The sequence below is a fragment of the Streptomyces sp. NPDC007863 genome, from assembly GCF_040633895.1.
Lineage (GTDB): Bacteria > Actinomycetota > Actinomycetes > Streptomycetales > Streptomycetaceae > Streptomyces.
The window spans coordinates 1-55,625 of sequence record NZ_JBEYEI010000007.1; the positions used below are offsets into that span (position 1 = coordinate 1).

The window sequence follows — 55,625 nt, forward strand, 5'->3', positions numbered from 1 at the left end:
TCTGTGCCGGGCATCCTCGGCGTTTTCGTCCGCCGGGCCCCGTGCGGCGGCCCCCGCCGCGGCGGGGGCCTCCTCACGTCTCCGGATCAGGCCTTGGTCCCGTCCAGCTCGGTGGCGATCGGCTCGCCCTCCGGCTTCCGCTTCAGCGAGGACATCACCAGCGTGACCACGGCGCCGACCACCGCCCAGGCGGACAGCACCAGCATCGAGGCGGTCATGTCGTTGCCCTTGAAGTACGCGATCGAGCGCGCCGCCCAGGTGCCGGCGCCCGGCGGCAGGGCCGGGCCGATCGCCTTCCAGAACGGCGGCAGCATCGGCGCGGGGAAGGCGCCGCCCGCGCTCGGATTGCCCAGGACGACCACGAGGAGGATCGCCAGGCCGATGCCGACGATCCCGAAGACCGACTGGAGGGCGAGGGTGGCCGCGCCGACCGCGAAGACGACCAGGGTGCCGAGCCCCCACAGGGCGGCGACGGAGCCGGGCAGGGCGTCCAGGATCGGGCCGACGATGACCGCGCCGCCGAGGCCGCCGAGGACCGAGTAGACCGCGAGGACGCCGAGCCGGATGACCGCCCGCTCGCGGTTGGCCGGCCGGGAGCCGGCGCTGATGGCGAGGATCGCGGCGCAGATGTAGCCGCCGACGCACCAGCCGACGACCAGGTAGAAGGCGGAGAGCCCGTCGAAGTCCTGCGGCGAGGCGGGGGCCACGTCGACCGTCCGGACCTCCCGCCGCTGGGCCTCCTCCACCTGCGTGAAGATCTTCTCCAGGGCGGAGGAGAGCACGGTGCCGCCGCCGGAGGCGACGAGCAGGGTGTCGGTGCGGCTCGCCGGGTTCACGATCAGGGCCCCGTCGATCTCCCGGTTCATGATCTTGTCCCGGGCCTCGTCGGCACTGGCGACCGTCCGCGGGTCGAGCGGGTCGCCGGGCAGCTTCTCCAGCTCGCCGACGAGGGTGGCGGAGACCTGTGGGGGCGCGACCACGCCGAAGGGCACGTCGGTCGGCTTCGGGTCGTGCAGGGCCCCGACGTACGAGGTGATGAAGAGGAGCTGGAGGGCGAAGACCCCGACGACGAGCAGGGCGGCTCGGGGGGTGACGGCGCTTTTCAGTTCGTCGACGAGACTCATGCCCCCCAGGCTGCGGCCGAGGGGGTGTTTCCGCAGGCAGGAGGGGTCCGAACGGCTGACGGGGGTGGACCGCGCCGCGTATATCGTACGCACGTTCGAAATAGGCTAGGGTGGTGTGCGGGGATGGGAACGTCTGTACGAATATCGGCGCGGGAGCGCCGCCGGAGCAGGAAACGCGGGAGGTGCGCCATGACGGGCTTCACCCATCTGCACACCGCCTCGGGATACTCCCTCCGGTACGGCGCCTCCCACCCCGCCGCCCTCGCCGCCCGCGCCGCCGAGCGGGGCCTGGACGCCCTCGCCCTCACCGACCGCGACGGCCTCGGCGGCACGATCCGCTTCGCCAAGGCGTGCGAGGCGCAGGGCATCCGCCCCCTCTTCGGCGTCGACCTCGCGCACGAGTCCCTGGGCGGGTCGGTCGGGTCGGTCGGGCCGGACGGGGCGAGCGGGTCGGGAGGCTTCGGCGGCCGCGGTGGTTCCGGTGGCTCTGGTGGCTCTGGTGGCTCTGGTGGTTCGGCCGGTACCGGGTGGCGGGGTGGCTCGGGCGGGCCGGGCGGTTTCGGTGGTCCGGGTGGCTCGGGTGGCTCGGGTGGCTCGGGTGGCTCGGGTGGCTCGGGTGGCTCGGGTGGCGGGGTGACCTCCGCCCGCCGGGTGCCCGTGCGCGGCGGCGCCTTCGTCGACGAGTCCGCGCCCCGGGCCGTCTTCCTCGCCCGCTCCCGGACCGGCTGGGCCTCCCTCTGCGCCCTCGTCACCGCCGCCCACGCCCGCGCCCGGGGCGGGCGGCCCGTCCTGCCCGCCTCCGCCGACCCCGGCGAGGGCCTCTTCGTGCTGCTCGGCCCCGACTCCGACGTCGGCCGCGCCCTCGCCGCCGGCCGCCCCGACCGGGCCGCCCGGCTGCTCGCCCCCTGGCGCGAGCGGTACGGCGACGCGCTCCGTCTCGCCGCCGTCGACCACGGCCGCCCCGGCCCCGGCCCCGGCTCGCTGCGGCTCGCCGCCCGGACCCTCGGCTTCGCCGTCGAACAGGGCGTCACGCCCGTCCTCACCAACGCCGTCCGCTACGCCGACCCCGGCCAGGGACCGGTCGCCGACGTCCTCGACGCCGCCCGCCGGCTCGTCCCCGTCGACCCCCGCAAGGGCCTCGACAGCGGCGAGGCCTGGCTCAAGGACACCGCCGCGATGGCGGCCGCCGCCGACCGGATCGCCCAGGCCGCCGGTTTCCGCGCCGACGCCGCCCGCCGGCTGCTCGACCGGACCGCCGAGACCGCCGCCGCGTGCCTGGTCGACCCCGAGGACGACCTCGGCATGGGCTCCGCCCACTTCCCCGAGCCGCACCTGGTCGGCGCCGCGCACCGCACCGCCCAGCGCGTCCTCGCCTCCCGGGCCGCCGCCGGCATGCTCCTCAAGGGGTACGGGAAGCGGGCCGCCTACTGGGACCGGATGCACCGCGAGCTCGACATCATCGCCCACCACGGCTTCGCCAGCTACTTCCTGACGGTCGCCCAGGTCGTCGACGACGTGAAGGGGAGGGGGATCCGGGTGGCCGCCCGGGGCTCCGGCGCCGGCTCCCTCGTCAACCACCTCCTCGGCATCGCCCACGCCGACCCCGTCGAGCACGGCCTGCTGATGGAACGCTTCCTCTCCAAGCGCCGCACCGCCCTGCCCGACATCGACATCGACGTCGAGTCCGCCCGCCGCCTGGAGGTCTACCGGGCGATCATCGACCGCTTCGGCGCCGAGCGGGTCGCCGCCGTCTCCATGCCCGAGACCTACCGGGTCCGGCACGCCGTCCGGGACGTCGGCGCCGCCCTCTCCCTCGACCCCGCCGAGACCGACCGGATCGCCAAGGCCTTCCCGCACATCCGCGCCCGGGACGCCCTCGCCGCCCTCGACGAACTCCCCGAACTGCGCGAACTCGCGGGCGAACGCGAGAAGTTCGGCCGCCTCTGGGAGCTGGTCGAAGCCCTCGACGCGCTCCCGCGCGGCATCGCCATGCACCCCTGCGGGGTCCTCCTCTCGGACGCCTCGCTGCTCACCCGCACCCCCGTGATCCCCACCAGCGGCGAGGTCCCCCATGGCCTTGAGGGCATGGGAGGTGCCCCCATCCCCATGTCCCAGTTCGACAAGGAGGACGTGGAGGACCTCGGGCTGCTCAAGCTCGACGTGCTCGGGGTGCGGATGCAGTCCGCGATGGCCCACGCCGTCGCCGAGGTCGGACGCGCCACCGGCACCCGCCCGGACATCGACGCGATCCCGGCCGGAGACCCCGACACGTACGCCCTGATCCGCTCCACCGAGACCCTCGGCTGCTTCCAGATCGAGTCCCCGGGCCAGCGCGACCTGGTCGGCCGGCTCCAGCCCGAGACCCTCCACGACCTCGTCGTGGACATCTCGCTCTTCCGCCCCGGACCGGTCGCCGCCGACATGGTCCGCCCCTTCATCGAGGCCCGGCACGGCCGCGCCCCCGTCCGCTACCCCCACCCCGACCTGGAGGAATCCCTGAAGGAGACGTACGGCGTCGTCGTCTTCCACGAGCAGATCATCGAGATCGTCCGGATCATGACCGGCTGCGACCGGGCCGAGGCCGACCAGGTGCGGCGCGGGCTCTCGCACCCCGAGGAACAGGGCCGGATCAAGGCGTGGTTCGCCCAGCTGGCGAAGCGCCGGGGGTACGCGGACGAGGTCGTCGCCCGCACCTGGGAGATCGTCGAGGCCTTCGGCTCGTACGGCTTCTGCAAGGCGCACGCGGTGGCCTTCGCCGTGCCCACCTACCAGTCGGCCTGGCTCAAGGCCCACCACCCGGCCGCCTTCTACGCCGGGCTGCTCACCCACGACCCCGGCATGTACCCCAAGCGGCTGCTGCTCGCCGACGCCCGGCGGCGCGGGGTGCCGGTGCTGCCGCTGGACGTGAACCGGTCCGCGGTCGCCCACCGTATCGAACTGGTGTCCGATGAACCTCCGGTGTGGGGGCTCCGGCTCGGCCTCACCGACGTCCACGGCATCAGCGAGGCCGAATCCGCCCGCATCGAGGCCGGGCAGCCCTACGCCTCCCTGCTCGACTTCTGGGAGCGGGCCCGCCCCGGCAAACCCGTCGCCGAACGCCTCGCCCAGGTCGGCGCCCTCGACGCCTTCGGCGCCAACCGCCGCGACCTCCTCCTGCACCTCACCGAACTCCGCCGCACCCAGCGCGGCGCCGCCTCCTACGGCGGACAACTCCCGCTCGCCCAGGGCCGGAAGACCGCGCCCGTCGGCCTGCCGGACCTCGACGAGTCGGAGCGCCTCAGCGCCGAACTCGGCATCCTCGGCATGGACGCCTCCCGCCACCTCATGGGCGACCACCACGCCTTCCTCCGCGAACTCGGCGCCGTCTCCGCCCAGCGCCTGCGCTCCACCCCGCACGGCCGGACCGTCCTCGTCGCGGGAGCCAAGGCCGCCACCCAGACCCCGCCGATCCGCTCCGGCAAACGCGTCATCTTCACCACCCTCGACGACGGCACCGGCCTCGTCGACCTCGCCTTCTTCGACGACGCCCACGAGCGGTGCGCCCACACCGTCTTCCACTCCTGGCTGCTCCTGGTCAGGGGCGTGGTGCAGCGCCGCGGCCCGCGCAGCGTCAGCGTCGTCGGCGCCGCCGCCTGGAACCTCGCCGAACTGGCCGAACTGCGGGCCACCGGCGGCCTGGACGCGGTGGGGGAGCGGCTCGCGGAGGAGGCGGTCACCCCCGGGAAGAGCACCGACGACGGCCGCCGCATCCGCATGGAGACCGGCTACGAGATGAACCCCTGGGCCGACCTCAGGCCCGCCGGCGAGGGCGCCGCCACCCCGGCGCGCAAGCTCTGGCACAGCAGCCCCGGGAGCGCCGGATGATCCTCTGCGTACGATTCGGACCGACGGCGCGGGAGTCGCTCCTGCCCCGGCTCGTCGACCTGCTCGGCGAGTTCACCCCCGTCGTGGAGGCGGCCCCGCCCCACGAGGCGCTCGCCGACGTGCGCGGCGCGCTGCGCTACTTCGACCGCGAGCCCGCCGAGCTCGCCGCCCTCATCCGGGTCCGGGCCCTCGCCCTCCACGGCGTCGACTGCGTCATCGGCGCCGGGCCCAACCCGATGCTCGCCCGCATGGCCGCCCGGGAGGCCCGGCCCGGCCGCACCCTGACCGTCGACGACCCGGCGGCCTTCCTGCGCGACCGGCCCGTCGCCGCCCTCGACGGCGTCGGCCGCGCCACCGCCCGCACCCTCTGCGGCTACGGACTCGACTCCGTCGGCCGGGTCGCCGACGCCCCGCTCGCCGTCCTCCAGCGGCTCGTCGGGGCCAAGGCAGGCCGCGAGCTGTGGGAGCGGGCCCGGGGCATCGACCGCACCCCCGTCACGCCCCACGCGGCCGCCCGCTCGCTGGCCGCCGAGCGCTCCTTCCCGTACGACGAACTCGACCGCACCGAACAGCGCCGGGCGCTCCTCTCGCTCACCGAGGAACTCGGCGCCCGGCTGCGGGCGGAGGCCCAGGTCTGCCGCTCCCTCGCGCTCACCGTGCGGTACGCCGACCGCAGCACCACGGCCCGGAGCCGCGCCCTGCCCGAACCGACCGCCCACACCGCCGGGCTCACCGCCCTCGCGTACGGCCTCCACGACTCCCTCGGCCTCCAGCGCGCCCGGGTCCGCGGGATCGCGCTGCGCGCCGAGGGGCTCGGGCCCGCCGAACGGGCCGCGCACCAGCTCACCTTCGACCCGGCGGACGAGAAGGCCCGGCGGATCGAGGCGGTGGTGGACCGGGCCCGGGCGAAGTTCGGGCCCCGGGCGATCGTGCCGGGCTCGCTGGCGGCCTGAACGGCCGCCGCGCGGAACGCCCGCGGTGCGGAACGGTGATGACGACACGGCAGTTTTTACCGACGCGTAACTTCCCAGTCGGTAACACCCGTGCGTAACTTGGCTGAAGAGCATCCCCACTTGTGGTCCGGACCGCAGGGCACAGCACCCCCACCAATCCCCTTGAGCCGCAAGGAGATCGCCCGATGCTGCCCCGGAACCCCCAGAGCCCCCGGACCCTTCGCAGGCGCCTCGCCAGAGCGCTGTCCGTCCTGCTCCTGGCCGTCGCCGCCGTCCTCGCCCCCACCGCCGCCGCGCAGGCCGCCGACGCGCCGAGCAGGGGTTGGAACGACTGGTCCTGCAAGCCCTCCGCCGCCCACCCGCGCCCGGTCGTCCTCGTCCACGGAACCCTCGGGAACTCCATCGACAACTGGCTCGCGCTCGCCCCCTACCTGGTGAACCGCGGCTACTGCGTCTACTCCCTCGACTACGGGCAGCTGCCGAACGTGCCCTTCTTCCACGGCCTCGGCCCCATCGAGCAGTCCGCGGGACAGCTCGACACCTTCGTCGACCGGGTCCTCGCCGCCACCGGCGCCCCCGAGGCCGACCTCGTCGGCCACTCGCAGGGCGGCATGATGCCCCGCTGGTACCTCAAGTTCCTCGGCGGCGCCGAGAAGGTGAACGCGCTCGTCGGCATCGCCCCCGACAACCACGGCACCACCCTGCTCGGCCTCACCAGGCTCCTGCCGCACTTCCCCGGCGCCGAGGACCTCATCAAGGCGACCACCCCGGGCCTCGCCGACCAGATCGCCGGCTCGGCCTTCCTCACGAAGCTCAACGAGGGCGGCGACACCGTGCCCGGCGTCCGCTACCACGTCATCGCGACCAAGTACGACCAGGTCGTCACGCCGTACCGCACGCAGTTCCTCTCGGGGCCGGACGTCACCAACGTCCTCATCCAGGACAAGTGCGCGCTCGACCTCTCCGAGCACGTGGCCATCGGCACGGTGGACCGGGTCACCTTCCACGAGGTCGCCAACGCCCTCGACCCGGCCCACGCCACCCCGACCACCTGCCTGTCGGTGATCGGCTAGCCCCGCCGCGGCCGCCGGCCCGCCGCGAACAGCACCGCCGCACCGACCGCCAGCACACCGGCGCCGCCCAGCGCGAGGTACGGCGTGCTGCCGTCCCCGCCGGTCTCGGCCAGCTCCACGGCCTCACCGGCGGGGGCGGGGGCGGGCGGCGCCTGCGTCGTCGCCTTCGGCTCCGGACCCGTGGACGCGTCGGCGTCCCCGTGCCCGCCGTGCTCGACCGTGGAGTGCTCCCGGCCCTCCTCGATCTGCTCGTCGGAGGGCGCGGAGGCGACGGGCGCGGGCGCGGACGGCGCGGAGGCGGCCGGCGCGGTGGTGGCCGGCGCGGTGGCGGGCGAGGCCGAGGCCGCCGGCGTCGTCGGAGCCGTACCCCCGCCACCGTTCTCCCGCTCCGCCCCGAACACCACGTCGGAGCAGGTGTAGAACGCCTCGGGGGAGTCGGACCGCTGCCAGATCGAGTAGACGAGGTGGCGGCCCGACTTCTCCGGAACCGTCCCCTCGAACACGTAGTCCCCGCCCTGCATCCCCGGGTCGGTCACCGTCAGGAACGGCTCCGCCTCCAGGTCCGACCAGGCCAGCGGCTTCGACGCGTCGTAGCCGTCCTTCGTCACGTACAGCGCGAACGTGCCCTTGTGCGGCGCCGTCCCCTTGTAGCGGAAGGTGTGCTTCCCGGCCGTCAGCTTCGACGCCGGCCAGTCCGTCCGGGCGAGGTCGAGGCCCCGGTACTTGTCGTTGCCCGCGCTGCACAGCTTCCCGTCCGGGATCAGCGCCCGGTGCTGCCCGGCCGCGTTCGCGATGTTCACGCCGTTCCAGTCGTAGAGCGCCTGCGGCCCGCCCGCGGCCACCGCCGCCTTGCACGCCGCCGACGACGGCGACTCCGGCCCCTCCGCGTAACAGGCCGCCACCCGGCTCACCGGATCCGTCATCGAGCCGTGCGCGAAGGCGGGGGCGGCGGCCAGCCCGGACAGCACCAGAGCGGCGGCGGTGGCGGCGAGCGTACGGCGTGAGGTCATGGGGGGACGACTCCTTCGGGAGGGTGAGGTGGGGGTGACCAGCAAACTAGCCCGCGGGACGAGCGAAAAAGGCCGCGAGAAGCGGGAGAGGGCGATCCTTAGGGCCGCTTTAAGGCACCGCTAAGAAGGCCCTCAGGAAGCGACTGCGCGCCGGGCACGAGGCGTTGGGACAGCTGACCACGACGGTCCGTTGAGGTTCGCAGCGATGCGCCAGGTGTCGTGTGCGGGGCTCCCTGTATGGCTCTCCGGGGGAGCCACACAGGGGCCGCCGGCCATACAGCGGCACTGTCGTGAGGGACTCCGGACTCCTGCTGGGGGCGGTACAGGTGAGCGCTTCTCAGGGACGGCGCTTCGAGGTCGAGAGCGGGAGGGTGCCGGGCGGCTACTTGTTGCGGAGGAAGTGACGAGACACCGAGGACACCCCGGTACAGCTGAATCGAGCGCTTGAGGCCACCTCCCAGGTGGATATTGTTGGGTATCCGTGGCTACCGGTGGCGGCCCTGGGACGGCCCACGGACGGCCCAGCAACGTCCGGTTCGAGTGGGACGCCGTCCTGGTCTGTCGAACCTCAGTACGCCTCAACTTCGCCCAGCTATCGGCTGGGGTTTCGCAAGGGATCACGTGAGAACACTCAGGTCAGGGCTGGCCGTACTGGGAAGTCTGGTCTTCCTGCTCGCCGCCAGCGTCACGGATGCGCCGACCGCACGTGCGGCAGACGTGGTGGAGACGAGCACAGCGCCACCACTCAGATTCGCCACCTACAACATATGCGGGAACGCCTGCGTGAAGGCCGATGATCAAGGCCTTCGAGTAGGTGAAGTCATCGAGGAGACGGAGTCGACGGCAACTGGCTGGAAGGCTGATGTCGTATTCGTTCAGGAAATCTGCGAGTACCAGTACAACGGCATTCTGGGCACGCTGGCGGCGCGGGGATACGTCGGCAACTATGCGGAAACAATCCCCTCTCAGGGTGAGCCGGGTCTCTGCCTGAATAAATCGGGCTACGGGATGGCCGTGTTCGTGAAGGGCATTCTGGCCCCGAACGAAGACGGCTATGACTCCGATAATACCGATCTGGACCTGAACACCTATCAAAATCCGGCCGACAAGACAGGCCGCCTGGAAACAGAGAACATCAAGAGTCCTTGCATCAAGGCATACGTCCAGTACCGGCCCATGTGGGCATGCTCGGTGCACCTCTACTGGGGTGGCGAGAGTGAGGTCGGGGCGACCTACCGTGCTGCCGAGGCGAGGCTGCTCGGCGCCCAGGTTGCCGAATGGGATTCCACCGGCACCGGGACTCCGACGGTCCTTGGAGGGGACTTCAACACTCAGCCGTGGAACCCCGGAACGGATCCCTTCTACGAGCCGTTCCCGGGTTTCGATCAGGGGTCTGATGGAATCATGAAGGAGGTGGATGAAACCGATACAGAATTCTTCCAGAAGGACAATCCCAATACGGAGGCCACGGAAGAGAAGTGCGTCGAGCTCAACTTGTCCCGCTGCCGCTCCGGTGAATCCACGCACTACGGTGCCGACGCGAGAAAGATCGACTATATCTTCATGACGTCCCGGTTCTTCACGGACGTCAAGGGTGACGCGCTGTCCCGCAACGCGGCAGTTTCCGATCACGCGAAACTGCGCGGCGCTGCCAGCTGGGCAGACTGCGCAGTTTCCACACCTGCGGAACTCGCCAAGGGTGCGGTTTTCCGCGTCGACGCCTCCGGCGCACTGTTCCGCTACGCCGGTAAGATCGGCGGAGGCCTCGCTAGCCCGTGCAAGGTGGGCTTCGGCTGGCGCGACATGCTTCACATCTCCCGCCAGGGAAGCACCTTGGTCGCCGTGGATGAGGCCGGTGACCTGTGGAGATATCCGGCTGATCCGGCAACCGGCTGGTATTCAGGAAGCACCCGCGTGAAGGTGGGAAGCGGGTTCCAGGGCGCCGACGACGTGCTCACTCCCGGCGACACCGACGGCGACGGCAACCCCGATCTTCTCGTAAGCCAGGGGGGTAACCTGTCGCGCTACCCCGGCACGGCCACTGGTGGTTACAGCCCCACCGGCATACAGGTCGGCCCCCCCGCCGTCGGCAAATCGTGGGGCGACTACAACACGCTCATCGCTGCTGGAGACTTCGCCCGCGACGGTGTGAACGACCCCGCCCGCACTGACCTCATCGGCAGGGACGGCGCCGGAGACCTCTGGCTCCACAAGGGCAACGCCACCGGCGGTTACGCTCCGCAGGCCAAGATCGGCAACGGCTGGCAGACCTACACGGCTCTGGTTGCCCCCGGCGATCTCGACGGCGACAGCTACCCCGACCTGGTCGGCCGTGACCTCATGGTCGGCAAGGACTACGGCAACCTCTGGTTCTACAAGGGCAACGGCGCTGGCGGCTACGCCCCGCGTCAAGTGATTGGCAACGGCTACCCAACCGCTGACAAGCACCTCTTCTGACAGGTGAGGCCGTTCCTCAAGAACAAGAGGGACGGCCTTTCAGTCGTGCGGACGGCGACCGGGCTGGAGTGGGGTGTCAGACAGGAGCGCAGGCCCGGGCGCGACGGGCCGCCCGCGGCGGGTGCCTTGACGAAGTAGGGAAACTTCTAGCGCATCCCGCCTTGCCGGTCTGTCGAACGAGCACTTCATCAAGGCTCACGACCGTAGCTCCTACTGAGTGCTCGGCGGTGAGAGCGTTCCGACGCCGGCGGAGCTGGAGCCGTGGAAGATCCACGGGTCCCGCCACGTCTACGAGAACCCGTGGGTGAGCCTGGACCTGGTCGACGTCGAGCCCCCCGGTGTCGAGCGCTTCGAGCACCACGTCGTGCGCCTCTTCCGCGTGGCGATCACGGCCGTGATCGACGACCAGGACCGCGTTCTCATGCTGTGGCGGTACCGCTTCGTGCCGCAGCAGTGGGGCTGTGAGCTGCCCGGCGGCATCGTGGACGCGGGCGAGGACGCGGCCACTACGGCGGCCCGCGAGACCGAGGAAGAGACGGGGCGGCGCCCCGGCCCCGTCGAGCACGTGGTGAGCTGCCAGCCGATGATCGGGATGGTCGACTCGCCGCATGAGGTCTTCGTGGCCCGTGGCGCCGAGAAGGTTGGCGAGCCGAGCGACGCCGAGGAGGCCGGCGAGGTGGCTTGGATCCCCCTCGACGACATCCCGCGCCTGATGACCGAGGGCAAGCTCATGGGCTCCGGCACGCTCGTGGCCCTGCTCCGCATCCTCGCCTCCCGCTCTAGAGGCGTCCGCTAAGAAGCGGCTCAGGCAACCCCGGATCCGGTGATCACGGAAGGCGGGAAACCCCTGTGGCCGCCAAGTCCGCCTGGATACGCTGGAGTCGGCAGGCGACCGGCGGGAGGGGCGGTTCATGGACGCGGAGTTGGCGGTGCTCGCGAGCACGGCGGGGACGACCCTGATCGGCTTGCTGACCACCGAGGCGTGGCAGCGCGTCAGCGACGGCATCACCTCGCTGTGGCGCCGGGCCGAACCGGAGCGCGCCGAGGCGATCTCCGCCGAACTGGAGGCGACCCGCACGGACCTGCTGGCCGCGCGGGAGGCCGGGGACACCGACACCGACGGCGAACTGGGCGTGGAGTGGCAGGGCCGCATCCGGCGGCTGCTCGTGGCCCACCCGGAGGAGGCCGCGATGCTCCGCTCGCTCCTCGACGAACTCGGGCCGTCCCTCCCCGACACCCCCGCGGTCACCCAGCACGCCACCGCCTCCGGGCACGCCCGCGTCTACCAGGCGGGCCGCGACCAGCACATCGGCCGCTCCGCCGGGTGACGGACAGGCCGCTGGAGGTGCTGCCTCACGCCCGTGAGGCCGTCGCCGGGTACGAGCGCTTCGTTCCGGGCCGTCCCTCGGTGTTCAACGCCCGCCCCTCGTGACCCTCACCCCGCCGCCCGGTACCGCCGCTCCGGCCGCCCCGTCCCCCCGTACCGCAGGGTCACCTCGGCGCGGCCGGTGGCCGCGAAGTGTTCCAGGTAGCGGCGGGCGCTGACGCGGGAGAGGGAGCCGGCCTCCGCGCACTCGGTGGCCGAGAGGCCCTCGGGGTGGGCCCGCAGGATGCCCTCCACCAGCTCCGCCGTGTGCGCGGCCAGGCCCTTGGGGAGCTCGCGGGAGCCGCGGGGGCGGGTGCCGAAGATCTGGTCCACGTCCTCCTGCCGCGCCTCGTCCAGGCCGTCGAGGCGGGTGCTGAGGGAGGCCACGTGGCGCAGCTGCTCGTGGAGGGCGGCCTGGTTGAAGGGCTTGATCAGGTAGTGCAGGGCGCCGGCCCGCAGCGCCGCGCGGACCATGCCCGCGTCCCTGGCGGCCGTGATGAAGAGCGCGTCCATCGCGAGTCCGGCGCCGCGCAGCTCGCGCAGGACGCCGATGCCGTCCATGTCGGGCAGGAAGATGTCCAGGAGGACCAGGTCGGGGCGGAGCCGGTGCGCGGCGCGCAGCGCCTCCGCGCCGGTGTGCGCGACACCGACGACGGAGAAGCCCGGCACGGCCGACACATAGCGGCTGTGCAGCTTGGCCACCATGAAGTCGTCGTCGACCACCAGCACCTTCGTCACGCCGGACACGGTAGGTCGCGACCACAAGGACCACAACGTCCGTTGGTTGCGGAAGAGCGACAGCTTCCTCACGCGCGGGCAACATGTGGGCACTTCCCCCCATCACACTCGTCCACCCAACCACCGAGAGGCGGCCGCGTTGCGTCTTCGCACCCCCTTCGCCCTGCTCGGGGCGGCGCTGCTGGTGCTCGCGGGGCCGCCGCTGCTCACCCCCGGCAGCGGCCCCGACACCGGCACCGACATCCCCGGCCTGAGGTTCATGGTCCCCAACACCCCCGGCGGCGGCTACGACATCACCGCCCGCACCGCGGCGAAGAACGCCGAGGAGGCCGGGCTCACCGGCGACATCGAGGTCTTCAACCTGCCCGGCGCGGGCGGCACCGTCGGCCTCACCCGGCTCGTCGGCGAGCGCGGCGACGGCCGCGTCGCCATGTCGATGGGGCTCGGCGTCGTCGGCGCCGTCCACACCAACAAGACCCCCAGGACCCTCGCCGACACCACCCCGATCGCCCGGCTCACCGAGGAGCAGGACATCGTCGTGGTCTCCAAGGACTCCCCGTACCGGACCATCCAGGACCTGCTCGCCGCCTGGAAGAAGGACCCCGGGAAGCTGCCCGTCGGCGGCGGGTCCTCGCCCGGCGGGCCCGACCACCTCGCGCCGATGCTGATGGCCCAGGCCGCCGGCATCCCGCCGAAGGAGGTCAACTACATCCCCTTCGACGGCGGCGGCGAGCTCCTCGCCTCCATCCTCGGCTCCAAGGTCGCCTTCGGCGTCTCCGGCGTCGGCGAGTACCTCGACCAGATCAAGGCCGGCGAGCTGCGCCTGCTCGCCGTCACCGGCGCCGAGCGGGTCCCCGGCCTGGACGCCCCCACCCTCCGCGAGGCGGGGCTCGACACCGAGTTCACCAACTGGCGCGGCATCGTCGCCCCGCCCGGCCTCACCGACGCCGAGCGCGAGCGGCTCGTCACCCTCGTCACCGAGCTGCACGACTCGCCGCAGTGGCGCGCGTCGCTGAAGACGCACGGCTGGACCGACGCCTTCCTGCCCGGCGAGGAGTTCGGCGCCTTCCTCACCGAACAGAACGCCCGCGTCGACACGGTGCTGAAGGAGCTGGGACTGTGACCACCCCCCGGAAGTCGTGGCTGCGCGACCGCTCCGAGCTCGGCGTCAGCGCCCTGCTGCTGCTCCTCGGCGTCCTCGTCCTCACCGACGCCCTCACCCTCGACGTCGACGTCTCCGCCCGCGGCCCCGTCGGCCCCGCCACCGTCCCCCTGCTCGTCGGCTGCGGCCTGCTCGCCGTCGCCGTCCTCCTCGCCGTCGACGTGCTCCACGGCGGCCGCGGCGAGGCCGAGGGCGGCGAGGACGTCGACCTCGACGCCCCCGCCGACTGGCGCACCGTGCTGCTCCTCGTCGGCGTCTTCCTCGGCTTCGCCGTCCTCATCGGCCCGCTCGGCTTCCCGGTCTCCGGCGCCCTCCTCTTCTGGGGCGCGGCCTACGCCCTCGGCAGCCGCCACCCCGCCCGCGACCCGCTGATCGCGGCCGTCCTCTCCCTCCTCACCTACGGCGTCTTCGACCGGCTGCTGGGCGTCCCGCTGCCCGGCGGCCCGCTGATGGGAGTGCTCTGACCCATGGATTCCCTGACCTCCCTGATGGACGGCTTCGCCACCGCCCTCACCCCGGTCAACCTGCTGTGGGCCGCCGTCGGCGTGCTCCTCGGCACCGCGATCGGCGTCCTGCCCGGCATCGGCCCCGCGATGGCCGTCGCCCTGCTGCTCCCGGTGACGTACGGCCTGGAACCGACCGGCGCGTTCATCATGTTCGCCGGCATCTACTACGGCGCCATGTTCGGCGGCTCCACCACCTCGATCCTGCTGAACACCCCCGGCGAGAGCGCCGCCGTCGTCGCCGCGATGGAGGGCCATCCGATGGCCAAGGCGGGGCGGGGCGCGCAGGCGCTCGCCGCCGCCGCGATCGGCCACTTCGCCGGCGGCATGATCGGCACGATGCTGCTCGTCGTCCTCGCCCCGACCGTCGCGGCCCTCGCCGTCGACATCGGCGCCCCCGACTACTTCGCCCTGATGGTCCTCGCCTTCATCGCGGTCACCTCGGTCCTCGGCTCCTCCCGGATCCGCGGCGTCGCCTCCCTGCTCATCGGCCTCACCCTCGGCCTGGTCGGCCTCGACCAGCTCACCGGCCAGCAGCGGCTCACCTTCGGCTCGCTCCAGCTCGCCGACGGCATCGACGTCGTCATCGTCGCGGTCGGCCTCTTCGCCATCGGCGAGGCCCTGTGGGTCGCCGCCCATCTGCGCCGCACCGCGGGCCGGCCCGTCCCCGTCGGCCGCCCGTGGCTGGGCCGCGAGGACCTGCGGCGCACCTGGAAGCCGTGGCTGCGCGGCCCGTTCCTCGGCTTCCCGTTCGGCGCGATCCCGGCCGGCGGCGCGGAGATCCCGACCTTCCTGTCGTACGTGACGGAGAAGCGGCTCTCGAAGCACAAGGACGAGTTCGGCAGGGGCGCCATCGAGGGCGTCGCCGGTCCCGAGTCGGCCGCCTCGGCCTCCGCCGCCGGCACCCTCGTCTCCATGCTGACGCTCGGCCTGCCGACGACCGCCGTCGCCGCGGTGATGCTCGCCGCCTTCCAGCAGTACGGCATCCAGCCGGGCCCGCTGCTCTTCGAGCGGGAGCCCGAACTGGTGTGGGGCCTGATCGCCTCGCTCTTCGTCGGCATGGTGCTGCTGCTCGCTCTCAACCTGCCGCTCGCGCCCGTCTGGGCGAAACTGCTGCGCATCCCGCGCCCGTACCTGTACGCCGGCATCCTGTTCTTCGCCGCCGTCGGGGCGTACGCGGTCGGCGGCGAGGCCCTCGACCTGGTCGTCCTGCTCGTCGTCGGCCTCCTCGGCCTCGGCATGCGCCGGTACGGCCTGCCGGTGCTGCCGGCGGTCATCGGCGTCATCCTCGGCCCGGCCGCCGAACAGCAGCTGCGCCGCGCCCTCCAGATCAGCGACGGCGCGGTCACCGGCCTGGTGAACACCCCGTTCGCGGTGACCGTCTACGCGGTCGTGCTGCTCCTGCTGGTGTGGCAGCCGCTGCGGAAGGCGCTGGCCCGCCGGCGCGGCGAGGCCCGGGCCGCGGAGTCGTACGACGATATAGAAGGCCCAACGCGCCGATGAAGGAGTGAGTTTCGGACAACGCGCGGCCGGATCCGGTATCCCTGGCGGGCGAAAGTCTCCCCCCACGTCGAAGGGACACCCCCCCCATGCGCGTCCGACTCGCCCTCGCCGCCGCCGCGCTCCTCGCCGCGGCCGCCGCCCCCCTCGCCCACGCGGGAGGGGCGGACGGCCCGGCCGCCGACCCCGCCGCCCGGCTCGCCGACTTCCTCACCGTCGACCCGGCCGGCCTCCTCGGCGCCGACGGCACCGTCACCCTCTCCGGCACCTACCGCTGCCTCGACGACAGCGCCGGACCGGTCTTCGTCAGCTCCACCCTCCGCCAGCAGGACCGTTCCGCCGGGATCGGCGGCACCCGGGCCGTCTGCGACGGGCTGCTGCGCACCTGGACCAACACCGCGGTGGTGAAGGACCCCGCCTACCAGCCAGGCGAGGCCCGCGTCGAGGGCACCCTCACGCAGCTCACCCCGACCGGCGACCTCGGCCTGCCCACGCCCGGCTTCCTCGCCAGGGAGGAGTCCAGGGTGACGCTCAACTAGCCGCGAGCAGCTCCACCAGGCCCCGGCGGCCCAGCCGTTCCAGCTCGTCGAGGGCGGCCACGGCCCGCTCTGCCGCCTCCGGATCGGAGACGGCGAGCCCGCTCGCCGCGAACTCGTCCTCGTCGAGCCGGAGCACCTCGCTGCCGTCCGCCGACACCCACAGGTCCAGATCCAGGTCCTCGACCGTCACCCCGGCCGCCCCGAACCCGGCCGGCCGGGTGATGTCGCAGTACCAGCCCTTGAGCGCGCCCTCCGCCGACCACACCTCCTTGACCGTGTACCAGCGGTCGGCCCAGTAGTGCTCGACGAAGACGTCACCCGGCTCGAAGCGCACGAAGCCGAAGTCCCGCACCCCCGGCGCCGCCCACGGGGCCCGCACCGACAGCCGGTTCGCCGACTCCGTCACCACCTCGGCCGGGTAGCGGATCTTCAGCCGCCCCGCCTTCCACAGCGCCACCTCAACCGAGCGCCCTGACATACCGCACCTCCGTCGCCCCGATCTCGTACCCGAACCACTCGTTGATCGCCAGCATCGGCCCGTTCCCGGCGTCGTTCCCGGTGAACGCCTCCACGCAGCCCGCCGCCCGCGCCCGGTGCAGCGACGCGTTCTTGGCGAGCTTGGCGAGCCCGCGCCCGCGGAAGGCCGGGGCCGTGCCCGTCATCCCCGAGGAGTACCGCCCGAGCCCGTCGGTCTGCGCGGCACTGAACGCGGCCGGCACCCCGTCCACCACCGCCACCGTCGTCAGCGCCCGGTCGTGCAGCGGGTGGTTCCAGGTCGTCTCCAGCCAGTGCGGGTAGTCGTCCAACTCGACCACCACATCGCTCGGTTCGTCCGCGGTCGTCGCCGCGTCCAGCTCGAACAGCGGCCGCGGGTCCGCCCCGAACTCCTCGGCCGACAGCAGCTCGACACCGGCCGGCGGCGTCCCGAGCGGCGGCAGGCCCGCCGTCAGGTCCAGCCGCAGGAAGTGCGCGGAACGGCTCGGCGCGTAGCCCCGCCGCTCCGCGTAGACCCGGTTCGCCGGCTCGTCGAGGACCCAGCTGTAGAGCGTCGTCGCCCCCCGCTCGGTCAGGTGCTCCTCGGCGGTGCGCACCAGCAGCGTGCCCGCGCCGAGCCCCTGACGGGCCGGGTCCACGTACACGTTGAGACGGCCGATGCCGGGCTCCGGGGAGTCGTGGGCGACCGAGACCTGCGCGGTCCCGATGACCTCGCCGTCCTCGGTCACCGCTACCAGCGGCCGGGCGTGGGCGTCGGGGTGGGCATGGGCCCAGTCGAAGGCCAGCTGCTCGGCGGTGGCCAGCAGGTAGGGGAGGGCGGCCCGCCGGACGCGGGCGAATCCCTCGGCGTCGTCGGGCCGTACGTCACGGACGATCACAGTCATGGGGCCGCACGCTACGGCCGGGGCCGCGCCGCCGCCTCCCATTTTCCGGCGGGGTGGGGGCAGAATCGGGTGGGTGACACTGACACTCGCCGTGGACCACCAGTCCACCACCGCCCCCTACGAACAGCTGCGCGCCCAGATCTCGGAACGCGCCCGGTCGGGCGGACTCCCGGTCGGCTACAAGCTGCCGACGGTCCGGGGACTAGCGGAGCAGCTGGGGCTCGCCGCGAACACGGTCGCCAAGGCGTACAAGGCGCTGGAGTCCGACGGGGTCATCGAGACCCGGGGCCGGCACGGCACCTTCGTCGCGGCGGCCGGTGACGCGGCCAGCCGCCGGGCCGCCTCCGCCGCCGCGCAGTACGCGGAGGAGGCCTACCGCCTGGGGCTCACCCGTGACGAGGCCGAGGCCGCGGTACGGGACGCGCTGCGGGCCGCGTACGACTCCGAGTGACGGGACGGGTGGTCCGCCCGGGGTCCGGCCCCGGGGGACCCCCCTCACAGATACAGACCCGGGGCGGGGGAGCGCTGCTCCGGCAGCTCGGTGGGGGAGGCCCCGCGCCGCAGCGCGAACAGCTCCGCCAGCGTGGCGCCCTCGGCCGGCACGCCCTCGTCGCGCCCCAGCCACGCCGCCGACTCGGCCCGGGTGAGCGGTCCGACCTCGATCCGGGCCAGGCAGCGGCCGGGGCGCACGATCGCCGGGTGCAGCCGCTCCAGGTCCTCGTTGGTGGTGAGACCGACCAGCACCTTCCGGCCCTGGCCGAGCAGCCCGTCGGTCAGGTTCAGCAGCCGGGACAGCGCCTGTCCCGTGGCCTCCTTGGCCCCGCCCCGGATCAGCTCGTCGCAGTCCTCCAGGAGCAGCAGCCGCCACCGCTCCTTCTCCGTGCCGTCGCCCTCCTCGCCGATCGCGATGTCCATCAGATAGCCGATGTCGTTGAAGAGCCGCTCGGGGTCGAGCACGCAGTCCACCTGGCACCAGTCCTGCCAGGACCGGGCGAGGGTGCGCAGCGCGGAGGTCTTGCCGGTGCCGGGCGGGCCGTGCAGCAGCAGGAGCCGTCCGGTGACGTCGTCCGGGGTGAGCTTCATCAGCCGGTCCATCGCCCCGGCCACCGGCGCCGTGTAGTTGGGCCGGGCGTCGTCCCAGGTGTCGGCGCTGATCCGGCGGGTCATCCGGCGCGGGCCGCGCTGCGGCGCCAGGTACCAGAAGCCCATGGTGACGTCCTCGGGCTCGGGCTCCGGCTCGTCCTTGGCGCCCTCGGTGGCCTCGGCGAGGATCCGCGCCGCGAGCTCGGGGTCGGTCGCCGTCACGGTGACGTCGGCGCGGTGCTTCCAGCGGGAGGAGAGGATCGTCCACCCCTCGCCCTCGGCCAGCACCGAGCTGCGGTCCTCGTCCTTGGCGCCCCACAGCACCCGGGCGCCGGGCGGCAGCAGGCTCGCGTCGGGCTTCGCCCGGTCCAGGGTGAGGCCGTGGGAGTGCGGCTGCTCCCCGGTGGTGAACCGGTCGAGGAAGAGCGCGTCCATGACGTCGCCCGGCGAGTCGCTGTCGTCGAGGTTGACCACGACCGGCAGCGGCGCCTTGTGCGGCCCGGACGGAACGGCGGGGGTGTCTGGCATGCCGCCATGATCCGCCAACCGCCCGGGCGGCGCACCGGGTTTTGCCGGGGCCGGGACCCGGTGCCCGCGCGTCAGATCCAGTGCCCGCGCAGCGCGCCGCGGGCCCTGCGGGCGAGCGCGTACCCCTTCGTCAGCGCCCGGTCGGAGGCGAAGTTCCGCCCCACGGCCCGCCCTTCGACGAGGCGGGTGAACTCCTCGACGGTGGTGGAGCGGCGCACGGTCACCCGTTCCAGGGCGTACGGCCCCTGGCGGCGGCGCGCGAGCGCGTTCCCGACCGCGAGGGCCTGGGCGAAGCCGGCCTCCCGGACGGCGGCCCGCACCCGGCGGCTGGAGTAGCCGTACGGGTAGGCGAAGGAGTCCGGCGCGGTGCCGAGCTCCTCGCCGACGAGCTCCCGGCAGCGCAGTGCCTCGAACCGCAGCCGTCGCGCGTCGAGCTGGTCCAGCTGCGGGTGGCTGTGGCTGTGCCCGCCGATCTCGGTGCCGGCGGCGGCCAGTTCGCGCACCTGCGCCCAGGAGAGCATGGTGTCCAGGGCGCCGCCGGTGGAGTGCCGGCCGGGCAGCCAGCCGCTGGTGACGAAGACGGTGCCCGGGAAGGAGTGCTTCGCCAGCACCGGCAGGGCGTACCGGTGCACGCCCTCGTACCCGTCGTCGAAGGTGACGAGCACCGGCCGGGGCGGCAGCCGTCCGCCGCTCCGCCAGGCGGCGGCGAGCGCGGCCGTGGTCACGGGCGTGAACCCCCGCCCGGCCACCACGTCCATCTGCGCGGCGAAGGCCTCGGGCGTCACCGAGAGCCCCAGCGTCGCCGGCGCCGGATCGGGCGCGACGGCGTGGTACATGAGGATGGGCACGGGCTCGGGCCCACCCTCGGGCCCGGCCTCGGTCAGGAGGTCACGCCCGACCCGGGGCCGGGCGCGAGCACCGGACCACGCCGCCCGGCGTACGGTCTCCGCCCCGCGTACGGTCTCCGCCCCGCGTACGGGCTCCGTCCCGTGTACGGGCCCGGCCTCGCCTGCGGGCGCCGCCCCGCGTCCGGCCTCGGGAGCGCCTCCGGGCTCCGCCCCCGTGGGGGAGTCGTTCCGGTCCGGGCCCGCGGGGTTCGGCGTCCCCTCCTGGCCCGCGCCGGCGGAGGTCGCGCTCACGCGGCCGCCTCCTTCGGTTCCGGGGTGCCGGTCCTGCGGGGTGCGTCCTCCGGGGTGATCGGGCCCCACGAGAAGGTGGGGGAGCCGCCGCGGCGGGCGCGGAGGGTGCCGAGGGCGTAGCCGCCGGCGGCGAGCGCCACGCCCGTGACGATGGCGCCGGCCCGGCCCGCGCCGCCGGCCCGGCCGAGGAGGGCGTCGCGCATCCCGCGCAGCACCCCGGCGGGCAGCACCCGGCTGGTGTAGCGCCGCTCGGACTCCAGGCCCTTGCCCGCGCCGACGCTCTGGGCGACGAGGGCCTTCGACAGGCCCTCCGCGTAGACCCGGGTGCGGAAGTAGGCGAAGCGCTCGCGGGCGGCCGGCACCTTGTGGTGGATGACCGCCCGGTCGTCGATGAGCAGGACCGCGCCCGGCACCGCGCCGGCCAGCCGGATGCAGAGCTCGGTCTCCTCGCAGCCGAGCGGGCGCCGGTCGCCGTCCCGGCCGATGCCGGTGGCGAAGCCGCCCGCCGCGTCGAAGGCGGCGCGCCGGAAGGAGGCGTTGCCGCCGAGGACGTTGCGGACCCGCACCCGGCCCGGGGGCAGCCCCCGGTACGTGCAGCCGACGACCCAGTCGAACTCCTCGGGGAACCAGACGGGCCGGCGGCCGGAGGCCCAGACGGGCAGCGTGCGCCCGCCGACGGCGACGACCTCCGGGTCCTCGTAGCCGGCCGCGAAGTGGTGGAGCCAGTCGCGCTCCGCCACCGCGTCGTCGTCGAGGAAGGCGACGAACTCGCCGCGGGCGGCGGCGATCCCGGTGTTGCGGCCGGAGGAGAGGCCGCGGGGGCCCGCGTTGGCGAGCACCCGCACCTCCTCGCGGTCGTCCGCGTACTCCTCGGTCAGCCGGTGGAGCAGCCGCTCGTTGTGGTCGACGACGAGCAGCGTCTCCAGCGGCGGCAGCGACTGTTTCCGGACGGAGTCGACGGCGGCGAGGATGTCCCCCCACCGCTCCTCCGTGTAGGCGCAGATCACCACCGAGAAGCGGGGCGGGGCCGTGCGGTCGCTCAAGAGACCTCTCCCCGGGGGACGTTGACCGAGAACGCGGCGGGGCGGCGGAGCGCCCGGGCGGCCCGGGGGACGCGCTTCTCCTTGAGGATCACCTTGAGGACGCGGAGGCCGTCGCGCACCGCGTTGAGGTTGCTGACGCCGTGGATCCGCAGGTACTCGTGGCTCGGGACCTCCTGGACCTTCAGGCCGGCCTTGACGACCCGGATGTTGATCAGGGTCTCGATCTCGAAGCCGGTGCAGTCGAGGGTGATCTTGTCGAGGCAGTGCTTCCAGAAGGCGTTGTAGCCGTAGCAGAGGTCGGTGTAGCGGGCGCCGAACTTGCGGTTGACGAGGGAGCAGAGCGCCCAGTTGCCGAGCCGGCGGATGCCGGTCATGTCGTCGGTGCCGCCGCCGTTGGCGAAGCGCGAGCCCTTGGCGAAGTCGGCGCCGCCGACGAGGGCGGAGACGTAGGAGACGATCTCCTGTCCGTCGGCCGAGCCGTCGGCGTCGACCATGACGATGATGTCGCCGGTGCAGGCGGCGAAGCCGCTGATCAGGGCGTCGCCCTTGCCCTTTCCGACCTGCTTGACGACCTTGACGCCGGGCCAGAGTTCCTTGGCGACCTCGACGGTGTCGTCCGTCGAATTTCCGTCGACGAGGACGACTTCGTGAATCCATTCCGGCAGTGTCTTGAACACGTACGGAAGATTTTCCGCCTCATTCATCGCGGGAATGACGACACTTACTGGCGGAGTGATCGCCAGATGGGACGTGATGGCCCGGTACTGGGCCGCTATTCGACTCGGCTCGGTGAATTCTCGGCCCGTGGCGGCCGGGCGCAGGAACGAGCTCATTGGGTCGGTCTCCCTCTCGTCCGGTGGGCGGCCCAACCCCTGGGCGGCCCGGTCGTGTGTCCGGTGCGAAAGGGGGGTTCTCGCCATCCCCGCACGGAAGCGATCTCCTTGCGATACCTGCGAGTTGGCATGACTGGCCGCGCGGTACCCGCGACTCGGCGCATACGGACACACCGAGCACGGCACCCCCCTACCGCGCCCCGCTCCGGGACCCCTCGACTGGTCGGCGTCTCCCCTAGAGCCGCTGTGCCGATGGACCGATGCGGGTGAGATGTACGACGGTATTGATGAATGGGACTGTATGGCAAGTCCCGCTGGTGCGGCCCGGTTTCTGACACTTTGGCGAGCGATTGACGCTCGTCGAAGCTCTCTTGGCGATCGGATTCGATCAATCCGTTTTCGGGGTGGGGGCGGTGGGGTTCCGCCGTGTTCCTGTGCGGGCGTGGGCGCCTGGGTCGTGATCCCGTTCGATCGCACGCGCGGAAGCGGATCCTACGGTTCCTCAGGTGGCCGGAAACCGACGGTCTCTGAGGGATGTTCACTCACTCTCCAGGGTCAGTTTTGACATGAACACTTCCGGAAAACCGGATCCGATGCTACTTCCTGGTAGCGCAGAGATCCTGCTACAGGGAGGTTCCATGAAACTGTCGCGATTCGCGGCCTTCGCGTCCTCGCTCCTGCTCGGTTCCGTCCTCGCCCTGACCGGGGCGGGAGCCGCGCACGCCGCCGAGTCCGCCGCCGTCGACTACGTGGCCCTCGGCGACTCGTACTCCTCCGGCGTCGGCGCCGGCAGCTACGACAGCGCCAGCGGCGACTGCAAGCGCTCCACCAAGGCATACCCGCGCCTCTGGGCCAACGCCAACGCCCCCTCGTCCTTCGCCTTCACCGCCTGCTCCGGCGCCGTCACCACCGACGTCACCACCAAGCAGCTCGGCCCGCTCACCTCCGCCACCGACCTCGTCTCGCTCACCGTCGGCGGCAACGACGCCGGCTTCGCCGACGTCATGACGACCTGTGTGCTCCAGTCGGAGTCCACCTGCGTCAACCGGGTGAACCAGGCGAAGGCCTACGTCGACTCGACCCTCCCCGCCCGCCTCGACTCCGTGTACAACGCCATTCGCGCCAAGGCCCCGGCCGCCCGGGTCGTCGTCCTCGGCTACCCGCGCTTCTACCAGTTGGGCGGCAGCTGCATCGCCGGCCTCAGCGAGACCGAGCGCGCGGCCATCAACGGCGCCTCCGACCACCTCAACGCGGCCGTCGCCAAGCGCGCCGCCGACCACGGCTTCGCCTTCTCCAGCGTCGTCCCGGCCTTCACCGGCCACGAGATCTGCTCCGGCTCGGCCTGGCTGCACAGCGTCAACTGGCTCAACATCGGCGAGTCCTACCACCCGACGGCCGCCGGCCAGTCGGGCGGCTACCTGCCGAGCTTCAGGAGCGCGGCGTAGCGGCGGGTCCCCCCACCTCCGCACCCGTACCCGCGGCGCCGGGAACGGCAGGAGCGGTGCTCGAAGCCCCGCCCCCGCCCGGACCGGCGCCCGGATCGTCGTCCCTGACGGCCTGCCAGACCAGCGCCCCCAGGATCACGAGCAGCCCCACGACGCCGGCGGCGACGACCACGCCCCGCCGGGGCCCCCGCCGCCGCACCGCGCCCGCGCGCTCCTCCGTACGCGCCCCGCGCACTCCACCCGGTCCCTCGTGCTCCCGATCCTCCGGCCGCCCCGGCCCGCGTTCCGGCCCGCGCCCCTCGGTCGTCACCTCGCCCCTCGGCCGCTCCCCGGCCCCGGCGACCCGCTCCAGTACCCGTACGGCCCCGGCCCGCACGCCCGCGTCCCGGTCGGCCAGGCCCGCCACCACCGGCGCCAGCGGTCCCGAACGGGGATCGGCGACCATCCCGCCCAGCAGCGCGGCCAGCGACCGCGCGTCCTCCTCGGGACCCGGCGGCGGCGCGTCCGGCGCGTCGCCCGGCGCCGAGGTCCCGGTCGCCACGCCCGTCACCACCACGCGTCCGTCGTTGGCGAGCAGCACCCGGTCCGGGCCGAGTTCGCGATAGGGGACACCGGCCGACCGTGCCGCCCGCAGCGCCGCGAGCACCCCGAGCGCGACCCGCGCCGCCTCCCGGTCCGGCAGCGGCCCGTCCGCCTCCAGGGTCTCCGCCAGCGTCAGCCCGCGGACCAGCTCCATCACGATCCACGGCCGGCCGCGCTCCACGACCACGTCGTACACCTCGGCCACGCCCGGGTCCGCGATCGACTCCGCGGCCCGCGCCTCGCGCTCCACCCGCGCGTACAGCGCCGGCTCCGCGCCCTCCGGAGTTCCCGGCGGGGCGTGCACCTCCTTGACGGCCACCTCGCGGCCGAGCGCCTCGTCCCGGGCGCGCCAGACGATTCCCGCCGCGCCCTCCGCGAGGGCGTCGAGCAGCCGGTAACGGCCCGCGATCAGCGTCATGGACCCACGGTAGCCGCGCCCCCGCCGGGTGGCGACCCACCCGGACGGACCTCGGTGGCGTAGATCACACCGGACGGCGGGGGCGGGGGTGGAGGGGAGGAGGGCAGGATGGTTCATGACGGTTCGGCAGGTGTTCGAACGCTGTCCAACTCGCCCTGGAATCAGATGGATTCGGAGAGTGAGCGTCAACCCCCGTACGAGTGTGGTGAATCCCGTCGGCGGGATACACGCGTGTCACTGTGGGGCGATAGGGTTAACCTGCCCGGGCCGGGTGCCCTCGTACGGGTGGGGAGTGACATGGAACAGATAACGATGCGCAGCAGGCCGCGCGTGCCTGCCATCACCTGCGGGAGCAGTGCGACCAGTTCGCGCCTCGACCGCCATCTCGCGGTGCTCGGCGGTCCCGCCGTGCCCCAGCGCGAGGTGGCCGAGGCGACGCTGCTCATGCGCGAACTGACGGCGCGTCGGCACGAGACGCCGGCCCAGAGCCCGCACGGCGGCCGCGCGCGCGTCTCGCTCTTCGCCCCGCTCCGCCGCCTCCGCCGCACCCTCTTCGGCGCCCGCCACTAGGCCTGCCCCAGGCCTGCCCGCCACCTGTACACACCCGCACGCCGAGAGCGCCGGACGCGTCCCCGCCCGTCCGGCGCTCCGTCGTGCCCCCGGGGACCCGGCCGCGGGGGCCGTCAGGCGATCACGCCGGACGCCCGCAGCTCCGCCAGCTCCGCGGCCGGCACGCCCAGCGCGGCCAGGACCGTGTCCGTGTGCTCGCCGAGGGCCGGGACCGGGCCCATGGGCGCCTCGGGGGCGTCGGGGAAGACGACCGGCGGCAGCAGGGACGGCAGCGGGCCGACGGGGGAGTCCACCGGGCGCCAGCGGTCCCGCGCGGCCAGCTGGGGGTGCCGTACCAGCTCCGCCACCGAGTTGAGCCGCGCGCAGGCGATGCCGGCCGCGTCCAGGCGCCGTACCGCCTCCTGGGCCGGCAGCGCGCCGAGCGCCGCCGCGACGGCCGCGTCGGTCGCCGCCCGGCCCGCGACCCGTGCCGCGTTCGTCGCGAACGCCGGGTCGTCGGCGAGCTCCGGCCGGCCGAGGACCCGCTCGGCGAGCCGCCGCCACTCCCGGTCGTTCTGCACCGAGAGCAGCACCTGGGAGCCGTCCGCCGTCGGATAGGCGTCGTAGGGGGCGATCACCGCATGCGCGAGCCCCGTGCGCGCCGGGGCCTCGCCTCCGTGCGCCCCGTGGTGCAGGGGGTGGCCCATCCACTCCGCGAGCGCGTCGAACAGCGAGACCTCCACGGGCCCGCCCCGGCCCGTCGTCCCGCGCCGCACGAGGGCGGCGAGGACACCCGTGTACGCGTACATCCCGGCCGCGATGTCGGCGGCCGGGATGCCGGACTTGACGGGCTGCTCCGGGGTGCCGGTGACCGAGACGAGCCCGGTCTCGCACTGCACGAGCATGTCGTACGCCCTCCGGTGCGCGTACGGGCCGTCGGGGCCGTACCCGGAGACGTCCACGGCGATCAGCCGGGGGTGCGCGGCGCAGAGCGTGGCCGCGTCGAGGCCGAGCCGGGCCGCCGCCCCGTGCGCGAGGTTCTGCACAAAGACGTCCGCGTCCGCCACCAGCCGCCCCACCAGCTCCCGGCCGCGCGGCTCCTTCAGGTCGACGGCGACCGACTCCTTGCCGCGGTTGCACCAGACGAAGTGCGAGGCCAGTCCCCGGGCCGCGGTGTCGTAGCCGCGGGCGAAGTCGCCGCCGTCGGGGCGCTCGACCTTGACGACCCGGGCGCCGAGGTCGGCCAGCTGCCGGGTGGCGAAGGGCGCGGCGACGGCCTGTTCGACGGAGACGACGGTGATCCCGTCCAGGGGGAGTGGCTGAGTGCTCATGCCCGCCTGCCTACCGCGCCCGGGCGGCCGCTGTCACCGGGATCTGGGTCACGCCGCCCGCTCGGGGGCGCTTCGGCCGCGCCCGGCCGGGGCCGGACTCAGCGGCGCCCGTACCGGCGGACCGCGAGCGGGGCGAGGACCGCGATCAGGCCGAGCGACCAGAGCAGCGAGCCCGCCACCGGGTGGGCCACCGGCCAGGCGGCGCCGTCCGGCACGGGGGCGTTGCCGCAGAGCGCGCGCACGGCGGTGGTGACGGCGGAGATCGGGTTCCACTCGGCGACCGTCCGCAGCCATCCCGGCATGCCGTCGGTGGGGATGTACGCGTTCGAGAGCAGCGGCAGCATGAAGGTGGCGCCGCCGAGCTGTCCGGCCGCCTCCTCGCTCTCGGAGGCGAGGCCGAGGAGGATGCCCGCCCAGGTGGCGGCGGAGCGGAAGAGCAGCAGCAGACCGAAGGCGCCGAGGGCGTCGAGGGCGGAGCCCTCGATCCGCCAGCCCATCGCGAGCCCCACCAGGACGAGCGGCACCATCCCGACGGCGCTGACCAGGAGGTCGGCGGCGGCCTGCCCGAGCGGCACGGCGGCCCGGCCCACCGGGAGGGTGCGGAGGCGGTCGGTGACGCCCCGGTGGGTGTCCTGGGCGGCCTGGAACATGCCGGTCATCAGACCGCCGGCGGCGGTCGCGACGAGCAGGCCCGGCACGAGGAAGGAGCGGTACTCGGCACCGGGCATGGCGAGCGCCCCGCCGAGGACGTAGCCGAAGAAGAGGAGGAAGACGATCGGCATCGTCATCGTCATGAGGGTGAGGGCGGGGGCGTGCCGGACGCGCCGCAGGTTGCGGCCGGCCAGGGCGGCCCCTTCGAGGGCCAGGGCGTTCACGCGGCGGTCTCCTTCCGTCCGGTGAGGCGCAGGAACACCTCGTCGAGGGTGGGCGGACGCAGCGAGGCGTCGACGATGTGGATCCCGGCGGCGTCGATCTCGCGGACCAGCCGGGGCAGGGTGAGGGTGGGGTCGGTGGTCACCGCGCCGACGGTGCGGCGTTCGGCGTCCAGGACCGGGGACGAGCCGGTCAGCCGGTCGAGGACCGCGGCGGCGGGCTCCAGCGGCCCGGCCCCGGCGAGGACCACCTCGGCGCGGTGGCCGACGAGCGCCTTGAGTTCGGCGGGGGTGCCGCGGTGGGCGGCCCGGCCGTCCTCGACGAGGACGATGTCGTCGGCGAGCCGGTCCGCCTCCTCCAGGTACTGGGTGGTGAGCACCACGGTCGTGCCCTGGCCGGAGAGCCCCCGGACGGCGTCCCAGACGGCCTCCCGGCTGCGCGGGTCGAGGCCGGTGGTCGGCTCGTCGAGGAAGAGGACCGACGGGCGGGCGAGGAGGCTCGCGGCGAGGTCGAGGCGCCGCCGCATGCCGCCGGAGTAGGTGCGGGCGAGCCGGTCCGCGGCGCCGGTGAGGCCGAACTCCTCCAGGAGCTCGTCGGCCCGGGCGCGCGGGAGCCGCAGCAGCCGGGCGAAGAGGCGCAGGTTCTCGGCGCCCGTGAGGTCGCCGTCGACGGAGGCGTACTGGCCGGTGACGGCGATCCGGCGGCGTACGGCGGCGGGGTCGCGGACGAGGTCGTGGCCGGCGATCCGGGCGCTGCCGGCGTCGGGCGCGAGGAGCGTGGTGAGGATCCGGACGGCGGTGGTCTTGCCGGCGCCGTTGGGGCCGAGGAGGCCGCAGACCGTGCCCTCGGCGACGGCGAGGTCGAGCCCGCGCAGCGCGTGGACCTCGCCGTACCGCTTCTCCAGACCCTCACTAAGTACAGCGTACGTAGTTGTCATGAGGGCACCGTACCTCACTACGTACGGTGTACGTAACTACGATGGAGGCGAGGTGATGAGATGGCGGGCCGAGCGGCCGAACCCGAAGTGATCTGGGCGCGCCCCGAGCGCGCCGGCCGAGGCCCCAAACCGGCCTTCAGCCGGCAGGACGTCGTCGACGCCGCCGTCCGCATCGCGGACGCCGACGGCATCGACGCGGTCTCCATGCGGCGGATCGCCGCCGAACTCGGCTGCGGCACCATGTCGCTCTACAACTACGTCCCCCGCAAGGAGGACCTGTACGAGCTGATGGTCGACGCGGCGAGCGCCGAGTACGCCTTCCCTGACCGGCCCAGCGGCGACTGGCGGGCCGACATGACCGACCTCGCCCACCAGACCCGCGCGATCATGTACCGGCACCCGTGGCTCTCCCGGGTCATGACCACCGCCTACGGCTTCAGCCCCAACGCCCTGCGCTACCTGGAGTGGTGCCTCGGCTGCCTGGTCCCGCTCGACGTGCCCGCCGGACTCAAGATGCAGCTCATCGCGATGGTCAACGGCACGGTCATGGCCACCGTCCGCAACGAACAGGCCATCGCCGAACGCGCCCGCGGCCTGCCGTGGACCGAGGAGGAGGAACAGGCGGTGCGCGGCGCCTACCTCATGGGCCAGGCGGCGAGCGGACGGTACCCGCACCTCGCCGCGCTGCTCGCCGAGTCCGCGGCCCCCGCCGACCCGGACGAGATCTTCGCCCTGACCATCGCCCGGCTCCTCGACTCCTTCGACACGGCGGACCCTGCCGGGGGGACCGTCACACCAGCATGAACTGGCCCCCCGGGCCCTCCTCCTGATGGTCGAGCACCGACGCCGGCCGGCGCGCCCGGTCCGGCACCGGCAGCACCCCGGCCGCCCGCAGCGCCGCCCGCCCCGGCCCGCCGCCGCGCGCCGCGAACGGCGCCCGCTCCGCCTCCCGCGCCCCGAGCAGCGCGAGCACGGTGATCAGGTCGAGGAGCTCGGAGGTCCACTCCTGCGGCCAGGCCGCCGGGCCGATCGCCTCCAGCGACCCCGCCTCGGCCGGCGCGGTCCGGCGGGCGAACCACTGCTCCAGGACCCGCACCCCGCCCACCCGGTACTCCCACGCCGCCTCGGGGACCGGCGCGATCCGGCCCTCGCCGACGCTCAGGACCTCGCCCCCGGAGTCGTACGCGAGCGATTCCGGGCGCGGCGGAAGAGCCGCCCGCACATACGGCCGGCGCCCGCCCGGCAGCCGGGGCCGCGCCCCGCTCAGCGCGCCCCGCACCTGGACGTCCAGCAGCTCCCGGCCGAGCGCCACGCCCGCCGCCCACGCCCCGGCGTCCGCCGGCAGCGGCACCCGGCATCCGGCGGGGGAGGGGACGGCGGCCGCGACGGCCCAGGCGAGCCAGTCGACCGGCTCCACCGCCCCGTACCGCTCCCGCAGGAAGCCCGGCAGTCCGGGCGCCAGGTTCGGCTCCGCGCCGCCCGGCCGCCGGAACAGCGGCCGGATCCGGCCCGGGCGGCCCGCCGGCGAACGCCCCTCGGGCAGCGCGCCGCTGACCAGGAGTGCCGGCCCGGCCGCCCCCGGCACGTACCCCTGCTCCACGGCGAAGAGCTGCGGCTCGCCCGCCACCCGCCACAGCTCGGGCCGGGCGGTGTCGAGCAGCCGGTGGTCGGGGAGCAGCCACTGCTCGTCGAAGGGCCCCGACAGCACCCGCACCGGCTCCGGACAGGGCCCGGACTCGCGCGCGAACCGGCCGGTCCCGGTCCGCTGCCCCGGCAGCGCCGCCACCGCCGTCCCCGTCGTCCGCGCCCGGCTCGGCCGGAACAGCGCCTCCCGCTCCTCGCCCTCCGCCGCCACCAGCCGGTCCCACCGGCCGCGCAGCGTCCGCGTGTCGGGCGCCACCACCCACGCCCGCCCGAACCGCAGCGGCGCCACCGACCACGGCATCAGCTCGTCGAGCAGGGGCGCGTCGTCGTCCGGCGGAAGGACCTGCTGTGGGAGAGCCTCTGTCACGCCCCGCATGCTAACGAGCGCGGAACGGAGGCGTCAGTGCGCCTCGCACCGTCACGGCCTCACTGCGCCTCGACCGTCACGGTGAAGGAGAAGCGGTCGCCGCGGTAGCGGATGCGGGCGACGTCGACGACCCGGCCGTCCTCGGCGTAGGTGACGCCGGTGTAGTGGAGGATCGGGGAGAGCAGCGGGACCTGGAGGAGCTCCGCCGTCTCCGGGTCGGCGAGGCGGGCCTCGACCGTGTCGGTGATGCGGCTGATCCGCACCCCGACGACGTCCCGCAGCACCTTCGTCATCGGCCACCGCTCCAGGTCCGCCGGGTCGATCGCGGCGGCGAACTCGGGCCGTACCGCGTTCTCCGCCCAGTTCGTCGGCTCGTCGCTCTCGCCGTCGGAGCGCAGCCTGCGGTACGTGACGACCTCGGCCACGTCCGGGAAGTACTCGGCGAGCTCGCCGGGCACCGGCACCGGGCCGTGGCCGAGGACCGTGGTCCGCTCGCCGGACTGCTGGGCCACGATCGCGTCGATCGAGCCGAGCAGCCGGCGCGGGGTGGAGCGCCGGGCGCCCGGCTCGATGAAGGTGCCGCGCCGCCGGTGCCGGCTGATCAGCCCCTCCTCCTCCAGCTCCTTCAGTGCCTGGCGCATGGTCAGCACGCTGACGCCGTAGTGCGCGGCGAGCTGCTCCTCGGTGGGCAGCCGCAGCGAGGCGTCGGGCGTGCGGCCCAGTATGGAGGCGCGCAGGGACTGCGAGACCTGGTACCACAGCGGCAGCTTGCGGTTCAGGACCAGCGAGTCGGGAGCGAAGGCGGTCACGGCGTTCTCCGTACGACGGCGCGGTGGGACGGCTGGGCGGACTCTACGCGGCCGGAAAGCGGACCCTACGGCCGGAAATGACGCTCCAGACCCTGCCACACGTCGTCGTAGCCGCGCTGCAGGTGGTCGGCGCCGGCGGCCTGCGCGGTCGCCGTCACCGGCCAGCGGGTCTCGAACATGAAGGCCAGGCCGTCGTCGATCTTCTGCGGCTTCAGCTCGGCGGCGCTCGCCCTGTCGAAGGTCTCCCGGTCGGGGCCGTGCGCGGACATCATGTTGTGCAGCGAGCCGCCGCCGGGCACGAAGCCCTCGGCCTTGGCGTCGTACGCGCCCTCGATGAGGCCCATGTACTCGCTCATCACGTTCCGGTGGAAGTACGGCGGCCGGAAGGTGTCCTCGCCGACCAGCCAGCGCGGGGCGAAGACCACGAAGTCGACGCCGGCCAGGCCGGGGGTGTCGGACGGCGAGGTGAGGACGGTGAAGATCGACGGGTCGGGGTGGTCGTAGGAGATCGTCCCGATGACGTTGAAGCGCCGCAGGTCGTAGACGTACGGGGTGTGGTTGCCGTGCCAGGCGACGACGTCCAGCGGCGAGTGGCCGTACGTCGCCGTCCAGAGGTTGCCGCAGAACTTGTTGACCACCTCGACCGGGCCCTCGACGTCCTCGTAGGCGGCGACGGGGGCGCGGAAGTCCCGGGCGTTGGCCAGGCCGTTGGCGCCGATCGGGCCGAGGTCGGGGAGCTGGAAGGGGGCGCCGTAGTTCTCGCAGACGTAGCCGCGCGCGGTCTCGTCGAGCAGCTCGACGCGGAAGCGGACGCCGCGCGGGATGAGCGCGACCTCGCCGGGGCGGGCGGCGAGCAGGCCCAGCTCGGTGCGGAGGAGGAGCCCGCCGTGCTCGGGGACGATCAGCAGCTCGCCGTCGGAGTCGCCGAAGACCCGCTCCATGGAGGCGTTGGCGTGGTAGAGGTGCACGGCCATGCCGGTCCGCTGGGTCGCGTCGCCGTTGCCGCCGAGGGTCCAGAGGCCGGCCAGCCAGTCGGTGCCGGGCGCCGGATCCGGCAGCGGGTTCCAGCGCAGCCGGTTGGGGTCGGCGACCGTCTCGGCGAAGGGCGCGGTGCGCACCGCGCCGTTGTCGGTCCGGACGAACGGCGGGTGGGCCGCCGAGGGGCGGATCCGGTACAGCCACGAGCGGCGGTTGTGCGCCCGCGGCTCGGTGAACGCGCTGCCGCTGAGCTGCTCGGCGTAGAGCCCGAGCGGGGCGCGCTGCGGCGAGTTGCGGCCCTCCGGCAGGGCGCCGGGGAGCGCCTCCGAACCGTGCTCGTTGCCGAATCCGGTGCTGTAGGTGAGCGCCTCGGCCGTCTTCCTGGCCTGCTCGGTCGTCATCGCCCGCTCCTGTCCTGAAAGAAATCCTATGGATGACCGTAGGATTCCGCGCCGCTCCCGTCAACGGGGCGGGGGCGACGGCGTGCGCGCCCCGGCCGGGAATCCTCCGGAATCCGGGCCGCGCACGGTGGGGTCAAAAAGATGAACAATGCTCTACTCTCGCGGCCATGTCGTGGACCAGAAGGCTCGTCTCCGTGCTCTCGGTCGTGCTCGCGGTGGTCGCCGCGGCCCTGTTCACCGCTCCCGTCGCCCAGGCGCACGAGGAGCGGCCCGTCACCTTCCCCGACGGCACCGGCAGCGTGCCGAAGCTCCGCACCGGCGAGCCCGACCTCCTCGTCTGCAAGACGGACCGGGCCGACTTCGAACGCCGGATCGCCGCCTTCCCCGCCGACCTCAAGGCCCGCAACCTGGAGCTCTTCGCCCGCTGCGGCCGCTCCGGCTACCGCCACCTCCAGCAGGCCGTCGACGCCGTCGACCGGCCCGGCGTGAACATCGCGATCCTGCCCGGCCTGTACGAGGAGGAGCCCTCGCTCCCCGCCCCGACCGGCGCCTGCGCCGCCCTGGACGCCCCGAAGTCCTCCTTCGGCTACCAGATCCTGTCCTACGAGCAGCAGGCCCAATGCCCGCACAACCAGAACCTGGTCGCGATCCTCGGCAAGAAGGACCTCCAGATCGAGGGCACCGGAGCCTCCCGCCTCGACGTCGTCATCGACGCCAAGTACACCAAGCTCAACGCGATCCGCGCCGACCGGTCCGACGGCGTCTACTTCCGCAACTTCACCGCCCAGCGCACCACTTTCAACTCCCTGTACGTGCTGGCCGCCGACGGCTTCGTCATCGACGACGTCCTCACCCGCTGGAACGACGAGTACGGCTTCCTCACCTTCGCCTCCGACCACGGCCTCTACAAGGACTGCGAGTCCTACGGCAACGGCGACTCCGGCATCTACCCCGGCTCGGCCTCGAACATCAACGACGGCCGCGGCTACGACGTCCCCCGCTACTCCATCGAGATCACCGGCTGCCGCAGCCACCACAACATGGTCGGCTACTCCGGCACCGCCGGGGACTCCGTCTGGGTCCACGACAACGAGTTCGACCACAACATGGGCGGCGCCTCCATGGACTCCGCCTTCCCCGGCCACCCCGGACTCCCGCAGAACCACGCGAAGTTCGAACGGAACCTGATCCACGACAACAACGAGGACTACTACCCGTACGTCGCCGACGGCACCTGCGCCAGGCCGCCCGCCGAGCGCGGCTACGAGAACGGCGTCGTCTGCCCCCAGATCTCCATGCCGCCCGGCTCCGGCATCATCACCGCAGGCGGCAACTGGAACCTCTACGAGGACAACTGGATCTACGGCCACGACCGCACCGCCTTCTACCTCAACGCCGTCCCCGCCTTCATCCGCGGCGAATCCGCCTGGTCCAAGCAGACCGACACCTCCCACCACAACCGCTACGCGAACAACCGCCTCGGCACCGACAAGGCCGGCAACCCCCGCCCCAACCGCACCGACGTCTGGTGGGACGGCCAGGGCCGGGAGAACTGCTGGCAGGCCGACACCGGCGCCTCCAGCCCCCGCACCCTGCCCGGCTGCGGCGCAGCCCGCGGCGAGGTCTCCGGCGCCACCGCCCGGCTCGTCGGCGAACCCGTCAAACTCGCCCAGCTCCTCGTCTGCGCCGACTACAACGTCCAGGCCCGCCGCCTGCCCGCCGGCTGCGACTGGTACGGCGCCCGCGGCCTGGAACGCGTCGAGGTCCAGCTCGCCCTCGCCGCCTCCCTCCTCCTCGCACTCGTCGGCACCGCCCTGTGGTGGCGCCGCCTGCGCGGCCGCCGCCTCGCCGCCGCCGCCCTCGTCACCGGCCTCGCCGGACTCGCCCTCGACGTCGCCGGCGCCACCCTCACCCTCACCTCCACGTACGTCCCCGCCCTCGCCCTCCTCCTCACCGGCGCCTGGTGGACCGCCACCGGCCTCCTGCTGCGCCCCACCCGCCCCGTCTTCGCCTGGACGACGGTCGCCCTCGGCCTCCTCACCCTCCTGGACGCCTTCGACAAGGCCGTCCTGATGATCCCCGGCATCCCCCTCAGCCCCGCCTGGCTCCGTCTCCTCCTCGGCGCCGTCTGGGTCCTCTGGGCCGTCATCGCCGCCGGCACCCGCCCCGCCCCCACCGCCCCCACGCCCACGCCCGCGGCCGAGGAACACGAGGCCGGGGCGCCCACCGAGGAGCCCGCCGCATGACCCGCCCCGCAGCCCCCTCGGACGCCCGCCCCGCACCCGGCCCCGCAGCCGCCTCCGCGCCCCGCCCCGCGCCCCGCCGCCGTACGGCTCCGCTCGCGGCGGCCGGGCTCGCCGCCGTCCTGCTCCTGGCCGCCGGCTGCGGCGACCGGCCCACCACCCACCACAAGCCCGGCACCGGCCACGAGCAGGCCACCGGCGCGGCCGGCACGCTGCTCGCCGCCCGCGACGACTCCGGCCACCGCCTGCGCGACCTGCCCGCCGCCGACGCGCCCGCCGTCCGCGCCGAGGCCCACCCGGACACCGAGGGCGGCTGGAACGTCCACCTCACCGTGGAGAGGTTCCGCTTCACCCCCGAGTCCACCGGCGGCGCCGCCCTCACCGGCCGCGGCCACGCCCGCCTCCTCGTCGACGGCCGCGAGACCGCCCGCGCCTACGGCCCCTGGCTCCACCTCCCGCCCGGCGCCCGCACCCTCACCGTCCGTCTGCACGCGGACGACCACACGGTCTGGTCCGTCTCCGGCACCCCCGTCCAGACCACCCTCACCCTCGCCTTCCCGGCGCCCTCCACACCCTCGGCCACCCCTTCTCCTTCCCCTTCTCCTTCTCCCGACGGCCGCACCCTCGACATCCGCGTCACCGGCTCGACCGTCGCGCCGGCCCCCTCCAGGGTCGAGCTGAGGAAGGGGGAGCGGATCACGCTGCGCGTCACCTCCGACCGCGCCGACACCGTGCACGTCCACGGCTACGACCGCGAGGCCCCCCTCGCGCCCGGCACGCCCGCCACCCTCACCCTGACCGCCGACCGCACCGGCCTCTTCGAGGTGGAGACCCACGAGTCCGGACTCGTGCTCACCCAACTGGTGGTCCGATGACGGGAGTCCGGACCGCCGCCCCGCCCCTCCCGCTCGCCCACGGCGTCGGCGCCCAGCACGACCTGCCCCTCTCTCCCTTCTACGCGTACGCCGGCGCCTTCACCGCCCTCCTCGTCTCCTTCCTCGGCCTGGCCCTCCTCTGGTCCTCCTCCCGCTTCCGCGGCGACCGCGCCGGCCGCCCCCTGCCCGCCTCCCTCCAGCGCCTCGCCGACGCCCCCGCCACCCGCACCGCCCTCCGCCTCCTCGGCGCCGTGCTCGCCCTGTTCTTCCTCGCCCACCTCCTCCTCGGCCCCGACGACCCCGACCGCAACCCCGCCCCCGGCGCCCTCTACGTCCTCCTCTGGGTCGGGCTCGTCCCCGCCTCCCTCCTCCTCGGCCCCGTCTGGCGCCTCCTCAACCCGCTGCGCGCCCTCCTCTCCCTCCGGCCGCCGCGCACCCCCCGGCCCGTCCCCGCTGCCGTCGGCATCCGCCCCGCCGCCGCCGGACTCCTCCTCTTCGCCTGGCTCGAACTCGTCGCCCCCGACAACACCTCCCGTCCCGTCCTCCTCGCCGCCCTCGCCGTCCACCTCACCGTCCAACTCCTCGGCGCCGCCCGCCACGGCGCCGACTGGTTCGCCCACGCCGACCCCTTCGAGGCCTACTCCTCCCTCCTCGCCCGCCTCTCCCCGCTCGGCCGCCGCGCCGACGGCCGGCTCGTCCTCCGCTCCCCCTTCGACGGCCTCGACTCCACCCCCGAGACCCCCGGACTCGTCGCCACCGTCTGCGTCCTCCTGGGCACCACCGCCTACGACGGCCTCTCCGACAACCCCCGCTGGATCACCACCCTCCAGACCTCCTCACTCGGCCCGACCGCCACCGCCACCCTCGGCCTCCTCTGCGCCGTCGCCCTCGCCGCCGCCTGCTACGGACTCTGCGCCGGCACCCTCCGCCTCCTGAACCGCGCCCTCACCACGCCCCTCACCTCCTTCGCCCACTCGCTGCTCCCCATCGCCCTCGGCTACCTCACCGCCCACTACTTCTCACTCCTCGCGGTCGAAGGGCCACGTACCGTCATGATGGCAGCGGGCACTGACAACGCCCCCTCGCCCGCTCCGCCGCTGGGCTCCGCGGGCCTCGCGGTCCTCCAGGTCGCCGCGATCGTCACCGGCCACGTCCTCGGCGTCGTCGCCGCCCACGACCGGTCCGTCCGCCTCTTCCCGCCCGCCAAGGCCGTCGCGGGCCAACTCCCGCTGTTCGCGCTGATGATCGCGTACACCCTCGGCGGCATCGGGCTGCTCATCGCCTGAACAGGATCGGAGCGGCATCATGGACCCCGTGCCCCAGACCCGCCCGCACGACGCGCCCCCCGCGCTCCGCCGCACCCCCGTCCAGCAGCGCAGCGCCGAGCGGCTCGCCCGCATCCTCGACGCCTGCGCCGGACTCCTCGACGAGACCGGCTACGAGCAGCTGAGCACCCGGGCCGTGGCCGTCCGCGCCGGCGTCCCGATCGGCTCCGTCTACCGCTTCTTCGGCAACAAGCGGGCCATGGTCGCCGCCCTCGCGCACCGCAACCTCGACCGGTACGCCGAGCGGATCGCCGCCCGCTTCGAGCGGACGCCCGTCCTCGACGAGCACTCCGCCATCGACGGCGTCCTCGACGAGTTCATCGCGATGAAGCGGAGCGTCCCCGGCTTCGCCCTCGTGGACTTCGGCGTGCCCGCCGCCGAGGAGACCGGCGAAGGGGCCGCCGAAGACCCCAACGGCATGGTCGCCGAGCGGATCTGCGGCCTCCTCGCCACCCACCTCGGCCGCACCGCCGACGAGACGCTGCGGCGCAAGGTCCTCGTCGGCGTCGAGACCGCCGACACCCTGGTCCGCCTCGCCTTCCGCGCCGACCCCGCCGGTGACCCGGCGCTCATCGGCGAGACCCGACAGCTCCTCCACGCCTACCTCGCGCCCTCCCTCGCCGGCTGAGCGCGGGCGGTGCGCGCCGCGACACCCCTCCCGCGCGTCCCTACCGGTCGGTATGCTCGCCGCGAGCCGCCGCCCCCGCCGCCGCCCACGGGAGACGCCATGTCCACCGCCCCACGCATCTGCCCCCTCTGCGAAGCGACCTGCGGACTCGTCCTGACCCTCGACGGCAGCCGGGTCACCGGCGCCCGAGGAGACCGGGACGACGTCTTCAGCCAGGGCTTCGTCTGCCCGAAGGGCGCCGCCTTCCCCCAGATCGACGCCGACCCGGACCGGCTGCGCACCCCGCTCGTCCGCGAGAACGGCCGGCTGAGGGAAGCGAGCTGGGAGGAGGCCTTCGACACGATCGCGGCGAGAATCCGCCCGCTGATCGAGGATTACGGCCCCGACGCCCTGGGCATCGTCCTGGGCAACCCCAACGTCCACACGATGGCCGGAGCGCTCTACCCGCCTCTCCTCCTCCGCGCCACGGGCACGGGCAACCTCTTCACCGCCTCCACGCTCGACCAGATGCCCAAGCACGTCTCCAGCGGCCTCCTCTTCGGCGACCCCTTCGCCGTCCCCGTGCCCGACCTGGACCGCACCGACCACCTCCTGGTCATCGGTGCCAACCCTCTGGACTCCAACGGAAGTCTGTGCACCGCCCCCGACTTCCCCGGCCGGCTCGCCGCGCTGCGCCGACGCGGTGGCACCCTCACCGTCGTCGACCCCCGGCGCACCCGCACCGCCCGCCTCGCCGACCGCCACCTCGCCCCGCGGCCCGGCACCGACGCCCTCCTCCTCGCCGCCCTCGTCCACACCCTCTTCGCCGAGGACCTCGCCGACCCCGGCCCGCTCGCCGACCGCACCGAGGGCGTCGACCGGGTCCGGGACGCCGTGCGGGAGTTCACCCCCGAGGCCGTCGCCCCCGTCTGCGAGCTCGACCCCGACACCATCCGCGCCGTCGCCCGGGAACTCGCCGCCGCGCCCACCGCCGCCGTCTACGGGCGGATGGGCAGCTCCACCGTGTCCCACGGCACCCTCGCCAACTGGCTCGTCGACGTCCTCAACGTCCTCACCGGCAACCTCGACCGGCCCGGCGGCGTCCTCTTCCCCCGCTCCGCCACCGCCCCGGCGCCCCGCCCCGCCGGGCCCGGCCGCGGCTTCCTCCTCGGCCGCCGCCACAGCCGCGTCTCCGGGCACCCCGAGGTCAAGGGGGAGTTCCCGCTCGCCGCGCTCGCCGAGGAGATCGACACCCCGGGGGAGGGGCGCATCCGGGCCCTGATCACCATCGCCGCCAACCCCGTCCTCTCCGCCCCCGACGGCCTCCGGCTCGACGCCGCCCTCGACGGCCTCGACCTGATGGTCTGCGTCGACCCCTACCTCAACGAGACGACCCGCCACGCCGACGTGCTGCTGCCCCCGCCGCCGCCCTCCCAGAGCGCCCACTTCGACTTCGCCTTCAACGGGTTCGCCGTCCGCGACCAGGTCCGCTACACCCCGGCCGCGGTGCCCCTGGAGGCCGGGCGGATGGACGAGTGCGAGATCCACGCCCGGCTGATCCTCGCCGCGTCCGGCATGCACGGGGCGCCGCCGTCCGCCGTCGACGACCTCGCCGTCGACGCCACCCTGGCCAAGGCCGTCACCCAGCCGTACTCGCCCGCCTACGGCGCCGATCCCAAGGAGTTCGCCGCCGGGCTCGCCGGGACGGGCGGAGCCGAGCGGCGCCTGGACCTGATGCTGCGCCTCGGCCCGTACGGGCTCACCCTCGACGAGCTGAAGGCCCAGCCGCACGGCATCGACCTCGGCCCGCTCAAGCCCCGCCTGGGCGAGGTCCTGAGGACCCGCACCGGCCGGATCGAACTCCTCCCGGACCCGATCGCCGCCGACCTGCCCCGGCTGCGGGCCGCCCTCACCGCCGTACCGGAGCAGGGCAAGCTCCTGCTGGTGGGCCGCCGCCACCTGCGGTCCAACAACAGCTGGCTCCACAACACCCCGGCCCTCAACGGCGGTTCCAACCGCTGCACCCTCCAGGTGCACCCGGAGGACGCCGAGCGGCTGCGGCTCGCCGACGGCGGCCCCGCCAGGATCACGGGCGCGGGCGGCGAGCTGACGGCCGAGGTCGAGGTCACCGACGCGGTCCGGGCCGGGGTCGTCAGCCTGCCCCACGGCTGGGGCCACGACCGCCCCGGCACCCGGATGACCGTGGCCGCCGCCCGGCCGGGAGTCAACGTCAACCAGCTGCTCGACGGCAGCCTCCTCGACCCGCTCTCCGGCACCGCCGTCCTCAACGGCTTCCCCGTCGAGGTGGCCCCACTCACGCCGGCATCCATGCTGTGACCTGGGGTTTTGCTCGTATTGCTCACGAGCCGACCCCTTGTTGAGGCCGGAAGGGGGCACCTACGGTCATCCGGACCGCCGCTCGGCGGCTGTTCAACGGTGAACGTGAGGTGCCTCCATGCTGACCGTCCTCGGCTTCGCCATGATCGCGACCTTCCTGGTCCTGATCATGACGAAGAAGATGTCGCCGATCGCGGCGCTCGTCCTGATCCCCGCCCTGTTCTGCGTCGCCGTCGGGCAGGGCGCGCAGCTCGGCGACTACGTCATCGACGGCGTGGGCAAGCTGGCCCCCACCGCGGCCATGCTCATGTTCGCGATCGTCTACTTCGGCGTGATGATCGACGTCGGCCTCTTCGACCCGATCGTCCGGGCCATCCTGCGCTTCTGCAAGGCCGACCCGGTCCGCGTGGTCGTCGGCACGGCGGTGCTCGCCGCGATCGTCTCCCTCGACGGCGACGGCTCGACCACCTTCATGATCACCGTCTCGGCGATGTACCCGCTGTACAAGCGGCTCGGCATGAGCCTCGTCGTCCTCACCGGCGTGGCGGCCACGGCCAACGGCGTGATGAACACCCTGCCCTGGGGCGGTCCCACCGCCCGCGCCGCGACCGCGCTCAAGCTCGACGCCGGCGACATCTTCGTGCCGATGATCCCGGCCCTGGCGGTCGGTCTGCTCTTCGTGATCGCCCTCGCGTACGTCCTCGGCCGCCGGGAGCGGAAGCGGATCGGCTACCTCACCCTCGACGAGGCGCTCGCCCCCGGGACCGACACGGAGACCGTCCTCGTGGGTGCCGGTGCCGGTGCCGGTGGCGACGCGGCCCAGGCCAAGGGTGAGGGCGAGGGCGAGGGCCACGCGGCCCGGCGCGCGGGCGGCGGCGCCGGCGCGCCCGGCGACGCCCCCGCCGGGGAGGGCGCCGAGCCCGCGGGCTTCCAGGGCCTCGACCCGAACCGCGCCACCCTCCGGCCCCGGCTGTACTGGTTCAACGCGGCGCTCACCGTCGGTCTGCTCACGGCGATGATCCTCGAAGTGCTGCCGATCCCGGTGCTCTTCCTCATCGGCGCCGCCCTCGCGCTCACCGTGAACTTCCCGCGCCCCGCCGACCAGAAGGCGCGGCTCGCCGCCCACGCGGACAACGTCCTCAACGTCTCCGGCATGGTCTTCGCCGCCGCCGTCTTCACCGGCGTCCTCACGGGCACCGGCATGGTCAAGCACATGGCCGACTGGCTGGTCGGCGCCATCCCGGACGCGATGGGCCCGCACATGGCGCTGGTCACCGGGGTGCTGAGCCTGCCGCTCACCTACTTCATGTCGAACGACGGCTTCTACTTCGGCGTCCTGCCCGTCCTCGCCGAGGCCGGCGCCGCCCACGGCGTCTCCCCGCTGGAGATCGCCCGTGCCTCGCTCGTCGGCCAGGCGCTGCACATGTCGAGCCCGCTCGTCCCGGCGGTGTACGTGCTGGTCGGCATGGCGAAGGTGGAGTTCGGCGACCACACCCGCTTCACCGTGAAGTGGGCCGCCCTCACCTCGCTGGTCGTCCTCGGGGCGGCGGTCCTCTTCGGGATCGTCTGACGGGCCCTGGGCCGGAAGGGGGACAAGGGGCCGGGCCCGCGCATGTCGCGACCGTGCGTGTCCATGACGTGACGGATAGTCGGATTATCGGCTGAAATGCCCGACGACATCCTCAGGTCCTCAGGGAGGAACCCGCATGCTCGCTCGTACCGCCCGCCCCCTCGCCGCCGCCTCCGGCCTCGCCCTCGCCGGGCTCGCCGTCTTCGGCGGCGGCCAGGCCGCGTACGCCGCGCCCGGTGACAACGGCGACGTGAAGATCCACAAGTCGACCACGCCGGTCACCGATCAGCGGAACGAACCGAAGGTCTGCCTGTTCTACCTCGCCGCCTTCAACTTCGACGAGGGCCAGGAGATCACGTGGAAGATCGAGCACCAGCCAGGCGGCGGCGTCGTCGAGAACGACGAGCTCACCCTCCCCACGGGCGCGGGCCGCGCCAGCAGTAACCTGAGCCTGCCCGACGGCATGTACAAGCTCACCTGGAACTTCGCCGGCGAGCAGGGCGCCGGCAAGCACAAGGTCTTCCAGGTCGACTGCGAGAACGGCAACGGCGGGAACGGGAACGGCGGCAACGGCAACGGCGGCCACGGCCACCACAAGCCGCCGCACGGGCCGGTCGGCGCCGGTGGCGGCGGCAGCGCCGAGATCGCGGCGGAGGAGGACGCCTCGGCCTTCGGAGTCGGCGCGGCCGTCGCCGCCGGTCTCGCGGGCACCGCCGGCCTGGTGCTGATCCGCCGCTCGCGCCGCCGCAACAATGGCGCGGCGTAAGGCCCGCCTCTCGCGCCGGCGGCGACGGTTCCTCCGGCTCACCAGGACCGTGGCGGTGGCCACGGTCCTGGTGACCGGGGGCGTGTGGTGGAGCGGGGACGGGGACCCCGCCGACCGGCACGCCGTCGCCGGGGCCGACGCCAAACCCGACGCCGAACCCGGCACGGCGGCGCCCGGCACGGCGGCGCCCGACACGAAGTCCCGGCCCGCCGCCGGTCATGGGGACGCCTCCCGGGGACGTACCGCCGCCTCCGCGGGGCGGGCCGGCGCCCGCGCCGCCCCGAAGAAGCCCCCGGCCCCGCTCGCCCCGCCCGCCCCGCTCGGCCGCTCCCGCCCGACCCTGCTCGCCGTCCCCGCGATCACCATCGAGGCACCCGCCCTGGACATCGGGCTCGACCGGGAGGGCCGGCTCGGCGTGCCGCCGGTCGACGACCCGCAGAAGGTCGGCTGGTACGCCAACGGCCCCGCGCCCGGCGAGCGGGGCACCGCCGTGGTGGTGGGCCACCGGGACACCCGCACCGGACCCGCCGTCTTCCTCGACCTCGACTCCCTCGGCCCCGGCAACACCGTCCGGGTCGCCCGCGCCGACGGACGGGTGGCCGTCTTCACCGTGGACAAGGTGCGCACCTATCCGAAGTCCGCCTTCCCCGACAAGGAGGTGTACGGCTCCACCGGCCGCCCCGAACTGCGCCTGCTGACCTGCGGCGGCGCCTACGACCGGGGTTCCGGCTACGACGCGAACATCGTCGTCTTCGCCCACCTCACCGGTGTCGACAAGACGATCTGAACGACCGGGACCGCCGCCGGCCCCGGGTCCGGTACCGTCGGCCCCCGCGGGCCCCGGCCGGGCCCGGGGCCGTTCCGCGTGCCCTCCCGGCGCCGTCGGGGGCGGTCCGCGGCGCGATGAGATCCGCCCCACTCCGGCTGCCCCTGGCGCCCTAAAACTAACGTCGCTAGTTTAGGGGTGGTGGGGCCGAGCCGATCGGCCCCGCCGCCGCAGGCGAGCGGTCGAGTGCAGAGGGAATGGGGAAGCTGATGAAGGCCCACGACGCGATGTACATCGGTGGGGAGTGGCGGCCCGCGGCCGGCTCCGGGACGATCCCCGTCGTCGACCCCGCCACCGAGCAGGTCATCGCCCACGTCCCGGCCGGCACGGCCGAGGACGTCGACGCCGCCGTGCGCGCCGCCCGCGCCGCGCTGCCCGGCTGGTCCGCCACCCCGCCCGCCGAGCGGGCCGCCCGGATCGCCGCCCTGCGCGACGCGCTCGCCGCCCGCGCCGAGGAGATCGCCGCCACCGTCACCGCCGAACTCGGCGCCCCGGCGAAGATCGCCGCCGCCGTGCACGCCGGACTGCCGGTCGCGGTGGCGGGCACGTACGCCGAACTCGCCGCCGTCCACCCCTTCGTGGAGAAGGTCGGCAACTCCACCGTCTACGCGGAGCCGGTCGGCGTCGTCGCCGCCATCACCCCCTGGAACTATCCGCTCCACCAGATCGTCGCCAAGGTCGCCCCGGCCCTCGCCGCCGGCTGCACCACCGTCCTCAAGCCCGCCGAGGACACCCCGCTCACCGCACAGCTCTTCGCCGAGGCCGTCCACGAGGCGGGCATCCCGGCCGGCGTCTTCAACCTGGTCACCGGCCTCGGCACGGTCGCGGGCCAGGCCCTCGTCGAGCACCCCGGCGTCGACCTGGTCTCCTTCACCGGCTCCACCGCCGTCGGCGCCCGCATCGGCGCCCTCGCCGGCGCCGCGGTCAAGCGGGTCGCCCTCGAACTCGGCGGCAAGTCCGCCAACGTCGTCCTGCCCGGCGCCGACCTCGCCAAGGCCGTCGCCGTCGGCGTCGCCAACGTCATGTCCAACTCCGGCCAGACGTGCAGCGCCTGGACCCGGATGCTGGTCCCCGCCGACCGGTACGAGGAGGCCGTGGCGCTCGCCGCCGAGGCCGCCGCGAAGTACACGCCCGGCGAGCGCCTCGGCCCCCTGGTCTCCGCCCGCCAGCGCGACCGCGTCCGCGGCTACATCGAGAAGGGCATCGAGGAGGGCGCCCGGCTCGTCACCGGCGGCGCCGAGGCCCCGCTGGAGACCGGCTACTACGTCGCGCCGACGGTCTTCGCCGACGTCACCCCCGGGATGACCATCGCCCAGGAGGAGATCTTCGGCCCGGTCCTCTCCCTCCTGCGGTACGAGGACGAGGACGAGGCCCTCGCGATCGCCAACGGCACCGAGTACGGCCTCGGCGGCGCCGTCTGGGGCGAGGAGACCGAGGCCGTCGCCTTCGCCCGCCGCATGGAGACCGGCCAGGTCGACATCAACGGCGGCCGGTTCAACCCGCTCGCCCCCTTCGGCGGCTGGAAGCGCTCCGGCATCGGCCGGGAGCTCGGCGCGCACGGCCTCGCCGAGTACCTCCAGACCCGGTCCCTGCAGTTCTGAGCCCCGGCCCGCGCCCCGTCCCGAACCCGCAGAAAGGGAGCCTCCCGTGATCCGTGCCGCCGTCCTGCCCGCCGTCGGTGCCCCGCTGGAGATCACCGGCATCGAGCTGCCCGAACCCGGCCCCGGCCAGGTCCGGATCCGGCTCGCCGCGGCCGGCGTCTGCCACTCCGACCTGTCGCTCTCCAACGGCACCATGCGCGTCCCGGTCCCGGCCGTCCTCGGCCACGAGGGCGCGGGCACCGTCGTCTCCGTCGGCGAGGGCGTCACCCACGTCGCCCCCGGCGACGGCGTGGTCCTCAACTGGGCGCCGTCCTGCGGCACCTGCCACCCCTGCTCGCTCGGCGAGGTCTGGCTCTGCGTCAACGCCCTGAACGGCGCGGCGAACGTGCACGCCCGCACCGCCGACGGCCGCGAGCTGCACCCGGGCCTCAACGTGGCCGCCTTCGCCGAGGAGACGGTCGTCGCCGCGAACTGCGTCCTGCCCGTCCCGGACGGCGTACCGCTCGCCGACGCCGCCCTGCTCGGCTGCGCCGTCCTCACCGGCTGGGGGGCCGTGCACCACGCGTCCCGCGTCCGGAAGGGCGAGACCGTCGCCGTCTTCGGCGTCGGCGGCGTCGGCCTCGCCACCCTCCAGGCCGCCCGGATCGCCGGGGCCTCCACGATCGTCGCCGTGGACGTCTCCCCGGAGAAGGAGGAGCTGGCGCGGGCCGCCGGGGCCACCGAGTACGTCGTGGCCTCGGAGACCACCGCCCGCGAGATCCGGAAGCTGACCGGCGGCCACGGCGTCGACGTGGCCGTGGAGTGCGTGGGCCGCGCCGTCACCATCCGCACCGCCTGGGAGTCCACCCGGCGCGGCGGCCGCGCCACCGTCGTCGGCATCGGCGGCAAGGACCAGCAGGTCTCCTTCCACGCCCTGGAGCTCTTCCACTGGGGCCGCACCCTCGCCGGCTGCGTGTACGGCAACTCGGACCCGGCCGCCGACCTGCCCGTCATCGCCGCGCACATCCGGGACGGCCGCTTCGACCTGGGCGCGCTCGTCACCGAACGGATCACCCTCGACGGCATCCCCGGCGCCTTCGACGCCATGCTCGCGGGCAGGGGCGGCCGCGCCCTCGTCGTCTTCTGAGCCCCGCCCGACGGTTCCGGCGGCTCGGAAGGCCGCGGACGTCACGAGGCGTCCGCGGCCTCCTGCGCACGGGAGGCCGCGGACGCGCGCGGGCGGGACCGGGACACCGCCACCCCGGCCAGGCACAGCGCGCCGCCCACCAGCGTCAGCGCCCCCGGCAGCTCGCCGAGCAGCGCCCACGCCATCAGGACCACCAGGGCGGGCACGGCGTACGTCGTCGCGCCCATCCGCCCCGCGGTCGTCCGCGCCAGCGCGTACGCCCAGGTCGTGAAGGCGAGCGCGGTCGGGAACACCCCGAGGTAGACCATGTTCGCGGTCGCCGGCAGCGGCGCCCGCGCCGTCTCCGTCACCAGTTGCCCGGCGAAGGGGAGGCAGGCCACGGCGCCGATCGCGCAGCCGAAGGTCGTCACCTGGAGCGGGCTCGCGTGCGCCAGGGCCGGCTTCTGCGCCACGACCCCGCCCGCGTACGCCACCGCCGCCAGCAGACAGAGCACGACGCCGAGGACCGAGGCGTGGCCGTCCTCGCCGGACATCGACAGGCCCACGGCCACCGCGCCCGCGAAGGACACCGCCATGCCGGCGAGCAGCCGGGGCGGCAGCCGTTCGCCCAGGAAGCGGGCGCCGAGCAGGGCGATCAGGATCGGGCCGACATTGACGAGCATCGCCGCGGTACCGGCGTCCACCTCCCGCTCGCCCCAGTTCAGGACCACCATGTACGCCCCGAACCAGAGCAGCCCGGAGACGAGGATCCCCGGCCACGCGCCCCGGGCCGGCAGTCCCTCGCGCCGGATCAGGAGGACGGCCCCGAGGACCAGTGCGCCGGCGAGCAGCCGCCCGAGCGCGAGCGCGCCGGGGGAGTAGGCGGCCCCGGCGCTGCGGATGGAGACGAAGGCGGACGCCCACAGGACGACGGTGACCCCGGCGGCGGCGAGCGCGAGCCGGGCGGAGGAGGCGGTTTTCGGCATGCCCCGACGGTAGGACGTCCACCCTTCGGCCCACACCGCAATATCCCGCACACCCGGCCACCCGGCCACGCCCCCGCTCCGCCACGCCTCGGCCCCGTCGTCGCCCCCGCTCACCGCACCGCGGCCGCCTCGATCCCGAGTTCGCGTCGCAGGGCGCGTTCTCCGGCCGGGGTGACCTTCACGGCGCGCCCGGAGCCGATGCGTACGCACCAGCCGCTGTCCAGGGCGTGCGCGCAGAGCGCCGCGCCCGCGAGTCCCGCGAGGTGGGGGCGGCGTTCGGTCCAGTCCAGGCAGGCGCGCGCGAGGGGCCGCCGGCCCGTCGGTACGAGGGGGACGCCGAGGCCCGCGAACCACTCCAGGCCCTGGTCCGTGAGCGCGAACCCGGTGTCCTGGCGCAGCAGTCCGCGCGCGGTCAGGGCGTCGGTGACGGCGATCCCGAGCCTCCCGGCGAGGTGGTCGTAGCAGGTGCGGCCCCGGGCCATCGCCCGTCCCGCGCTGGCCGCCGCCAGCGAGCGGGGCGCCGGATCCGCGCCGGGCCCGGCAAGCCCGGCGAGCTCCTCCACCAGCTGTGCGATCCCGGGGCCGGCGAGCCGTACGTACCGGTGCCGGCCCTGGCGTTCCTCCGTGAGCACCCCGCCCGCGACGAGCTTCCCGAGGTGTTCGGTGGCGGTGGACGGCGCCACGCGCGCGTGGCGGGCGAGTTCCCCGGCCGTCCAGGCGCGTCCGTCGAGCAGGGCGAGCACCATGGCGGCCCGGCTCTCCTCCGCGAAGAGCGCCGCGAAGGCGGCGAGTTCACTGGCTCCCATGGATCCAGGATCCCCCGCTCACGCTTCGGCCGCGCCCGAAGCGTCGGCCCCGCGTCCGTCCCCGCCCTGCCCGTCGTCCTCCTCGCCCGGCCCGCCGTGCCCCGCGCCCAGAGCCTCGTACTGCGCGCCGAGGCCGTCGAGCAGGGCCCGCAGGCCCGTCGCGAAGGCGCCCTCGTCGACCTTCTCGCGGTGCTCCGCGAGCAGGTGCGCCTGTCCGAGGTGGGGGTAGTCGGCGGGGTCGTACGCCGTCTCGTCGTCGACGAAGCCGCGGGCGAAGGAGCCGAGGGCCGAGCCGGTGACGAAGTACCGCATCAGGGCGCCGATGTGGGTGGCCTGGGCGGGCGGCCAGCCGGCCCTGACCATGGCGCCGAAGACCGCGTCGGCGACCTTGAGGCCCGCCGGGCGGCGGCCGGGGCCCTGGGCCAGGACCGGCACGATGTGCGGGTGGTCGGCGAGGGCGGCCCGGTAGGAGAGCGCCCAGTCGTGCAGGGCGGTGCGCCAGTCGCGCGGGTCGTCCGGCGCGAACATCGACAGGTCGATCTTGGCGCTCACCGCGTCCGCGACCGCGTCCAGGATCTCGTCCTTGGTGCGGAAGTGGTTGTAGAGCGAGGGCCCGCTCACGCCGAGCTCCGCCGCGAGCCGCCGGGTCGAGAGGGCGGCCAGGCCCTCCGCGTCCACGAGCTCGCCCGCCTTCTCGACGATGCGGTCTCGGCTGAGCAGGGGCTTGCGCGGTCGGGCCATGGCGCACATAGTAGGCCGCACCAATAAAACTAGCAGTGGTAATTAAAGGGATGGGTGAGGTGGCACCGTGGATCTGGCGCTGAGCGAGGAGCAGCAGGACGTACGCCGGCTCGCCGAGGACTTCGTCGCCCGCGAGGTCACCCCGCACGCCGCCGCGTGGGACCGCGCGGAGGAGGTGGACCGGGGCATCGTGAAGAAGCTCGGCGCCGTCGGCTTCCTCGGGCTCACCATCTCCGAGGAGTACGGCGGATCGGGCGGCGACCACCTCGCGTACTGCCTCGTCACCGAGGAGCTGGGGCGCGGCGACTCCTCCGTGCGCGGGATCGTCTCCGTCTCCCTCGGCCTGGTGGCCAAGACCCTCGCCACCTGGGGCACCGAGGAGCAGAAGCGCGCCTGGCTGCCCCGGCTCGCCTCGGGCGATGCCCTCGGCTGCTTCGGCCTCACCGAGCCCGGCACCGGCTCCGACGCGGGGAACCTGACCACCCGGGCCGTGCGCGACGGCGGCGACTACGTCATCGACGGCACCAAGATGTTCATCACCAACGGCACCTGGGCCGACGTCGTCCTGCTCTTCGCGCGGACGAACGACACCCCCGGCCACCGGGGCGTCTCCGCCTTCCTCGTCCCCGCCGACACGCCCGGCCTCACCCGCCGCGCCGTCCACGGCAAGCTCGGGCTGCGCGGCCAGGCCACCGCCGAACTCGTCCTGGAGGGCGTGCGCGTCCCGGCCTCCGCCATGCTCGGCCCGGAGGGCAAGGGCTTCGCCGTCGCCATGTCCGCCCTCGCCAAGGGCCGGATGTCGGTCGCCGCCGGCTGCGTCGGCATCGCCCAGGCCGCCCTCGACGCCGCCGTCCGCTACGCGGGGGAGCGCGCGCAGTTCGGCCGGCCCATCGCCTCGTACCAGCTCGTCCAGGAACTCCTCAGCGACATCTCCGTCGACGTGGACGCGGCCCGGCTGCTGACCTGGCGGGTCGCCGACCTCGTCGACCGCGGCGAGGACTTCGCCACCGCCGCCTCGAAGGCCAAGCTGTACGCCTCCGAGGCCGCCGTGCGCTGCGCCAACAACGCCCTCCAGGTCTTCGGCGGCTACGGCTACATCGACGAGTACCCCGTCGGCAAGCTGCTCCGCGACGCCCGGGTGATGACCCTCTACGAGGGCACCAGCCAGATCCAGAAGCTCATCATCGGGCGGTCGCTCACCGGCGTCTCCGCCTTCTGAGCCCCGGACCCCAGCCGGCCCTGAGTATCCGTGCGGATGTGGCGCCCGCCACATCCGCCGGAAGCTCTCCTCATGAGCGAGTCACAGGTCAAGCAGCAGAACACCAACGCCTACCACGCCCAGGCCGTCATCTCCTTCGCGATCGCCCTCGCGGCCGTCGCCATCGGGATCTACCAGCTGGAGGCCAGCGCCTGGGTGCGCGCCTTCCTCGCGGTCTCCGTCCTCTACCTCACCACCTCGGCCTTCACCCTCGCCAAGGTGGTCCGCGACCGGCAGGAGTCGGACCGGATCGTCAGCCGGGTCGACCAGGCCCGTCTGGAGAAGCTCCTCGCCGAGCACGACCCCTTCCAGCAGAAGCTCTGAGCGGCCGCCGGAGCGCGGACGGCTCTAAGCGCTTGCTCAGCTTCGTTGTATGGTGTTCGTCCTGACCGGTCCGAGGAGGAGTGTGGGATGAGCGCGGCGGAGCAGACGCCCGAGGGCGAGGACGTGCCCTGGGGCGAGGTCACGCCCGAGGCCGCCCGGAGGCTGCTGGTCGCGGCCGTCGAGGCCTTCGCCGAACGCGGCTACCACGCCACCACCACCCGGGACATCGCCGGGCGGGCCGGCATGAGCCCGGCCGCGCTCTACATCCACTACAAGACCAAGGAAGAGCTGCTCCACCGGATCAGCCGCATCGGTCACGACAAGGCGCTGGAGATCCTCCGGGCCGCCGAGTCCGGCGGCGGCGCCGCGTCCGAGCGGCTCGCCGACGCCGTGCGCTCCTTCGTCCGCTGGCACGCCGAGCACCACACCACCGCCCGGGTCGTCCAGTACGAGCTCGACGCGCTCGGCCCCGAGCACCGCGCCGAGATCGTGGAGCTGCGCCGGGAGACCGACGCGAGCGTGCGCCGGATCATCGAGCAGGGCGTGGCGGCCGGCGAGTTCGACCAGGCCGACGTGGCCGGCACCACCGTCGCCGTCCTCTCGCTCTGCATCGACGTCGCCCGCTGGTTCAACCCCGAGGGCCGCCGGACGCCCGACGAGGTCGGCGCGCTCTACGCCGACCTCGTGCTCCGCATGGTGGGCCACCGCTGACGGGATCGGCCGCCCCGGCCCCTGACCGGCTCAGAAGTAGTAGCGCGAGACCGACTCGGCGACGCACACCGGCTTGTCGCCGCCCTCGCGTTCCACGGTCACCTTCGCGGTGACCTGCACGCCGCCGCCCGCCTCCTCCACCTTCGTCAGCACCGCCGTGGCGCGCAGCCGCGAGCCGACCGGCACCGGCGCGGGGAAGCGCACCTTCTCCGTGCCGTAGTTCAGGCCCATCTTCATGCCCTCGACCCGCAGCACCTGCGGCACGAACAGCGGCAGCAGCGAGAGGGTGAGGTAGCCGTGCGCGATCGTCGAACCGAAGGGGCCCCCGGCGGCGCGCTCGGGGTCCACGTGGATCCACTGGTGGTCGCCGGTGGCGTCGGCGAAGAGGTCGATCCGCTTCTGGTCGATCTCCAGCCAGTCGCTGTGCCCCAGCTGCTCGCCGACCCCCGCGCGCAGTTCCCCGGCGGAAGTGAAGATCCTCGGCTCGGCCATGTACCCGGTCCCTTCTCGTACGACATACCAAACGGTCTGTGTCTAAGCGCTTGCTCAGCATGTGGGGTGAGGGGCGCCATGTCAACGGACCGGTGGCGACGGACCAGTAGGGTTCGAGGGGTGCCGCAGATTCCCGAGAAGATCCACGAGCTCACCGTCGGTCAGCTCTCCGCCCGCAGCGGTGCCGCCGTCTCCGCCCTCCACTTCTACGAGGCCAAGGGACTCATCGGCAGCCGCCGCACCGCCGGAAACCAGCGCCGCTACGGTCGCGACGCCCTGCGCCGGGTCGCCTTCATCCGCGCCGCCCAGCGCGTCGGCATCCCGCTCGCCACCATCCGCGATGCCCTCGCCGAACTGCCCGAGGAGCGCACCCCGACCCGCGAGGACTGGTCCCGGCTCTCCGCCGCCTGGCGCACCGAACTCGACGACCGCATCACGCGGCTCGGCCGGCTCCGCGACCATCTGTCGGACTGCATCGGCTGCGGCTGCCTCTCCCTGGAGACCTGCGTGCTCTCCAACCCCGACGACGTCGTCGGCGAGCGCATGGCCGGCTCCCGCCTGCTGCCCGTACGCCGCGAGGACCGGGACTCCTAGGCGGTGTCCTTCGCGGCGGCCCGTACCTGCTCCGCCGTGGAGCGGGCGCGGGCGCCGTCCGGGAGGAACAGCGTGTCCTCCAGGCCGATCCGCCCGGCCAGACCGAGCCGCCGGGCCAGCCGCAGCACCGGCCGGGCCGCCGCCCCCGTCCCGTACAGCAGGACGGGCACCCCGGCGGAACCCTCCGCGAGCACCCGGGCCCAGCCCTCCACGGTCCCGTCCGGCGCCGGTGCCTCCGCCACGATCCGCCGCACCCGGTCCGCCGACGGGGAGCGGGCGAAGAGGGACGGGCCCGCCGTGCCGGACCGCAGCCCCGCCTCCACGGCCACCCCGCGCGCCGGCAGCGCCGCCGCGGTCTCCTCGGCGCCCGGCTCGTGCCAGGCCACCCACGCCAGGTCCGGAAGCGTCTCCCCGGACCGGATCCGCGCGACCCGCCGCTCCGGATCGGGCTCGGCCCACGCGTCCGCCGCCACGGTCACCGGTACGCGGACGGCTCCCCGTACGGCCGTCAGCGCGGGTCCCACCACCCGGGGCGAGAGCGAACGGCCGCCGCAGGGCGTCCGGGGCCGGATCCGCACCTCGCCCGCGCCCGCCGCCACCGCGTCCGCCGCGGCCCGGGCGAACCCGGCCGGATCACGCGGCACCACCGCCGACTCCCCGGCCCCCCACGTGCCGTTCAGCGCCGCCTGGAGCACCGGAACCCCCAGGCCCTCCGCCCTCGTCGACGGCCGTGTCACGCCGCCGGGACCAGGGGGCGGCTGCGTATCTCCCGGGCGCGGGCCAGGGCGCCGGGGGTCAGGACCGCGCGCGGCACCTCGACACCGCAGTCCGCGCACACCGGGCCGTACCACTCCGGGTCCCCGGGGCCGTCGGCCCAGGCGAGCCGGGTGCCCGCGCACACCGGGCACGCCTCGCCCGGTCCGTGCTCCAGGGCGGTCACGAGGCGCCGCACCACCTGCGGCAGCGGGTCCGTCGGATGGACGGCCGGATCGCCGCACCGCACCACGCCGTTGCCGCCCCACACGTCCCGGTGCCAGTCGTCCAGCGCCCCCAGGGCGCGCAGCCCGCCGTGCTTCTCGCGCCGGCGCCGGGCGGCGAACTCCGCCTCGTACGCCAGCCAGACCGCCCGCGCCTCCTCCAGCTCCTCCAGGGCGGCCACCAGCCGCACCGGATCGAGCTCCCGGTCGTCGGGTCCGAACCCGTGCCTGCGGCACAGGTGGTCCCAGGTCGCCCGGTGCCCGTAGGGAGCGAACCGCTCCAGGCACTTGCGCAGCGAGTACCTGCGCAGTGCCGTGTCGCAGCCCTGATCACGCACCTGTCTCGCGAGACTCCGGAAACCGGCCATCGCTCGCCACCTCCGTCGCTGGTCGCCGCGCATCCGCGGTACCAGAGGGACGAACGGCGGCGCCGCCGTGTTCCGCCCGAACGCCGAACGCGCGCGACGTGGCGAGAAGACGCCACTCGCGCGCAGCCGCCCCGAAGGTGTGCTCGGCAGCATCCGCGCAGGTCAGCGGGGGCGGTTCAAAGACGGCCGATCCGGGCCGCCGACACCACCACCCGGGCCAGCTCCGGCCGTCGGACGTCGCTGTGCGAGCGGACCGCCTCCGCCGTGTCCACGCTCACGCAGCCCGAGGCCGGGACCCCGTCCCGCAGCACCGTCGCGAGCGTCCGCCGCGGCGCCCCCGGCACGCCTTGGACGCCGTCCCAGCCGATCGCACCCCACCGGGGGTCGCGCGCCACGATCCGCCCGAGCGGCCCCGTCAGGGACGCCGAGTCACGGGCCGCGCGGGAGGCCAGCGGGTAGAGGACGCCGAGCGCGGTGTCGTGGCGCGAGTGACAGGCCACCACCGGCCCCCGCACCCGCAGCTGCATGTCCCTCAGCGCGCCCGACCGGTCGGGTTCGTGCGGCAGCCGGGCCGCGAACGCGTAGTGCGAGAACGCCCCCTGGAGCAGCGTCATCGACCTGACCGGGCGCAGCGCCCCCGGCAGCCCGCGCAGCGCGTACGCCACGAGCCGGGCGCCCATGCTGTGCCCCACGAGGTGCACCCGCAACCCCGGCGCGGCCCGCGCCACCTCCGCCAGCAGCGGCCCGAGCCCGCGCTCGCCCACGTGCCCCGCCCGCCGCTTCATCACGTAGTACGTGGTCTGCCGCAGCGCCTCCCGGCCGCCCTTCCAGAGCCGCCCCGGCCCGTCGCCGAACAGGGCCTCCGAGGAGGCGGCCGCACCCATGGCGACCTCCGCCGCGTCCGCGAACAGGGCGCACGTCTCCATCGGATCCGCCGTCAGGAACGCCGGTATGTCCTCGCCCGAGCCCACGGCCTCCCCGCCGACGCCGAGCGACGCCGTCCCGCCGACGTCCGCCAGCTCCCGCAGCAGCGCCCCGAACTCGGCGAACGCGGCTTCCTCGGGCGGCGCCAGCTCCAGCAGCTCGGTGAGCCGCTCGATCGCCCGCTCCTTCTCCGGGAGCGTCGTCACCAGCGCCCGGAAGTCCGGCACCGGCTCGTCCGTGAACATCATCGAGGGCCAGACCACGCCCGCGTACCCCGCCTCCACGCCCGGCGCCAGCAGCTCCGGGAACGGCGCGAAGAAGTCCGAGTACAACCGCGTCGCACCGGACGGGGAGTTGTTCCACCCGTGGGCGAACACCACCAGGTCCGTCACCCCGCGCCGCGCAAGCCCGACCAGGTCGGCGGCCTGCCCGGCGGGCCCGTCCCCGTCCTTGTCGAATCCGATCTCCCGGTACGGATCCACACTCATCCCGCTCACGGCCCGCCCGTCCCTCCCCGTCGAGGAAGCGCCCAGGGGACGCGTCCCGCGGCCCCTGGGCAGCATGCCCGAATCCGGCTGTTCCCAGACCTCTTCGGGCAGTTCGTGCCTCAGCGCAGCCGGGCCGCCGTGACGACCGGGAAGTGGATCAGTCCGTCGTACGCGCCGGGCAGCCGCACGGCGGGCGTCGTGCCCGGCCACGGGTAGGCGGTGCCGATGTGCCGGACCTCCCGGGGCTCCGCCAGCCAGGCCCGCGCCGCCGGCCCGGTCCGCCGCAGATCCAGCAGGTAGGGCTCGCCGGCGACCCGGTCGAGGGTGTGCGCGGCGCCGCCCGGCGCCTGGGGGCCGACGGTGAACACCCGCAGCGGCTCCCCGGGCGTGCCCGTGTCGTGGGCGTTGAAGGACCCCTGCCCGAAGGACGCGCCGATCGTCACGTACCCCCGGCCGAGCAGGTCCCGCAGGAACGCCCCCTGGGTGCGCGGGTACTGGCCGGGTGTGAAGGTCTCGTACGCCACGTGCCCGTTGTGCGCCGACAGGACCATCCGGTGGCCCGTCGCCCGCTGCCACCACACGGTGTTCCCGGCCATGGTCCGGTCGCGGTAGAGCATGGCCGCCGCGAGCCCCTCGGGGGTGGCGAAGTCATGGGCGAACTCGGTGCCGACCTGCGCGACGGCCCGGGCGTGCTGCACCGCCCACCGGTGTTCCTCGCCCGCGCCCGCGCGGGTGCCGGGCCTCTGGCGCTCCAGGAGGGCCAGCGCCCGGTTCACCTCCTCGGACATCCGCCGTCGTTCGGCGAGCGGCTTGTTCAGGTAGCCGGTCATCCACGCCTCGACCTCGCCCGTGGGGCGGGAGTCCCGGTAGAGCTCCCGGAAGCGGGGGAGGAGCCCGGGGTGGTGACGGCCGACGTACGCGGTGACGGTGTCGAACAGGTTCGGCCCCGCGTACCCGAGGTCGTTGCCCATGAAGCGGACCTGCCGCTCCGGGTGCTCCACGTTGTGGCGGCGCATCCAGCGGAAGAGGTCGAGGTACTCCTCGGTGTTCCAGAGCCGGTACGACTCCTGGAA

The 55,625-nt window shown here is 74.1% G+C and carries 51 protein-coding genes and 1 pseudogene (1 of these 52 running past the window's edge); 28 read left to right on the plus strand and 24 right to left on the minus strand.

Annotation, left to right across the window (positions count from 1 at the left end):
• Positions 1-86: 86 nt before the first annotated feature.
• A complete protein-coding gene (locus ABZ621_RS12680) occupies positions 87-1,124 on the minus strand; it encodes a DUF3533 domain-containing protein (RefSeq protein WP_360603578.1) in 1,038 nt (345 codons plus the stop codon).
• A gap of 189 nt (positions 1,125-1,313) precedes the next feature.
• Between ABZ621_RS12680 and dnaE the strand changes: the two genes are divergently transcribed.
• The 3 genes from dnaE to ABZ621_RS12695 all read left to right on the plus strand — a co-directional run bounded on the left by dnaE (position 1,314) and on the right by ABZ621_RS12695 (position 7,014).
• Positions 1,314-4,988, plus strand: a complete 3,675-nt coding sequence (gene dnaE, locus ABZ621_RS12685) for a DNA polymerase III subunit alpha (RefSeq protein WP_360603580.1) — start codon at positions 1,314-1,316, stop codon at positions 4,986-4,988.
• On the plus strand, positions 4,985-5,941 hold the full coding sequence (locus ABZ621_RS12690) for a hypothetical protein (RefSeq protein WP_360603582.1): 957 nt from the start codon (positions 4,985-4,987) through the stop codon (positions 5,939-5,941). The genes dnaE and ABZ621_RS12690 overlap by 4 nt, the downstream gene beginning before the upstream one ends.
• Positions 5,942-6,126: 185 nt before the next feature.
• Positions 6,127-7,014 (plus strand): alpha/beta fold hydrolase, encoded by an 888-nt coding sequence (locus tag ABZ621_RS12695; protein ID WP_360603584.1) that lies wholly within the window; start codon positions 6,127-6,129, stop codon positions 7,012-7,014.
• Here ABZ621_RS12695 and ABZ621_RS12700 read toward each other — a convergent pair.
• A complete protein-coding gene (locus tag ABZ621_RS12700) occupies positions 7,011-8,024 on the minus strand; it encodes a lytic polysaccharide monooxygenase (protein WP_360603586.1) in 1,014 nt (337 codons plus the stop codon). The two genes, ABZ621_RS12695 and ABZ621_RS12700, sit on opposite strands and share 4 nt — an antisense overlap.
• 621 nt (positions 8,025-8,645) lie before the next feature.
• Between ABZ621_RS12700 and ABZ621_RS12705 the strand changes: the two genes are divergently transcribed.
• The 3 genes and pseudogenes from ABZ621_RS12705 (at position 8,646) to ABZ621_RS12715 (ending at position 11,809) form a co-directional block, all read left to right on the plus strand.
• Entirely contained in the window at positions 8,646-10,481 is a 1,836-nt protein-coding gene (locus tag ABZ621_RS12705) for an endonuclease/exonuclease/phosphatase family protein (protein ID WP_360603588.1), read from the plus strand.
• A gap of 160 nt (positions 10,482-10,641) precedes the next feature.
• A pseudogene (locus ABZ621_RS12710) lies at positions 10,642-11,277 on the plus strand (NUDIX hydrolase); the annotation flags it as partial.
• A 115-nt stretch (positions 11,278-11,392) separates the two neighbouring features.
• Positions 11,393-11,809: a hypothetical protein gene (locus ABZ621_RS12715; protein WP_360603590.1), complete on the plus strand. Its 417-nt coding sequence runs from the start codon at positions 11,393-11,395 to the stop codon at positions 11,807-11,809.
• A 107-nt stretch (positions 11,810-11,916) separates the two neighbouring features.
• Here ABZ621_RS12715 and ABZ621_RS12720 read toward each other — a convergent pair whose 3' ends face one another.
• A complete protein-coding gene (locus ABZ621_RS12720; RefSeq protein ID WP_360603592.1) occupies positions 11,917-12,585 on the minus strand; it encodes a response regulator in 669 nt (222 codons plus the stop codon).
• Between the two features lie 139 nt (positions 12,586-12,724).
• Between ABZ621_RS12720 and ABZ621_RS12725 the strand changes: the two genes are divergently transcribed.
• The 4 genes from ABZ621_RS12725 (at position 12,725) to ABZ621_RS12740 (ending at position 16,289) form a co-directional block, all read left to right on the plus strand.
• Positions 12,725-13,708: a tripartite tricarboxylate transporter substrate binding protein gene (locus ABZ621_RS12725; RefSeq protein ID WP_360603594.1), complete on the plus strand. Its 984-nt coding sequence runs from the start codon at positions 12,725-12,727 to the stop codon at positions 13,706-13,708.
• The gene (locus tag ABZ621_RS12730) at positions 13,705-14,211 is read left to right on the plus strand and encodes a tripartite tricarboxylate transporter TctB family protein (protein ID WP_360603596.1); all 507 of its coding nucleotides are present in this window, start codon (positions 13,705-13,707) and stop codon (positions 14,209-14,211) included. The genes ABZ621_RS12725 and ABZ621_RS12730 overlap by 4 nt, the downstream gene beginning before the upstream one ends.
• A gap of 3 nt (positions 14,212-14,214) precedes the next feature.
• The gene (locus ABZ621_RS12735) at positions 14,215-15,753 is read left to right on the plus strand and encodes a tripartite tricarboxylate transporter permease (protein ID WP_360603598.1); all 1,539 of its coding nucleotides are present in this window, start codon (positions 14,215-14,217) and stop codon (positions 15,751-15,753) included.
• An 86-nt stretch (positions 15,754-15,839) separates the two neighbouring features.
• Positions 15,840-16,289: a DUF6299 family protein gene (locus ABZ621_RS12740; RefSeq protein WP_360603600.1), complete on the plus strand. Its 450-nt coding sequence runs from the start codon at positions 15,840-15,842 to the stop codon at positions 16,287-16,289.
• On the opposite strand, the gene ABZ621_RS12745 is transcribed toward ABZ621_RS12740, so the two are convergent.
• Entirely contained in the window at positions 16,282-16,767 is a 486-nt protein-coding gene (locus tag ABZ621_RS12745) for a DUF402 domain-containing protein (RefSeq protein WP_360603602.1), read from the minus strand. The two genes, ABZ621_RS12740 and ABZ621_RS12745, sit on opposite strands and share 8 nt — an antisense overlap.
• Complete coding sequence (locus ABZ621_RS12750) at positions 16,748-17,668, minus strand: GNAT family N-acetyltransferase (protein ID WP_360603604.1); 921 nt, start codon at positions 17,666-17,668, stop codon at positions 16,748-16,750. Before ABZ621_RS12750 ends, ABZ621_RS12745 begins: the two co-directional genes overlap by 20 nt.
• Positions 17,669-17,741: 73 nt before the next feature.
• On the opposite strand from ABZ621_RS12750, the gene ABZ621_RS12755 reads away from it, so the two are divergent.
• On the plus strand, positions 17,742-18,119 hold the full coding sequence (locus ABZ621_RS12755) for a GntR family transcriptional regulator (protein ID WP_169092509.1): 378 nt from the start codon (positions 17,742-17,744) through the stop codon (positions 18,117-18,119).
• Between the two features lie 44 nt (positions 18,120-18,163).
• On the opposite strand, the gene ABZ621_RS12760 is transcribed toward ABZ621_RS12755, so the two are convergent.
• The 4 genes from ABZ621_RS12760 to ABZ621_RS12775 form a co-directional block, all read right to left on the minus strand.
• Positions 18,164-19,279, minus strand: a complete 1,116-nt coding sequence (locus ABZ621_RS12760; protein ID WP_360603606.1) for a DUF5925 domain-containing protein — start codon at positions 19,277-19,279, stop codon at positions 18,164-18,166.
• A 71-nt stretch (positions 19,280-19,350) separates the two neighbouring features.
• Complete coding sequence (locus tag ABZ621_RS12765; RefSeq protein ID WP_360604136.1) at positions 19,351-20,115, minus strand: polysaccharide deacetylase family protein; 765 nt, start codon at positions 20,113-20,115, stop codon at positions 19,351-19,353.
• A gap of 299 nt (positions 20,116-20,414) precedes the next feature.
• Positions 20,415-21,461 carry a glycosyltransferase family 2 protein gene (locus tag ABZ621_RS12770; protein WP_360603608.1) on the minus strand — a complete coding sequence of 349 codons (1,047 nt, stop codon included), beginning with the start codon at positions 21,459-21,461 and terminating at the stop codon, positions 20,415-20,417.
• Positions 21,458-22,294, minus strand: a complete 837-nt coding sequence (locus ABZ621_RS12775) for a glycosyltransferase family 2 protein (protein ID WP_360603610.1) — start codon at positions 22,292-22,294, stop codon at positions 21,458-21,460. The genes ABZ621_RS12770 and ABZ621_RS12775 overlap by 4 nt, the downstream gene beginning before the upstream one ends.
• Positions 22,295-22,932: 638 nt before the next feature.
• On the opposite strand from ABZ621_RS12775, the gene ABZ621_RS12780 reads away from it, so the two are divergent.
• Entirely contained in the window at positions 22,933-23,739 is an 807-nt protein-coding gene (locus ABZ621_RS12780) for an SGNH/GDSL hydrolase family protein (RefSeq protein WP_360603612.1), read from the plus strand.
• Here ABZ621_RS12780 and ABZ621_RS12785 read toward each other — a convergent pair.
• Positions 23,723-24,739 (minus strand): protein kinase, encoded by a 1,017-nt coding sequence (locus tag ABZ621_RS12785; protein WP_360603614.1) that lies wholly within the window; start codon positions 24,737-24,739, stop codon positions 23,723-23,725. The two genes, ABZ621_RS12780 and ABZ621_RS12785, sit on opposite strands and share 17 nt — an antisense overlap.
• 297 nt (positions 24,740-25,036) lie before the next feature.
• Between ABZ621_RS12785 and ABZ621_RS12790 the strand changes: the two genes are divergently transcribed.
• A complete protein-coding gene (locus ABZ621_RS12790) occupies positions 25,037-25,309 on the plus strand; it encodes a hypothetical protein (RefSeq protein WP_360603616.1) in 273 nt (90 codons plus the stop codon).
• Positions 25,310-25,422: 113 nt separating this feature from the next.
• Here the strand turns inward: ABZ621_RS12790 and ABZ621_RS12795 are convergent, their stop codons facing one another.
• The 3 genes from ABZ621_RS12795 to ABZ621_RS12805 form a co-directional block, all read right to left on the minus strand.
• Entirely contained in the window at positions 25,423-26,619 is a 1,197-nt protein-coding gene (locus ABZ621_RS12795; protein ID WP_360603618.1) for a CaiB/BaiF CoA-transferase family protein, read from the minus strand.
• A gap of 98 nt (positions 26,620-26,717) precedes the next feature.
• Positions 26,718-27,494 carry an ABC transporter permease gene (locus ABZ621_RS12800; protein ID WP_360603620.1) on the minus strand — a complete coding sequence of 259 codons (777 nt, stop codon included), beginning with the start codon at positions 27,492-27,494 and terminating at the stop codon, positions 26,718-26,720.
• Complete coding sequence (locus tag ABZ621_RS12805; protein ID WP_360603622.1) at positions 27,491-28,429, minus strand: ATP-binding cassette domain-containing protein; 939 nt, start codon at positions 28,427-28,429, stop codon at positions 27,491-27,493. The genes ABZ621_RS12800 and ABZ621_RS12805 overlap by 4 nt, the downstream gene beginning before the upstream one ends.
• Positions 28,430-28,489: 60 nt before the next feature.
• Here ABZ621_RS12805 and ABZ621_RS12810 point away from each other — a divergent pair, with 60 nt between their 5' ends.
• Positions 28,490-29,233, plus strand: a complete 744-nt coding sequence (locus tag ABZ621_RS12810) for a TetR/AcrR family transcriptional regulator (protein WP_360603624.1) — start codon at positions 28,490-28,492, stop codon at positions 29,231-29,233.
• Here ABZ621_RS12810 and ABZ621_RS12815 read toward each other — a convergent pair.
• The 3 genes from ABZ621_RS12815 to hmgA form a co-directional block, all read right to left on the minus strand.
• On the minus strand, positions 29,220-30,449 hold the full coding sequence (locus ABZ621_RS12815) for a type ISP restriction/modification enzyme (RefSeq protein ID WP_360603626.1): 1,230 nt from the start codon (positions 30,447-30,449) through the stop codon (positions 29,220-29,222). The two genes, ABZ621_RS12810 and ABZ621_RS12815, sit on opposite strands and share 14 nt — an antisense overlap.
• Positions 30,450-30,499: 50 nt before the next feature.
• A complete protein-coding gene (locus tag ABZ621_RS12820; RefSeq protein ID WP_360603630.1) occupies positions 30,500-31,249 on the minus strand; it encodes a GntR family transcriptional regulator in 750 nt (249 codons plus the stop codon).
• Positions 31,250-31,314: 65 nt separating this feature from the next.
• A complete protein-coding gene (hmgA, locus tag ABZ621_RS12825; protein ID WP_360603632.1) occupies positions 31,315-32,628 on the minus strand; it encodes a homogentisate 1,2-dioxygenase in 1,314 nt (437 codons plus the stop codon).
• Between the two features lie 167 nt (positions 32,629-32,795).
• Between hmgA and ABZ621_RS12830 the strand changes: the two genes are divergently transcribed.
• From ABZ621_RS12830 to ABZ621_RS12875, 10 genes are all read left to right on the plus strand, one after another.
• The gene (locus tag ABZ621_RS12830; protein ID WP_360603634.1) at positions 32,796-34,874 is read left to right on the plus strand and encodes a right-handed parallel beta-helix repeat-containing protein; all 2,079 of its coding nucleotides are present in this window, start codon (positions 32,796-32,798) and stop codon (positions 34,872-34,874) included.
• The gene (locus ABZ621_RS12835; RefSeq protein WP_360603636.1) at positions 34,871-35,746 is read left to right on the plus strand and encodes a hypothetical protein; all 876 of its coding nucleotides are present in this window, start codon (positions 34,871-34,873) and stop codon (positions 35,744-35,746) included. The genes ABZ621_RS12830 and ABZ621_RS12835 overlap by 4 nt, the downstream gene beginning before the upstream one ends.
• A complete protein-coding gene (locus ABZ621_RS12840) occupies positions 35,743-37,032 on the plus strand; it encodes a hypothetical protein (RefSeq protein ID WP_360603638.1) in 1,290 nt (429 codons plus the stop codon). The genes ABZ621_RS12835 and ABZ621_RS12840 overlap by 4 nt, the downstream gene beginning before the upstream one ends.
• Positions 37,033-37,051: 19 nt before the next feature.
• On the plus strand, positions 37,052-37,699 hold the full coding sequence (locus ABZ621_RS12845; RefSeq protein WP_360603640.1) for a TetR/AcrR family transcriptional regulator: 648 nt from the start codon (positions 37,052-37,054) through the stop codon (positions 37,697-37,699).
• A 99-nt stretch (positions 37,700-37,798) separates the two neighbouring features.
• Positions 37,799-40,015 carry a molybdopterin oxidoreductase family protein gene (locus ABZ621_RS12850; protein ID WP_360603642.1) on the plus strand — a complete coding sequence of 739 codons (2,217 nt, stop codon included), beginning with the start codon at positions 37,799-37,801 and terminating at the stop codon, positions 40,013-40,015.
• Between the two features lie 118 nt (positions 40,016-40,133).
• A complete protein-coding gene (locus ABZ621_RS12855) occupies positions 40,134-41,585 on the plus strand; it encodes a CitMHS family transporter (protein WP_360603644.1) in 1,452 nt (483 codons plus the stop codon).
• A 136-nt stretch (positions 41,586-41,721) separates the two neighbouring features.
• Positions 41,722-42,351, plus strand: a complete 630-nt coding sequence (locus ABZ621_RS12860) for a hypothetical protein (protein WP_360603646.1) — start codon at positions 41,722-41,724, stop codon at positions 42,349-42,351.
• A 55-nt stretch (positions 42,352-42,406) separates the two neighbouring features.
• Positions 42,407-43,138 (plus strand): class F sortase, encoded by a 732-nt coding sequence (locus tag ABZ621_RS12865; RefSeq protein WP_360603648.1) that lies wholly within the window; start codon positions 42,407-42,409, stop codon positions 43,136-43,138.
• Between the two features lie 248 nt (positions 43,139-43,386).
• On the plus strand, positions 43,387-44,778 hold the full coding sequence (locus tag ABZ621_RS12870; protein ID WP_360603650.1) for an aldehyde dehydrogenase family protein: 1,392 nt from the start codon (positions 43,387-43,389) through the stop codon (positions 44,776-44,778).
• Between the two features lie 46 nt (positions 44,779-44,824).
• Complete coding sequence (locus ABZ621_RS12875; protein WP_360603652.1) at positions 44,825-45,904, plus strand: Zn-dependent alcohol dehydrogenase; 1,080 nt, start codon at positions 44,825-44,827, stop codon at positions 45,902-45,904.
• Between the two features lie 41 nt (positions 45,905-45,945).
• On the opposite strand, the gene ABZ621_RS12880 is transcribed toward ABZ621_RS12875, so the two are convergent.
• The 3 genes from ABZ621_RS12880 to ABZ621_RS12890 form a co-directional block, all read right to left on the minus strand.
• A complete protein-coding gene (locus ABZ621_RS12880) occupies positions 45,946-46,869 on the minus strand; it encodes a DMT family transporter (RefSeq protein WP_360603654.1) in 924 nt (307 codons plus the stop codon).
• A gap of 110 nt (positions 46,870-46,979) precedes the next feature.
• Entirely contained in the window at positions 46,980-47,675 is a 696-nt protein-coding gene (locus ABZ621_RS12885) for a helix-turn-helix domain-containing protein (RefSeq protein ID WP_360603656.1), read from the minus strand.
• 18 nt (positions 47,676-47,693) lie between these two features.
• A complete protein-coding gene (locus ABZ621_RS12890; protein WP_360603658.1) occupies positions 47,694-48,416 on the minus strand; it encodes a TetR/AcrR family transcriptional regulator in 723 nt (240 codons plus the stop codon).
• 67 nt (positions 48,417-48,483) lie between these two features.
• Here ABZ621_RS12890 and ABZ621_RS12895 point away from each other — a divergent pair, with 67 nt between their 5' ends.
• From ABZ621_RS12895 to ABZ621_RS12905, 3 genes are all read left to right on the plus strand, one after another.
• The gene (locus ABZ621_RS12895) at positions 48,484-49,635 is read left to right on the plus strand and encodes an acyl-CoA dehydrogenase family protein (RefSeq protein WP_360603660.1); all 1,152 of its coding nucleotides are present in this window, start codon (positions 48,484-48,486) and stop codon (positions 49,633-49,635) included.
• A gap of 72 nt (positions 49,636-49,707) precedes the next feature.
• Complete coding sequence (locus tag ABZ621_RS12900) at positions 49,708-49,998, plus strand: YiaA/YiaB family inner membrane protein (RefSeq protein ID WP_169092536.1); 291 nt, start codon at positions 49,708-49,710, stop codon at positions 49,996-49,998.
• A gap of 87 nt (positions 49,999-50,085) precedes the next feature.
• Complete coding sequence (locus tag ABZ621_RS12905) at positions 50,086-50,709, plus strand: TetR/AcrR family transcriptional regulator (RefSeq protein ID WP_189953364.1); 624 nt, start codon at positions 50,086-50,088, stop codon at positions 50,707-50,709.
• Between the two features lie 30 nt (positions 50,710-50,739).
• Here the strand turns inward: ABZ621_RS12905 and ABZ621_RS12910 are convergent, their stop codons facing one another.
• Positions 50,740-51,201 (minus strand): MaoC family dehydratase, encoded by a 462-nt coding sequence (locus ABZ621_RS12910; protein ID WP_360603662.1) that lies wholly within the window; start codon positions 51,199-51,201, stop codon positions 50,740-50,742.
• Between the two features lie 120 nt (positions 51,202-51,321).
• Between ABZ621_RS12910 and soxR the strand changes: the two genes are divergently transcribed.
• Positions 51,322-51,795, plus strand: a complete 474-nt coding sequence (gene soxR, locus ABZ621_RS12915) for a redox-sensitive transcriptional activator SoxR (protein ID WP_360603664.1) — start codon at positions 51,322-51,324, stop codon at positions 51,793-51,795.
• Here the strand turns inward: soxR and ABZ621_RS12920 are convergent.
• The 4 genes from ABZ621_RS12920 to ABZ621_RS12935 form a co-directional block, all read right to left on the minus strand.
• Positions 51,792-52,442, minus strand: a complete 651-nt coding sequence (locus ABZ621_RS12920) for a 3-keto-5-aminohexanoate cleavage protein (RefSeq protein ID WP_360603666.1) — start codon at positions 52,440-52,442, stop codon at positions 51,792-51,794. The genes soxR and ABZ621_RS12920 overlap by 4 nt on opposite strands.
• 86 nt (positions 52,443-52,528) lie before the next feature.
• Positions 52,529-53,140, minus strand: a complete 612-nt coding sequence (locus ABZ621_RS12925) for a hypothetical protein (protein ID WP_360603668.1) — start codon at positions 53,138-53,140, stop codon at positions 52,529-52,531.
• Between the two features lie 176 nt (positions 53,141-53,316).
• Positions 53,317-54,552, minus strand: coding sequence for a serine-threonine protein kinase (locus ABZ621_RS12930; RefSeq protein WP_360604138.1), 1,236 nt, complete (start codon positions 54,550-54,552; stop codon positions 53,317-53,319).
• 119 nt (positions 54,553-54,671) lie between these two features.
• Positions 54,672-55,625: the 3' portion of an erythromycin esterase family protein gene (locus tag ABZ621_RS12935; protein ID WP_360603670.1), read on the minus strand. It continues 432 nt past the right edge of the window; the window shows 954 of its 1,386 coding nt (coding positions 433-1,386); its start codon lies off the right edge, out of view; its stop codon occupies positions 54,672-54,674.

Bases quoted from the DNA above. Each gene is read 5' to 3' on its own strand.
- ABZ621_RS12680 (WP_360603578.1), bottom strand. From the start codon at position 1,124: ATGAGTCTCGTCGACGAACTGAAAAGCGCCGTCACCCCCCGAGCCGCC.
- dnaE (WP_360603580.1), top strand. From the start codon at position 1,314: ATGACGGGCTTCACCCATCTGCACACCGCCTCGGGATACTCCCTCCGG.
- ABZ621_RS12690 (WP_360603582.1), top strand. From the start codon at position 4,985: ATGATCCTCTGCGTACGATTCGGACCGACGGCGCGGGAGTCGCTCCTG.
- ABZ621_RS12695 (WP_360603584.1), top strand. From the start codon at position 6,127: ATGCTGCCCCGGAACCCCCAGAGCCCCCGGACCCTTCGCAGGCGCCTC.
- ABZ621_RS12700 (WP_360603586.1), bottom strand. From the start codon at position 8,024: ATGACCTCACGCCGTACGCTCGCCGCCACCGCCGCCGCTCTGGTGCTG.
- ABZ621_RS12715 (WP_360603590.1), top strand. From the start codon at position 11,393: ATGGACGCGGAGTTGGCGGTGCTCGCGAGCACGGCGGGGACGACCCTG.
- ABZ621_RS12735 (WP_360603598.1), top strand. From the start codon at position 14,215: ATGGATTCCCTGACCTCCCTGATGGACGGCTTCGCCACCGCCCTCACC.
- ABZ621_RS12740 (WP_360603600.1), top strand. From the start codon at position 15,840: ATGCGCGTCCGACTCGCCCTCGCCGCCGCCGCGCTCCTCGCCGCGGCC.
- ABZ621_RS12745 (WP_360603602.1), bottom strand. From the start codon at position 16,767: ATGTCAGGGCGCTCGGTTGAGGTGGCGCTGTGGAAGGCGGGGCGGCTG.
- ABZ621_RS12750 (WP_360603604.1), bottom strand. From the start codon at position 17,668: ATGACTGTGATCGTCCGTGACGTACGGCCCGACGACGCCGAGGGATTC.
- ABZ621_RS12760 (WP_360603606.1), bottom strand. From the start codon at position 19,279: ATGCCAGACACCCCCGCCGTTCCGTCCGGGCCGCACAAGGCGCCGCTG.
- ABZ621_RS12765 (WP_360604136.1), bottom strand. From the start codon at position 20,115: ATGTACCACGCCGTCGCGCCCGATCCGGCGCCGGCGACGCTGGGGCTC.
- ABZ621_RS12775 (WP_360603610.1), bottom strand. From the start codon at position 22,294: ATGAGCTCGTTCCTGCGCCCGGCCGCCACGGGCCGAGAATTCACCGAG.
- ABZ621_RS12780 (WP_360603612.1), top strand. From the start codon at position 22,933: ATGAAACTGTCGCGATTCGCGGCCTTCGCGTCCTCGCTCCTGCTCGGT.
- ABZ621_RS12785 (WP_360603614.1), bottom strand. From the start codon at position 24,739: ATGACGCTGATCGCGGGCCGTTACCGGCTGCTCGACGCCCTCGCGGAG.
- ABZ621_RS12790 (WP_360603616.1), top strand. From the start codon at position 25,037: ATGGAACAGATAACGATGCGCAGCAGGCCGCGCGTGCCTGCCATCACC.
- ABZ621_RS12795 (WP_360603618.1), bottom strand. From the start codon at position 26,619: ATGAGCACTCAGCCACTCCCCCTGGACGGGATCACCGTCGTCTCCGTC.
- ABZ621_RS12805 (WP_360603622.1), bottom strand. From the start codon at position 28,429: ATGACAACTACGTACGCTGTACTTAGTGAGGGTCTGGAGAAGCGGTAC.
- ABZ621_RS12810 (WP_360603624.1), top strand. From the start codon at position 28,490: ATGGCGGGCCGAGCGGCCGAACCCGAAGTGATCTGGGCGCGCCCCGAG.
- ABZ621_RS12815 (WP_360603626.1), bottom strand. From the start codon at position 30,449: ATGCGGGGCGTGACAGAGGCTCTCCCACAGCAGGTCCTTCCGCCGGAC.
- hmgA (WP_360603632.1), bottom strand. From the start codon at position 32,628: ATGACGACCGAGCAGGCCAGGAAGACGGCCGAGGCGCTCACCTACAGC.
- ABZ621_RS12830 (WP_360603634.1), top strand. From the start codon at position 32,796: ATGTCGTGGACCAGAAGGCTCGTCTCCGTGCTCTCGGTCGTGCTCGCG.
- ABZ621_RS12835 (WP_360603636.1), top strand. From the start codon at position 34,871: ATGACCCGCCCCGCAGCCCCCTCGGACGCCCGCCCCGCACCCGGCCCC.
- ABZ621_RS12840 (WP_360603638.1), top strand. From the start codon at position 35,743: ATGACGGGAGTCCGGACCGCCGCCCCGCCCCTCCCGCTCGCCCACGGC.
- ABZ621_RS12845 (WP_360603640.1), top strand. From the start codon at position 37,052: ATGGACCCCGTGCCCCAGACCCGCCCGCACGACGCGCCCCCCGCGCTC.
- ABZ621_RS12850 (WP_360603642.1), top strand. From the start codon at position 37,799: ATGTCCACCGCCCCACGCATCTGCCCCCTCTGCGAAGCGACCTGCGGA.
- ABZ621_RS12855 (WP_360603644.1), top strand. From the start codon at position 40,134: ATGCTGACCGTCCTCGGCTTCGCCATGATCGCGACCTTCCTGGTCCTG.
- ABZ621_RS12860 (WP_360603646.1), top strand. From the start codon at position 41,722: ATGCTCGCTCGTACCGCCCGCCCCCTCGCCGCCGCCTCCGGCCTCGCC.
- ABZ621_RS12870 (WP_360603650.1), top strand. From the start codon at position 43,387: ATGAAGGCCCACGACGCGATGTACATCGGTGGGGAGTGGCGGCCCGCG.
- ABZ621_RS12880 (WP_360603654.1), bottom strand. From the start codon at position 46,869: ATGCCGAAAACCGCCTCCTCCGCCCGGCTCGCGCTCGCCGCCGCCGGG.
- ABZ621_RS12885 (WP_360603656.1), bottom strand. From the start codon at position 47,675: ATGGGAGCCAGTGAACTCGCCGCCTTCGCGGCGCTCTTCGCGGAGGAG.
- ABZ621_RS12890 (WP_360603658.1), bottom strand. From the start codon at position 48,416: ATGGCCCGACCGCGCAAGCCCCTGCTCAGCCGAGACCGCATCGTCGAG.
- ABZ621_RS12900 (WP_169092536.1), top strand. From the start codon at position 49,708: ATGAGCGAGTCACAGGTCAAGCAGCAGAACACCAACGCCTACCACGCC.
- ABZ621_RS12905 (WP_189953364.1), top strand. From the start codon at position 50,086: ATGAGCGCGGCGGAGCAGACGCCCGAGGGCGAGGACGTGCCCTGGGGC.
- ABZ621_RS12910 (WP_360603662.1), bottom strand. From the start codon at position 51,201: ATGGCCGAGCCGAGGATCTTCACTTCCGCCGGGGAACTGCGCGCGGGG.
- ABZ621_RS12925 (WP_360603668.1), bottom strand. From the start codon at position 53,140: ATGGCCGGTTTCCGGAGTCTCGCGAGACAGGTGCGTGATCAGGGCTGC.
- ABZ621_RS12930 (WP_360604138.1), bottom strand. From the start codon at position 54,552: ATGAGTGTGGATCCGTACCGGGAGATCGGATTCGACAAGGACGGGGAC.